The sequence below is a fragment of the Mycobacterium paraffinicum genome (assembly GCF_025822865.1).
Taxonomy (GTDB): Bacteria; Actinomycetota; Actinomycetes; order Mycobacteriales; family Mycobacteriaceae; genus Mycobacterium; species Mycobacterium paraffinicum.
Genome location: NZ_JACKUR010000027.1, coordinates 571,974 through 629,644 on the forward strand (window position 1 = coordinate 571,974; position 57,671 = coordinate 629,644).

Annotated in this window: 50 protein-coding genes and 1 pseudogene (2 of these 51 cut by a window edge); 25 read left to right on the top strand and 26 right to left on the bottom strand. The window is 67.7% G+C overall.

Annotation, left to right across the window (positions count from 1 at the left end; all coding sequences use genetic code 11):
- Both H7J89_RS20385 and mscL read left to right on the top strand, forming a co-directional pair.
- Nucleotides 1-333, top strand: the 3' end of a protein-coding gene (locus H7J89_RS20385; RefSeq protein WP_264045972.1) for an SAF domain-containing protein. It extends 345 nt beyond the left edge of the window; only the last 333 of its 678 coding nucleotides appear in the window; its start codon lies off the left edge, out of view; the stop codon is at nt 331-333.
- Nucleotides 334-399: 66 nt separating this feature from the next.
- Nucleotides 400-861 carry a large-conductance mechanosensitive channel protein MscL gene (mscL, locus tag H7J89_RS20390; protein ID WP_264045974.1) on the top strand — a complete coding sequence of 154 codons (462 nt, stop codon included), beginning with the start codon at nt 400-402 and terminating at the stop codon, nt 859-861.
- A gap of 4 nt (nt 862-865) precedes the next feature.
- Here the strand turns inward: mscL and H7J89_RS20395 are convergent, their stop codons facing one another.
- The 5 genes from H7J89_RS20395 to rpmF all read right to left on the bottom strand — a co-directional run bounded on the left by H7J89_RS20395 (nt 866) and on the right by rpmF (nt 5,464).
- On the bottom strand, nt 866-1,423 hold the full coding sequence (locus H7J89_RS20395; RefSeq protein ID WP_068041385.1) for a MogA/MoaB family molybdenum cofactor biosynthesis protein: 558 nt from the start codon (nt 1,421-1,423) through the stop codon (nt 866-868).
- Complete coding sequence (locus H7J89_RS20400) at nt 1,423-2,892, bottom strand: S1C family serine protease (RefSeq protein WP_264045979.1); 1,470 nt, start codon at nt 2,890-2,892, stop codon at nt 1,423-1,425. The genes H7J89_RS20395 and H7J89_RS20400 overlap by 1 nt, the downstream gene beginning before the upstream one ends.
- A 75-nt stretch (nt 2,893-2,967) precedes the next feature.
- The gene (locus H7J89_RS20405; RefSeq protein ID WP_264045982.1) at nt 2,968-4,518 is read right to left on the bottom strand and encodes a HAMP domain-containing sensor histidine kinase; all 1,551 of its coding nucleotides are present in this window, start codon (nt 4,516-4,518) and stop codon (nt 2,968-2,970) included.
- Nucleotides 4,519-4,534: 16 nt separating this feature from the next.
- Nucleotides 4,535-5,224, bottom strand: a complete 690-nt coding sequence (gene mprA / locus H7J89_RS20410; protein WP_067200233.1) for a two-component system response regulator MprA — start codon at nt 5,222-5,224, stop codon at nt 4,535-4,537.
- 66 nt (nt 5,225-5,290) lie between these two features.
- Nucleotides 5,291-5,464, bottom strand: coding sequence for a 50S ribosomal protein L32 (gene rpmF, locus H7J89_RS20415; RefSeq protein WP_007168835.1), 174 nt, complete (start codon nt 5,462-5,464; stop codon nt 5,291-5,293).
- Nucleotides 5,465-5,753: 289 nt separating this feature from the next.
- On the opposite strand from rpmF, the gene H7J89_RS20420 reads away from it, so the two are divergent.
- From H7J89_RS20420 to H7J89_RS20450, 7 genes are all read left to right on the top strand, one after another.
- Nucleotides 5,754-7,463: an acyclic terpene utilization AtuA family protein gene (locus H7J89_RS20420; protein WP_264045985.1), complete on the top strand. Its 1,710-nt coding sequence runs from the start codon at nt 5,754-5,756 to the stop codon at nt 7,461-7,463.
- Nucleotides 7,460-8,608 carry an acyl-CoA dehydrogenase family protein gene (locus H7J89_RS20425; protein WP_264045988.1) on the top strand — a complete coding sequence of 383 codons (1,149 nt, stop codon included), beginning with the start codon at nt 7,460-7,462 and terminating at the stop codon, nt 8,606-8,608. The genes H7J89_RS20420 and H7J89_RS20425 overlap by 4 nt, the downstream gene beginning before the upstream one ends.
- Entirely contained in the window at nt 8,605-10,200 is a 1,596-nt protein-coding gene (locus tag H7J89_RS20430; RefSeq protein ID WP_264045991.1) for an acyl-CoA carboxylase subunit beta, read from the top strand. Before H7J89_RS20425 ends, H7J89_RS20430 begins: the two co-directional genes overlap by 4 nt.
- A gap of 5 nt (nt 10,201-10,205) precedes the next feature.
- Nucleotides 10,206-12,182, top strand: a complete 1,977-nt coding sequence (locus H7J89_RS20435; protein ID WP_264045994.1) for an acetyl/propionyl/methylcrotonyl-CoA carboxylase subunit alpha — start codon at nt 10,206-10,208, stop codon at nt 12,180-12,182.
- Nucleotides 12,183-13,349: an acyl-CoA dehydrogenase family protein gene (locus H7J89_RS20440; protein WP_067735809.1), complete on the top strand. Its 1,167-nt coding sequence runs from the start codon at nt 12,183-12,185 to the stop codon at nt 13,347-13,349.
- Nucleotides 13,349-14,182: an enoyl-CoA hydratase family protein gene (locus tag H7J89_RS20445; protein ID WP_264045997.1), complete on the top strand. Its 834-nt coding sequence runs from the start codon at nt 13,349-13,351 to the stop codon at nt 14,180-14,182. Before H7J89_RS20440 ends, H7J89_RS20445 begins: the two co-directional genes overlap by 1 nt.
- A 106-nt stretch (nt 14,183-14,288) precedes the next feature.
- Nucleotides 14,289-14,891: a DUF1707 SHOCT-like domain-containing protein gene (locus tag H7J89_RS20450; RefSeq protein ID WP_264045999.1), complete on the top strand. Its 603-nt coding sequence runs from the start codon at nt 14,289-14,291 to the stop codon at nt 14,889-14,891.
- A 2-nt stretch (nt 14,892-14,893) separates the two neighbouring features.
- On the opposite strand, the gene H7J89_RS20455 is transcribed toward H7J89_RS20450, so the two are convergent.
- Genes H7J89_RS20455 through H7J89_RS20485 form a run of 7 tightly spaced genes read right to left on the bottom strand, consistent with a single transcriptional unit; the run spans nt 14,894 to nt 23,757 of the window.
- A complete protein-coding gene (locus tag H7J89_RS20455; protein WP_264046000.1) occupies nt 14,894-15,742 on the bottom strand; it encodes an aldo/keto reductase in 849 nt (282 codons plus the stop codon).
- 57 nt (nt 15,743-15,799) lie between these two features.
- Complete coding sequence (locus H7J89_RS20460) at nt 15,800-17,779, bottom strand: vWA domain-containing protein (protein WP_264046001.1); 1,980 nt, start codon at nt 17,777-17,779, stop codon at nt 15,800-15,802.
- Nucleotides 17,772-19,157 (bottom strand): sigma 54-interacting transcriptional regulator, encoded by a 1,386-nt coding sequence (locus tag H7J89_RS20465; protein WP_264046002.1) that lies wholly within the window; start codon nt 19,155-19,157, stop codon nt 17,772-17,774. The genes H7J89_RS20460 and H7J89_RS20465 overlap by 8 nt, the downstream gene beginning before the upstream one ends.
- Before the next feature lie 41 nt (nt 19,158-19,198).
- Nucleotides 19,199-20,794, bottom strand: a complete 1,596-nt coding sequence (purH, locus tag H7J89_RS20470; protein ID WP_264046003.1) for a bifunctional phosphoribosylaminoimidazolecarboxamide formyltransferase/IMP cyclohydrolase — start codon at nt 20,792-20,794, stop codon at nt 19,199-19,201.
- Nucleotides 20,791-21,438 (bottom strand): phosphoribosylglycinamide formyltransferase, encoded by a 648-nt coding sequence (purN, locus tag H7J89_RS20475; RefSeq protein WP_264046004.1) that lies wholly within the window; start codon nt 21,436-21,438, stop codon nt 20,791-20,793. The genes purH and purN overlap by 4 nt, the downstream gene beginning before the upstream one ends.
- Nucleotides 21,439-21,459: 21 nt before the next feature.
- Complete coding sequence (locus tag H7J89_RS20480) at nt 21,460-22,833, bottom strand: cell division protein PerM (protein WP_372513809.1); 1,374 nt, start codon at nt 22,831-22,833, stop codon at nt 21,460-21,462.
- 39 nt (nt 22,834-22,872) lie between these two features.
- On the bottom strand, nt 22,873-23,757 hold the full coding sequence (locus H7J89_RS20485) for a DUF5336 domain-containing protein (RefSeq protein WP_264046006.1): 885 nt from the start codon (nt 23,755-23,757) through the stop codon (nt 22,873-22,875).
- 245 nt (nt 23,758-24,002) lie between these two features.
- On the opposite strand from H7J89_RS20485, the gene H7J89_RS20490 reads away from it, so the two are divergent.
- Complete coding sequence (locus H7J89_RS20490) at nt 24,003-24,851, top strand: LLM class F420-dependent oxidoreductase (RefSeq protein ID WP_264046007.1); 849 nt, start codon at nt 24,003-24,005, stop codon at nt 24,849-24,851.
- 87 nt (nt 24,852-24,938) lie between these two features.
- On the opposite strand, the gene H7J89_RS20495 is transcribed toward H7J89_RS20490, so the two are convergent.
- The 3 genes from H7J89_RS20495 to sucC all read right to left on the bottom strand — a co-directional run bounded on the left by H7J89_RS20495 (nt 24,939) and on the right by sucC (nt 28,610).
- A complete protein-coding gene (locus tag H7J89_RS20495) occupies nt 24,939-26,465 on the bottom strand; it encodes an acetyl-CoA acetyltransferase (RefSeq protein WP_264046008.1) in 1,527 nt (508 codons plus the stop codon).
- A 61-nt stretch (nt 26,466-26,526) separates the two neighbouring features.
- Nucleotides 26,527-27,429, bottom strand: a complete 903-nt coding sequence (gene sucD, locus H7J89_RS20500) for a succinate--CoA ligase subunit alpha (RefSeq protein WP_264046009.1) — start codon at nt 27,427-27,429, stop codon at nt 26,527-26,529.
- 17 nt (nt 27,430-27,446) lie between these two features.
- Complete coding sequence (gene sucC / locus H7J89_RS20505) at nt 27,447-28,610, bottom strand: ADP-forming succinate--CoA ligase subunit beta (protein ID WP_264046010.1); 1,164 nt, start codon at nt 28,608-28,610, stop codon at nt 27,447-27,449.
- A 323-nt stretch (nt 28,611-28,933) separates the two neighbouring features.
- Between sucC and H7J89_RS20510 the strand changes: the two genes are divergently transcribed.
- Both H7J89_RS20510 and H7J89_RS20515 read left to right on the top strand, forming a co-directional pair.
- On the top strand, nt 28,934-29,980 hold the full coding sequence (locus H7J89_RS20510) for a M23 family metallopeptidase (protein WP_264046011.1): 1,047 nt from the start codon (nt 28,934-28,936) through the stop codon (nt 29,978-29,980).
- A gap of 1 nt (nt 29,981) precedes the next feature.
- Complete coding sequence (locus tag H7J89_RS20515; protein WP_264046012.1) at nt 29,982-30,548, top strand: hypothetical protein; 567 nt, start codon at nt 29,982-29,984, stop codon at nt 30,546-30,548.
- Nucleotides 30,549-30,654: 106 nt separating this feature from the next.
- Here the strand turns inward: H7J89_RS20515 and pcrA are convergent, their stop codons facing one another.
- The gene (gene pcrA, locus H7J89_RS20520; RefSeq protein WP_264046013.1) at nt 30,655-32,988 is read right to left on the bottom strand and encodes a DNA helicase PcrA; all 2,334 of its coding nucleotides are present in this window, start codon (nt 32,986-32,988) and stop codon (nt 30,655-30,657) included.
- 555 nt (nt 32,989-33,543) lie between these two features.
- On the opposite strand from pcrA, the gene H7J89_RS20525 reads away from it, so the two are divergent.
- A complete protein-coding gene (locus tag H7J89_RS20525; protein ID WP_264046014.1) occupies nt 33,544-33,876 on the top strand; it encodes a chorismate mutase in 333 nt (110 codons plus the stop codon).
- 156 nt (nt 33,877-34,032) lie between these two features.
- Nucleotides 34,033-35,697 (top strand): glucose-6-phosphate isomerase, encoded by a 1,665-nt coding sequence (gene pgi, locus H7J89_RS20530; protein ID WP_264046015.1) that lies wholly within the window; start codon nt 34,033-34,035, stop codon nt 35,695-35,697.
- Nucleotides 35,698-35,703: 6 nt separating this feature from the next.
- Here the strand turns inward: pgi and H7J89_RS20535 are convergent, their stop codons facing one another.
- Nucleotides 35,704-36,279 carry a TetR/AcrR family transcriptional regulator gene (locus tag H7J89_RS20535; RefSeq protein WP_264046141.1) on the bottom strand — a complete coding sequence of 192 codons (576 nt, stop codon included), beginning with the start codon at nt 36,277-36,279 and terminating at the stop codon, nt 35,704-35,706.
- 93 nt (nt 36,280-36,372) lie between these two features.
- On the opposite strand from H7J89_RS20535, the gene H7J89_RS20540 reads away from it, so the two are divergent.
- The gene (locus tag H7J89_RS20540; RefSeq protein ID WP_264046016.1) at nt 36,373-37,692 is read left to right on the top strand and encodes an oxygenase MpaB family protein; all 1,320 of its coding nucleotides are present in this window, start codon (nt 36,373-36,375) and stop codon (nt 37,690-37,692) included.
- 1 nt (nt 37,693) lies between these two features.
- Here H7J89_RS20540 and H7J89_RS20545 read toward each other — a convergent pair whose 3' ends face one another.
- The 4 genes and pseudogenes from H7J89_RS20545 to cobF all read right to left on the bottom strand — a co-directional run bounded on the left by H7J89_RS20545 (nt 37,694) and on the right by cobF (nt 40,106).
- A complete protein-coding gene (locus H7J89_RS20545; protein WP_264046017.1) occupies nt 37,694-38,443 on the bottom strand; it encodes an SDR family oxidoreductase in 750 nt (249 codons plus the stop codon).
- A gap of 41 nt (nt 38,444-38,484) precedes the next feature.
- On the bottom strand, nt 38,485-38,952 hold the full coding sequence (locus tag H7J89_RS20550) for a zinc finger domain-containing protein (protein ID WP_231986929.1): 468 nt from the start codon (nt 38,950-38,952) through the stop codon (nt 38,485-38,487).
- Between the two features lie 153 nt (nt 38,953-39,105).
- Nucleotides 39,106-39,348, bottom strand: a pseudogene (locus H7J89_RS20555) (DNA-formamidopyrimidine glycosylase family protein); the annotation flags it as partial.
- A 5-nt stretch (nt 39,349-39,353) separates the two neighbouring features.
- Nucleotides 39,354-40,106 (bottom strand): precorrin-6A synthase (deacetylating), encoded by a 753-nt coding sequence (gene cobF, locus H7J89_RS20560; RefSeq protein WP_264046018.1) that lies wholly within the window; start codon nt 40,104-40,106, stop codon nt 39,354-39,356.
- A gap of 121 nt (nt 40,107-40,227) precedes the next feature.
- Between cobF and H7J89_RS20565 the strand changes: the two genes are divergently transcribed.
- From H7J89_RS20565 to H7J89_RS20580, 4 genes are all read left to right on the top strand, one after another.
- On the top strand, nt 40,228-41,133 hold the full coding sequence (locus H7J89_RS20565) for an AurF N-oxygenase family protein (RefSeq protein WP_264046020.1): 906 nt from the start codon (nt 40,228-40,230) through the stop codon (nt 41,131-41,133).
- Between the two features lie 251 nt (nt 41,134-41,384).
- On the top strand, nt 41,385-42,362 hold the full coding sequence (locus H7J89_RS20570; protein ID WP_264046144.1) for a DUF4873 domain-containing protein: 978 nt from the start codon (nt 41,385-41,387) through the stop codon (nt 42,360-42,362).
- Nucleotides 42,363-42,808: 446 nt separating this feature from the next.
- Entirely contained in the window at nt 42,809-43,573 is a 765-nt protein-coding gene (locus H7J89_RS20575; protein WP_264046022.1) for an STAS domain-containing protein, read from the top strand.
- Between the two features lie 89 nt (nt 43,574-43,662).
- A complete protein-coding gene (locus tag H7J89_RS20580) occupies nt 43,663-44,529 on the top strand; it encodes an LLM class flavin-dependent oxidoreductase (RefSeq protein ID WP_264046024.1) in 867 nt (288 codons plus the stop codon).
- A gap of 209 nt (nt 44,530-44,738) precedes the next feature.
- Here the strand turns inward: H7J89_RS20580 and H7J89_RS20585 are convergent, their stop codons facing one another.
- Nucleotides 44,739-45,536 carry an enoyl-CoA hydratase/isomerase family protein gene (locus H7J89_RS20585; protein ID WP_264046146.1) on the bottom strand — a complete coding sequence of 266 codons (798 nt, stop codon included), beginning with the start codon at nt 45,534-45,536 and terminating at the stop codon, nt 44,739-44,741.
- An 84-nt stretch (nt 45,537-45,620) separates the two neighbouring features.
- Here H7J89_RS20585 and H7J89_RS20590 point away from each other — a divergent pair, with 84 nt between their 5' ends.
- Nucleotides 45,621-46,538, top strand: coding sequence for an SAM-dependent methyltransferase (locus H7J89_RS20590; protein ID WP_264046026.1), 918 nt, complete (start codon nt 45,621-45,623; stop codon nt 46,536-46,538).
- Here the strand turns inward: H7J89_RS20590 and H7J89_RS20595 are convergent.
- Together H7J89_RS20595 and H7J89_RS20600 are read right to left on the bottom strand one after the other, a co-directional pair.
- Nucleotides 46,535-48,472, bottom strand: coding sequence for a fumarylacetoacetate hydrolase family protein (locus H7J89_RS20595; RefSeq protein WP_264046028.1), 1,938 nt, complete (start codon nt 48,470-48,472; stop codon nt 46,535-46,537). The genes H7J89_RS20590 and H7J89_RS20595 overlap by 4 nt on opposite strands.
- The gene (locus tag H7J89_RS20600; RefSeq protein ID WP_264046030.1) at nt 48,469-50,727 is read right to left on the bottom strand and encodes an ATP-dependent DNA ligase; all 2,259 of its coding nucleotides are present in this window, start codon (nt 50,725-50,727) and stop codon (nt 48,469-48,471) included. The genes H7J89_RS20595 and H7J89_RS20600 overlap by 4 nt, the downstream gene beginning before the upstream one ends.
- 126 nt (nt 50,728-50,853) lie before the next feature.
- Between H7J89_RS20600 and H7J89_RS20605 the strand changes: the two genes are divergently transcribed.
- The 5 genes from H7J89_RS20605 to ku all read left to right on the top strand — a co-directional run bounded on the left by H7J89_RS20605 (nt 50,854) and on the right by ku (nt 56,627).
- Entirely contained in the window at nt 50,854-52,371 is a 1,518-nt protein-coding gene (locus H7J89_RS20605) for a mannitol dehydrogenase family protein (protein WP_264046032.1), read from the top strand.
- Nucleotides 52,368-53,225 carry an HAD family hydrolase gene (locus H7J89_RS20610; protein WP_264046036.1) on the top strand — a complete coding sequence of 286 codons (858 nt, stop codon included), beginning with the start codon at nt 52,368-52,370 and terminating at the stop codon, nt 53,223-53,225. Before H7J89_RS20605 ends, H7J89_RS20610 begins: the two co-directional genes overlap by 4 nt.
- A 97-nt stretch (nt 53,226-53,322) precedes the next feature.
- Nucleotides 53,323-54,735, top strand: a complete 1,413-nt coding sequence (locus tag H7J89_RS20615) for a mannitol dehydrogenase family protein (RefSeq protein ID WP_264046038.1) — start codon at nt 53,323-53,325, stop codon at nt 54,733-54,735.
- Nucleotides 54,732-55,643, top strand: a complete 912-nt coding sequence (locus H7J89_RS20620) for a carbohydrate kinase family protein (protein WP_264046040.1) — start codon at nt 54,732-54,734, stop codon at nt 55,641-55,643. Before H7J89_RS20615 ends, H7J89_RS20620 begins: the two co-directional genes overlap by 4 nt.
- Nucleotides 55,644-55,733: 90 nt before the next feature.
- The gene (gene ku / locus H7J89_RS20625; protein WP_264046042.1) at nt 55,734-56,627 is read left to right on the top strand and encodes a non-homologous end joining protein Ku; all 894 of its coding nucleotides are present in this window, start codon (nt 55,734-55,736) and stop codon (nt 56,625-56,627) included.
- Between the two features lie 18 nt (nt 56,628-56,645).
- On the opposite strand, the gene pstA is transcribed toward ku, so the two are convergent.
- Entirely contained in the window at nt 56,646-57,548 is a 903-nt protein-coding gene (gene pstA / locus H7J89_RS20630; protein WP_264046044.1) for a phosphate ABC transporter permease PstA, read from the bottom strand.
- Nucleotides 57,545-57,671: the final stretch of a phosphate ABC transporter permease subunit PstC gene (gene pstC / locus H7J89_RS20635; protein WP_372513810.1), read on the bottom strand. 872 nt of this gene lie beyond the right edge of the window; the window shows 127 of its 999 coding nt (coding positions 873-999); the start codon falls outside the window, past its right edge; its stop codon occupies nt 57,545-57,547. The genes pstA and pstC overlap by 4 nt, the downstream gene beginning before the upstream one ends.

Genomic DNA, 57,671 nt, shown 5'->3' on the forward strand with positions numbered 1-57,671 from the left:
GGCAGCCGGCTGGCCGAGGCCGCGATCGCGTCGAAGGCGGGACCCGGCGCCCGGATCGTGCCGCTGCGGCTGGCGGACGGCGCCCTGATCGACCTTGTCCGCGCCGGCGACGTCGTCGACGTGCTGGCGGCACCGACAACCGGCTCACCGAAGACTCCCCAGGCCGCTCCCAAGGTGGTGGCCACCGACGCCGTCGTGGTGCTCGTGTCGGCCAAGCCAAAGGTCCAGGGCGCGGACGGTGACCGCGTAGTGTTAGTTGCGCTGCCGGCCCGCGTGGCGAACACGGTGGCGGGCTCGGCGCTGGGTCAGGCGGTGACCCTCACCCTGCACTGAGTGCCTCGCCGCCGCCGGCCACGCACCCGACAGCAAACTCTGTCCAATCCCAGGAAGGACATCTCAGTGTTCAAAGGGTTCAAGGAGTTTCTCTCGCGCGGCAACATCGTCGACCTGGCCGTCGCGGTGGTCATCGGTACTGCCTTCACCGCACTGGTCACGAAGTTCACCGACAGCATCATCACGCCCCTGATCAACCGGATCGGCGTCAAACAGCAATCCAACGTCGGCGCCTTGAAGATCAGCATCGGCGGCGGCCAGACCATCGACCTGAACATCCTGCTGTCGGCCGCGATCAACTTCGTGCTCATCGCCGCGGTCGTCTACTTCTTCGTCGTCCTGCCGTACAACACGCTGCGTAAGCGCGGCGAGGTCGAGCAGGCGGACGACGCCCAGGTCGTTCTGCTCACCGAAATCCGTGACCTGCTCGCCCAGACCAACGGAGATTCGTCGGGCAAGCACGGCGGCACGACCACGGCGCCCCCACCCGAGCACGGACCGCGAGCCGACGCCGAGTCACAGACCTAAGCGGTCAGATCTCCAGGCTCGACAGCTGCCCGATAATTTGAGCGGCCAGCGGGTTCAGCGTCGCCATTCCGTCGCGCACCGCGTACCGGGAACCGGCCAGGTTCACCACCAGCGTGCTTCCGGACACCCCGGCCAGGCCGCGTGACAGCCCGGCGTCGATGATCCCCGCGGACAGCCCCGATCCCCGAATGGCTTCGGCAATGCCGAGGATTTCCCGGTCCAGGATTTCGCGGGTGGCCTCCGGGGTGACGTCGCGCGGCGTGACACCCGTCCCGCCGACGGAGACCACCAGGTCCACCCCGCCGATCACCGCGGTGTTGAGCGCGTTGCGGATCTCGACCTCATCCGCCGCGACCGCAACCACACCGTCGACGACGAATCCGGCCTCGGTCAGCAGTTCGGTTACCAGCGGCCCGCTGTGGTCCTCGTCCCCGTGGGCGGTGCGATCGTCGACCACCACGACCAGGGCCCGGCCGACTACCAACTCCGCGCCCGTTTCCATGGGTGCCACGGTATAACCGAGCTCCGACAATCCCGCCGCCGAGGGTTCTTCGACTCGCATTACTGATCCGCCTTCCCCAGGGTCACCGGCACGGTACGGCTGCCACCAGCGGGATCCTGGAAGGTCAGCGAGATCTTGTCGCCGGGCGCCTTGGACCGCACGGCCGCGACCAGGGCGTCAGCGCTGCTGATCGGACGATCGTCGACCTTGGTGACGATCACATTCTTGGGCACGCCGGCGCTCGAGGCCGCACCACCCGGCACGACGTCGACGACCTTGGCCCCCGGGGAGCCCTTGTCGTTCGTCACCTGCACGCCGAGCGAGGCGTGGGACGCCTTGCCGCTGCTGATCAGCTCGTCGGCGATGCGCTTGGCCTGATCGACCGGGATCGCGAACCCCAGCCCGATCGAACCGCTCTGGGCATCCGGCGAGTCGGCCCCCAGGGTGGCGATGGCCGAGTTCACTCCCACCAGCTGGCCGTTCATGTTGACCAGCGCGCCGCCGGAGTTACCCGGGTTGATGGCGGCGTCGGTCTGGATCGCGTCCAGCACGGTGTTCTGGTTGCCCGACTCACCCGTGGTGGACACCGGTCGATTCAGCGCACTGACGATCCCGGTGGTGACCGTGCCCGACAGACCCAGCGGCGAGCCGATGGCCACCACCGGTTGGCCGACGCGAAGGTCCGATGAGGAGCCCAGGGAGATCGGGGTGAGGCCGGAGACACCCTGCACGCGGATCACGGCGATGTCGCTGGTGGGGTCGGCGCCCAGGACCGTGAAGGGTGCGGTGCGGCCGTCGGCGAAGGTCACCGTGGTCTTGGGGGCCGGACCACCGGGTCCGCCACCGGGGCCTGCGGGCGGCCCACCGGGGGGAGCCGCGGGGCCCTTCGGCGGGCCCGCGGCCGCCGCGACCACGTGGTTGTTGGTCAGGATCAGCCCGTCGGCGGAAAGGATGATGCCGGAGCCCTCTTCGGACTGGCGGCCCAGATCCGTCTCCAGCATGACGACGCTGGGCACCACCTTGGACGCGACCTGCTCGACGCTGCCCGGCGGCATGTTCGCCGCCGGGACGGTGGGCGCGCCGATGACGCTGCGCCCATTGCCGCTGGTGGTGTGTGTGCCCAGCTCGACAGCCGTCGCCGCGGCCCCGCCGATGCCCGCCGACACCACCGCGATGGCCAATGCGCCTACGGTCAACAGCCCTGCGCGGGAACGCTTTTGGGGGCCGGGCGGCAGCATCGGCGGCAGCATCCCGGGAATCGGTCCGGTCCCGGTGGCCCCGGGCAGGGGGCCTGCCCCGGTTCCCCCCGGCGTCCGGCCCGGACCGGTGCCGTTGTACGGGTCGTAGGGCTGCCGGAATTGGGAGGTCTGCGATTGATGCCGCCAGTCGAATGGCTGGCTATACGGCTGCTGATGCCCCTGGCCGTAAGCAGAGGTCCCCGGGTGGGTCGGGGTGGGCGCAGGCTGATTCGGCGCGGGACGATATCCCGGCTGCTGCGGCGGTGGCGAATACCTCGGGTCATTCGTCATGTCGCTGGGTCGCACTTCCTCTATCTCAGTATCGGCTCGTCGGCTCGACTGGGTTCTTCAACAGTAGCTGCAGACCTACCTTGCCCGCGCGGACTGAGAGTCCACTGAGATAACGTTCGCGGGTTCCCGAGAGTTCGACTGATCGCCCGCCATGGGGACCGTGGCATCGGTGCCGGGCTCTCCCTCGGAATTACCCGCGTCGGGTGTCGGATACGGCGACGGGGGCATCCGCCGACCGGGCAGCAGCACATAAAACGAGGTTCCCGGCGGCTGTCCGCCGGGCACGGTGTCCTCGACACGAAGCAATCCACCGTGATTCAGCACGACCTTTTTGACGATCGCCAGCCCAAGCCCCGAGCCGGGCATCGCGCGTGCGGTCGTCGAACGGTAGAACCGCTCGAACACCAGTCGGCGTTCGTGCGGCGGAATGCCGGGCCCGTGGTCGGACACCACCAACTCTGCATGCGACGGGTCGAGTTGTCGCATGGTGATGCCGACACGGCCGCCCGGTGGGCTCCACTTGGCCGCGTTGTCCAAGAGGTTGAGCACCGCGCGGGACAGCCCCGCGGCGTCGCCGTACATCTGCCAGGGCGTGATGTCGACGTCGAAGTGAATGTCGTTGCGGCGCCGTCTGACTCGCTCCAGGCTGCGATCCACCACCTCGGACATGTCGACCGGTTCGTGCACCACCTGGCCGGCGTCGTCCCGAGTGAGGTCCACCAGATCGCCCACCAGCGTGGACAATTCCTCGATCTGCGCCAGCACGTCGGCGCGGAGCTCGACCATCTCCTGATCGGGCAGCCGCGGCGCCCCGGGTTCCATCGATGCCATCAGCAGCTCGACGTTGGTGCGCAGCGACGTCAGCGGGGTGCGCAATTCGTGTCCGGCGTCGGTGACCAGCCGCGCCTGCCGCTCGCGGGACTCTGCCAGTGCCCGCAGCATCAAGTTGAATGCCTCTGTGAGCCTGGCCAATTCGTCGCTACCGAATACCGGAATGGGCCGCAGGTCGTCGGTGCGCGCCACCCGTTCGGCCGCTTCGGTGAGGCGGGCCACCGGACGTAGCCCCGCCCTGGTGACCATGCCGCCCGCCACCGCGGCCACCGCGACGCCGACGCCGCCGACGATCAGCAGCACCCAGCGCAGCTTGGTCATCACCGCCTCGGTGGGCTTGAGGCTCTTGGAGATCAACAGCGAACAACCGTTGGGCAGGTGGATGGCAAGGACGCGCTGATCGGAGGCCGTGCGGCGGGACATGAACAGATCACCCCGTATCACCGCCTTTTCCGGCGCGCCGACCGGCAGCGTCTGGCCAGGCTGCTGCGCCGTGTAGATCGAGTGACCCGGGTTCACCAGCATCGCGTTGACGTCCGAATAGGCGGTGCCTTCGATGGCCTTTCCGGGGTCGGCGGCCAGTGAACCGCTGGCGATCAACAGCTGCGCACGGCTCTGCAGCTGGTTGTCGATATCGCTATACAGCGCAGCCGAAATCACCGCATACACGGCGAATGCCATCAGCACCACGACCATCGCCACCATCGACATCGCCAGCAGCATGACGCGCCACCGCAGCGACAACGAGCTGGTGGCACGCAGCGGTACGCGTGGGGGTCGTTGGTACCGGATCATCGTTGCAGGTGACTCGTCACGGCGGCGTCTCCCGAAGGACGTAGCCCACGCCGCGCACCGTGTGGATCAGTCGTGGCTCGCCGTCGGCCTCGGTCTTGCGGCGGAGATAGCCGACGTAGACCTCCAGCGCGTTGCCGGAGGTGGGGAAGTCGAATCCCCACACCTCCTCGAGGATCCGGCTGCGGGTGAGCACGCGGCGCGGATTGGCGATCAGCATTTCGAGCAAGGCGAATTCGGTACGCGTCAGGCTGATTTGGCGCTGCCCGCGAGTCACTTCCCGGGTCACCGGGTCCAGCGTCAGGTCGGAGAACTGCATGGCCACCGATTCGGCGTCATCGTCGTCGGGCTTGGTGCGGCGCAGCAGCGCCCGCATCCGGGCCAACAGCTCCTCCAGGGCGAACGGCTTCGGCAGGTAATCATCCGCGCCCGCGTCCAACCCGGCGACCCGCTCGGAGACCGAATCGCGGGCGGTGAGCACCAGGATCGGCAGGTCGTCGCCGGTGCTGCGGAGCTGACGGCAGACCTCGAGGCCGTCCAGCCGCGGCATCATCACATCGAGCACGAGCGCGTCGGGCCGGTCACTGGCGATCATGTCGAGCGCCTCCAGCCCGTCATGGGCCAACTCGACCGAGTAGCCATTGAAGGAAAGCGACCGACGCAGCGACTCACGCACTGCGCGATCGTCGTCGACGACCAGTATCCGCACGGGCCTAGTGTCGTCCCGACGCCTGAGAGCGGGCTGAGAGGCGCGCCGGGTGTTTGCCGAGATTAACTAACGCCGGTCCAGGTCGATCAGACCGAGACGGGCGGCCTTGAGCAGGCGGCGGGGCACCTTGTGCTTCTGGCCTGCGACCGTCACACCGACGAGCTCCGTCTTGGTGGCCTTCCACTGCGCGCGACGGCTTCGGGTGTTCGCGCGCGACATCCTGCGCTTGGGTACGGCCATGGTCGGGCCTAACTCCTCGTGTCGGGGGCTTGTCGCGCGGCGTGGCCCATGGGGGCGAACGTGCGACGATTGCTATCAGGATAGTCGGTGGCCTGCTGCTCACCAAAACGACGCCCACCGGCGGCGAGATTGCCGTGACGGCCGTGATCCCGGCGTGTCGACGACCGTGGCGGCAATCTCGCCGCGACGGCCGGGCGGGCGTCCTTGACGTGACACCGGCGCGACCCGCTAACCTACCGGTTGGTTGGTTGGTTTGCGCTCACCGGTGAAACGCAGATGGGAGGACTGCATGGCCTCTGTTACTGGCCGCGACGCCGTCCGGATCGCGAACTGCTCCGGGTTCTACGGCGACCGGCTGTCGGCGATGCGCGAGATGCTCACCGGCGGTGACGTGGACTATCTCACCGGCGACTACCTGGCCGAACTGACGATGCTGATCCTGGGCCGCGACCGCATGAAACACCCCGAGCGCGGCTACGCCAAGACGTTCCTGGCCCAACTCGAGGACTGCCTGGGCGAGGCCCGTGACAAAGGCGTCCGCATCGTCGCCAACGCCGGCGGCCTCAACCCGGCCGGGCTGGCGGACGCGATACGCGCCCTGGCCGAGCGCCTCGGTATCCCGGCCAGGGTCGCCCACGTCGAAGGCGACGACCTGCTGGCGCGCGCGGCGGACCTTGGGCTGGGCTCGCCCCTGACCGCGAACGCCTACCTGGGCGCCTGGGGCATCGTCGACTGCCTGGGTGACGGCGCTGACGTGGTCGTCACCGGGCGGGTGACCGACGCCTCGGTGATCGTCGGGGCCGCCGCCGCGCACTTCGGCTGGGGCCGCACCGACTACGACCGGCTCGCCGGCGCCGTGGTCGCCGGCCACGTCATCGAGTGCGGCGTGCAGGCCACCGGCGGCAACTACTCCTTCTTTACCGAGGTGCCCGACCTGACCCACGCCGGCTTCCCGCTGGCCGAGGTCCACGCCGACGGCTCGTCGGTGATCACCAAGCACCCCGGCACCGGCGGGCTGGTCAGCGTCGACACCGTCACCGCGCAGCTGCTCTACGAGATCACCGGCGCTCGCTACGCCAACCCCGACGTCACCGCCCGGATGGACACCGTCGAGCTGTCCGCCGAAGGCCCCGACCGGGTGCGCATCAGCGGCGTGCTCGGCGAACCGCCGCCGCCCACCTACAAGGTGTCGCTGAACAGCATCGGCGGATTCCGCAACTCCATGACCTTCGTGCTGACCGGTCTGGACATCGAGGCCAAGGCCGACCTGGTGCGCCGGCAGCTCGAGGCCGCGCTGACCGTCAAGCCCGCGGAGCTGCAGTGGTCGCTCGCGCGCACCGACCACACCGACGCCGACACCGAGGAGGCCGCCAGCGCGCTCCTGCACTGCGTGGTCCGCGACCCCGATCCCGCGAACGTCGGGCGCCAGTTCTCCTCGGCCGCCGTCGAATTGGCGCTCGCCAGCTATCCCGGTTTTCACGTGACCGCCCCGCCCGGCGACGGCCAGGTCTACGGTGTGTTCACCGCCGGCTACGTCGACGCCAACGCGGTGCCACACGTCGCGGTGCACGCAGACGGGACCCGCACCGACGTCTCCTGCGCCACCGACACTTTGGAACTGGCACCCGCCGATCCCCCGGCGTTGCCCGAGCCGCTTGCCGCCGGGCCGGTACGCAGGGTGCCGCTGGGCCGCATCGCCGGGGCCCGCAGCGGCGACAAGGGCGGCTCGGCCAACGTCGGGGTCTGGGTCCGCACCGACGAACAGTGGCGCTGGCTGGCCAACACCCTGACCGTCGGGCTGCTCAAGGGGCTGCTGCCCGAAGCGGCGGAGTTCGAGGTCACCCGGCACGTGCTGCCGAACCTGCGCGCGGTCAACTTCGTCATCGACGGCATCCTGGGCCAGGGCGTTGCGTATCAGGCCCGTTTCGATCCGCAGGCCAAGGGGCTTGGTGAATGGCTGCGCGGCCGGCATGTCGACATTCCCGAAAGGCTGCTATGAATCTGTGGACGACGCCGGAGCGCGAACAGTTGCGAAAGACGGTGCGCTCCTTCACCGAACGCGAGATATTGCCGCACGCCGACGAGTGGGAGCGCATCGGCGAGTTGCCGCGCGACCTGCACCGGCGCGCCGGGGCGGCCGGCCTGCTGGGCGCGGGCTTCCCCGAGGCGGTGGGCGGTGGCGGTGGTGACGGCGCGGACGCGGTGATCATCTGCGAAGAGGTCCATCAGGCCGGCGCTCCGGGCGGGGTCTTCGCCTCGCTGTTCACTTGCGGCATCGCGGTGCCGCACATAATCGCCTCCGGTGATCAGCGGCTGATCGAGGAGTTCGTGCGGCCGACCTTGACGGGCGACAAGATCGGCGCGCTCGCGATTACCGAGCCCGGCGGCGGCTCGGACGTCGGGCACCTACGAACCTCGGCGGTGCGCGACGGCGACCATTACGTGGTCAACGGTGCCAAGACCTACATCACCTCGGGTGTGCGCGCCGACTACGTCGTCACCGCGGTGCGCACCGGCGGCGCCGGCGCGGCCGGTGTTTCGTTGCTCGTTATCGAGAAGGGCACACCGGGTTTCGAGGTGAGCCGCAAGCTGGCCAAGATGGGGTGGCGGTCCTCGGACACCGCCGAGCTGTCCTTCGTCGACGCGCGGGTGCCGGCGGCCAACCTGGTCGGCGCCGAGAACAGCGGATTTTTGCAAATCGCGCAGGCGTTCGTCGCCGAGCGCATTGGCCTTGCGGCACAGGCCTATTCGAGCGCACAGCGGTGCCTGGACCTGACGCTGCAATGGTGCCGCGACCGGGAGACCTTCGGCCGCCCGCTGATCTCGCGGCAATCGGTGCAGAACACGCTGGCCGAGATGGCCCGGCGCATCGACGTCGCCCGGGTCTACTCTCACCACGTGGTCGAGCGTCAACTGGCCGGCGAGACCAACCTGATCGCCGAGGTGTGTTTCGCCAAGAACACCGCCGTCGAGGCCGGCGAATGGGTGGCCAACCAGGCCGTCCAGCTGTTCGGCGGCATGGGCTACATGGCCGAATCCGAGGTCGAACGCCAGTACCGGGACATGCGGATCCTGGGCATCGGCGGCGGGACGACCGAAATACTGACCGCACTTGCAGCCAAGACCCTGGGATTTCAGTCATGACGACACTGCAGTCCACCCTCGATCCCAAGTCCCCCGCCTACGCCGACGCGGCGTCGACGGCAACCTCCAGGCTCGAGGAGATCGACGCCGAACTCGCCAAAGCGCTTGCGGGCGGCGGCCCCAAGTACGTCGAGCGCCACCACGCCCGCGGCAAGCTGACCGCGCGGGAACGCATCGAGCTGCTCGTCGACCCCGACTCCCCGTTCCTGGAGCTCAGCCCGCTGGCCGCGTGGGGCAGCGCGTTCACGGTAGGCGCCAGCACGGTCACCGGAATAGGCGTGGTGTCGGGCGTGGAATGCCTGATCGTCGCCAACGACCCGACGGTCAAGGGCGGCACCAGCAACCCGTGGACCCTGAAAAAGATACTGCGGGCCAACCAGGTCGCATTCGAGAACCGGCTGCCCGTCATTTCGCTGGTGGAGTCCGGCGGGGCGGACCTGCCCACCCAGAAAGAAATCTTCATTCCCGGCGGGCAGATGTTCCGGGACCTGACCCGTCTGTCTGCGGCCGGGATCCCCACCATCGCCCTGGTTTTCGGCAACTCCACCGCCGGCGGCGCCTACATTCCGGGCATGTCCGACCACGTCGTGATGATCAAGGAACGTTCGAAGGTGTTCCTCGCCGGTCCCCCGCTGGTGAAGATGGCCACCGGTGAAGAATCCGACGACGAGTCGCTGGGCGGTGCCGAAATGCACGCCCGCATCTCGGGTTTGGCCGACTACTTCGCCGCCGACGAGCTCGACGCGATCCGCATCGGCCGCCGCATCGTGGCCCGGCTGAACTGGGTCAAGCAGGGTCCGGCCCCGGGCCCCGTGACCGAGCCGCTGTTCGGTGCCGAGGAGCTCATCGGCATCGTGCCGGCGGACCTGCGCGTCCCGTTTGACCCGCGCGAGGTGATCGCCCGCATCGTGGACGGCTCGGAATTCGACGAATTCAAGGCGATGTACGGCTCGTCACTGGTGACGGGATGGGCGCGGCTGCACGGCTACCCGTTGGGCATCCTGGCCAACGCGCGCGGGGTACTGTTCAGCGAGGAGTCGCAAAAGGCCACCCAGTTCATTCAGCTGGCCAACCGCTCGAACACGCCACTGTTGTTCCTGCACAACACCACCGGCTACATGGTGGGCAAGGACTACGAAGAGGGCGGGATGATCAAGCACGGATCGATGATGATCAATGCAGTCTCCAACTCGACCGTCCCGCACATCTCCCTGTTGATCGGCGCCTCCTATGGCGCCGGCCATTACGGCATGTGCGGCCGGGCTTATGACCCGCGGTTCCTGTTCGCGTGGCCCAGCGCCAAATCCGCGGTGATGGGTGGCGCGCAGCTTGCGGGCGTCTTGTCCATCGTGGCCCGCGCCGCCGCGGAGGCCCGCGGTCAGCAGGTCGACGAGGAAGCCGACGCCGCGATGCGCGCCGCGGTCGAAGGTCAGATCGAGGCCGAGTCATTGCCGCTGGTGTTGTCCGGAATGCTTTACGACGACGGGGTGATCGACCCGCGCGACACCCGCACGGTGCTGGGAATGTGTTTGTCCGCCATTGCCAATGGCCCGATCGAGGGGACGTCAAACTTCGGCGTCTTCCGGATGTGAGTCCCATGGTCACTCGAGTGCTGGTCGCCAACCGAGGCGAGATCGCCCGGCGGGTGTTCGCCACCTGCCGCCGACTGGGCCTGGGCACCGTCGCCGTCTACACCGACCCCGACGCCGCCGCGCCGCACGTGGCCGAAGCCGACGCGCGGGTGCGGCTGCCCAAGACCAACGACTATCTGAACGCCGAGGCGATCATCGCCGCGGCCCGCGCGGCGGGTGCCGACGCGGTCCACCCGGGCTACGGGTTCCTCTCCGAGAACGCCGATTTCGCAGCCGCCGTGCGGGGCGCCGGCCTGACGTGGGTCGGGCCGCCGGTGGACGCGGTACGGGCGATGGGTTCCAAGATCGAGGCCAAGAAACTGATGGCCGCCGCCGGGGTTCCGGTGCTCGACGAACTCGACCCCGACGCGGTCACCGAGGCGCAGCTGCCCGTCCTGGTCAAGGCCTCCGCGGGCGGCGGTGGCCGCGGGATGCGGGTGGTCCGCGAATTGTCCTCTCTCGCTGGCGAAGTCGAGGCGGCCCGGCGCGAGGCGCAGTGGGCGTTCGGCGACCCGACCGTCTTCTGCGAGCGCTACCTGCCCACCGGGCATCACATCGAGGTTCAGGTCATGGCCGACACCCACGGCACCGTCTGGGCCGTCGGGGAGCGGGAATGCTCGATTCAGCGCCGGCATCAGAAGGTCATCGAGGAGGCTCCCTCGCCGCTGGTGGAGCGCACCCCGGGCATGCGGGCCAAGCTGTTCGAAGCGGCGCGGCTGGCGGCGGCCGCGATCGGTTACACCGGCGCCGGGACGGTGGAGTTCCTCGCCGACGACGACGGAGAGTTCTACTTCCTGGAGATGAACACCCGGCTGCAGGTCGAGCATCCGGTGACCGAGGAGACCACCGGGCTCGACCTCGTCGAACTGCAGCTCATGGTCGCCGAGGGCCGGCGGCTCGATGCCGAACCCCCAGCCGCCCAGGGGCATTCGATCGAGGCCCGGCTCTATGCCGAGGACCCGGCACGCGGCTGGCAACCCCAGGCCGGCGTGATGCACAGGATCGACGTACCGGCGGTTCGGACCGAGTTCGCCTCACTCGGCCACCGGACCGGAATCCGCCTCGATTCGGGCATCCTCGACGGTTTCACGGTATCGATCCACTACGACCCGATGCTGGCCAAGATCATCTCCTACGCCCCGACCCGCCGGCAGGCGGCGCTGGTGCTCGCCGACGCGCTGGCCCGCGCGGGCCTGCATGGCGTGCGCACCAACCGTGAGCTGCTGGTCAACGTGCTGCGGCACCCCGCATTCCTCGAGGGTGCCACCGACACAGCGTTTTTCGACACGCACGGCCTGGACAAGTTGTCGGCGCCGCTGGCCGACGCCGCGGTCGTCCGGCTGTCCGCGATCGCCGCCGCGCTGGCCGAGGCGGCCCATAATCGCGCGGCGGCGCCCGTCCTCGGAGCCGTCCCCAGCGGCTGGCGAAACCTGGCGTCCGGCTATCAGGTCAAGACCTATCGCGACGACAGTGACGCCGAGCAAAACGTCGAATACCGGTTCACCAGAACCGGATTGACACTGCCCAACGACGCGGCGGTGCAGCTGGTTTCCGCCACGGCGGATCGGGTCACCCTCGCGGACGACGGGGTGGCGCACACCTTCGCGGTCGCGCGATACGGTGACGACGTTTATGTCGACTCGGCGCGCGGACCCGTTCACCTGGTCGCGCTGCCGCGGTTCCCGGAGCCGGGTTCGACCGTCGAAAAGGGTTCCCTGGTAGCGCCCATGCCCGGCAACGTCATCCGCCTCGCCGCAGCGGTCGGCGACACCGTCACCGCCGGGCAGCCACTGATCTGGCTGGAGGCGATGAAGATGGAACACACCATCACCGCACCCTCCGACGGAGTGCTCGCCGAGCTCAACGTCGATACCGGTCAGCAAGTCGAGGTGGGCGCCGTCCTGGCAAGGGTGGAAGCGCCCCAAGCAGAAGGAGATTCGTAAATGACCGACACCAGCTTCATCGAGAGCGAGGAGCGGCAGGCCCTGCGTAAATCGGTCGCCGCATGGGCCGCCAACTACGGCAGCGAGTACTACCTCAAGAAGGCGCGCGCGCACGAGCACACCGACGAATTGTGGTCGGAGGCGGGCAAGCTCGGCTTCCTCGGGGTGAACCTGCCCGAGGAATACGGCGGTGGCGGCGCCGGCATGTACGAGCTGTCACTGGTGATGGAGGAAATGGCGGCGGCGGGCAGCGCGTTGCTGCTGATGGTCGTGTCGCCGGCGATCAACGGCACCATCATCAGCAAGTTCGGCACCGAAGAGCAGAAGAAGCGCTGGATTCCCGGCATCGCCGACGGAACCCTGACCATGGCCTTCGCCATCACCGAGCCGGATGCCGGCTCCAATTCGCACAAGATCACCACGACCGCCCGCCGCGACGGCGGCGACTGGATCCTCAAGGGCCAGAAGGTCTACATCTCCGGTATCGACCAGGCGCAGGCCGTCCTGGTGGTCGGCCGCACCGAGGAGGCCAAGACCGGCAAGCTGCGGCCGGCATTGTTTGTGGTGCCCACCGATGCCCCCGGATTCTCGTATACGCCAATCGAAATGGAGCTGATCAGCCCCGAGCGGCAGTTCCAGGTCTTCCTCGACGACGTCCGGCTGCCGGCCGACGCGCTGGTCGGTTCCGAGGACGCGGCGATCGCGCAGCTCTTCGCGGGCCTGAACCCCGAGCGAATCATGGGCGCCGCCAGCTCGGTCGGGATGGGACGGTTCGCCCTCGACAGGGCCGCCGACTACGTCAAGACCCGTCAGGTGTGGGGCACGCCGATCGGTGCGCACCAAGGGCTCTCGCACCCGTTGGCGCAGTGCCACATCGAGGTGCAACTGGCCAAGCTGATGATGCAGAAGGCCGCCGCCCTCTACGACAGCGGCGATGACGCGGGCGCGGCCGAGGCCGCCAACATGGCCAAATACGCTGCGGCCGAGGCGGCTACCCGCTCGGTCGACCAGGCGGTGCAGTCGATGGGCGGCAACGGGTTGACCAAGGAGTACGGCGTCGCCGCCATGCTCGCCTCGGCCAGGCTCGGGCGGATCGCCCCGGTGAGCCGGGAAATGGTGCTCAACTTCGTGGCGCAGACGTCGCTGGGCCTGCCCCGAAGCTACTGATGGAAACGCTGGTCGAATACGCAGGGCCCGCCGATACCGGCGGCCCGTTCGCGCGGCTGACGCTGAACTCGCCCCACAACCGCAACGCGCTCTCGACCGCGCTGGTCACCCAACTGCACCAGGGCCTGCGCGAGGCGCAGGCGGATCCGGCGGTGCGAGCGGTGGTGCTCGGTCACACCGGCGGCACGTTCTGCGCCGGCGCGGATCTCGGTGAGGCCAGCGGCGGCGACCCCAGTGGCGATCGCGAGCGCGGCGCAGCCGGGCGAAGCGGGTCCCCACCATCGGCATACGACTTGGCAGTGGCGCGCGCCCGGGAGATGACCACGCTGCTGCGGGCCATCGTCTCCTCGCCGCTGCCGGTGATCGCCGCGATCGACGGACACGTCCGCGCGGGCGGGTTCGGCTTGGTCGGTGCCTGCGACATCGCCGTCGCGGGCCCCTGCAGCACCTTCGCCCTGACCGAGGCCCGGATCGGCGTCGCACCGGCGATCATCTCGCTGACGCTGCTGCCGAAACTGTCGCCGCGGGCCGCGGCGCGCTACTACCTGACCGGCGAGACATTCGACGCCGGGATAGCGGCGGACATCGGTCTGATCACGTTGGCGGCCGAGGACGTCGACGCCGCGGTGGCAAAGCTGCTCGCCGATGTGGGCCGCGGTTCGCCCCAGGGGCTGGCGGCGTCCAAGGCGCTGACCACGGCGGCGGTGCTGGAAGGGTTTGACCGCGACGCCGAGCGGCTCGCCGAGGAATCGGCCCGGCTTTTCGTCTCCGACGAAGCCCGCGAGGGCATGATGGCGTTTCTGCAAAAGCGTGCCCCGAGCTGGACGAGTTAGCCAGGTGTCAAACAGACGCCGCCGGCCGAACCGGCCGGCGCGGGGCAAGGTTGCAGTTTGACCAATCCTCTTGCGGCAATAGCCGGACGTCGTAGGCTCGTGGGTGATGAGCAACTCTGCGCAGCGCGATGCGAAGGACACGCGCGACGAATCGTCGCGCGCTGCCGACACTGATCGCATCCAGCTCGCGCAGTTGCTGGCGTACGCGGCCGAGCAGGGCCGGCTGCAGATGAAGGACTACGAAGACCGGTTGACCAGGGCCTATGCGGCGACCACGTACGAGGAGCTGGACCAGCTGCGGGCCGATCTGCCGGGTTCGCCGATCAACCCGCGGCGGGGCGGCAAGCCCAACCCGGCGCCGTCCACTCTGTTGCTTGCCCTGTTGAGCGGCTTCGAGCGGCGGGGCCGGTGGAACGTGCCCAAGAAGCTGACCACCTTCACCTTGTGGGGCAACGGCGTGGTGGATCTGCGCTACGCCGACTTCACCTCGACCGAGGTCGACATCCATGCGATGTCGATCATGGGGGCGACAAAGATTTTGCTGCCGCCCGAAGTCAACGTCGAGATTCACGGCCGCGGCGTCATGGGCAACTTCGACCGCAGCGTCCTCGGCCAGGGCACCCCCGGCGCACCGAAGGTGAACATCCGCGGCTTCTCCCTGTGGGGTGCCGTCGGCATCATTCGCAAGGCCCGCAGGCCTCGCGGCTAGCGTCAGCCGGGCACGTAGTCGAACTTGTCGGGGTTGGGCCCGTTCCTACCCGCTTCACCCTTGTCCAGCGCTGAGATCGCGTCCATGTCGGAATCATCCAACTCGAAGTCGAAGAGCTGGAAGTTCTCTTTGACCCGTTCCGGGGTCACCGACTTGGGGAAGACGACGTCGCCGCGCTGAATGTGCCAGCGCAGCACCACCTGCGCCGCCGATTTGCCCCGCGCCTCGGCGATGCGGTTGATCACCGGATCGTCGAGCACCTTGCCCTGCGCGATCGGTGCCCACGCCTCGGTGGCGATGCCATGCTCGCGCCCATACGCGCGGACCTCTTTGTTCCCGAAGTACGGGTGCAGCTCGATCTGGTTGACCGACGGCACGGTGTCGGTTTCGGTGGCGAGCCGATCCAGGTGTGCGACTTGGAAATTCGAGACGCCGATGCTGCGAGCGCGCCCGTCGCGGGCGAACTCTTCGAACACTTTCCAGGTCGAGACGAAGTCACCGTCGTAGAGGGTGGGCAGCGGCCAGTGAATGAGGAACAGGTCGACGTAATCGGAGTCCAGCGCCTTCAGCGTTCGGTCGAAGGCGCGGCGCGCGTCGTCGGGTTTGTGAAAGCCGTTGTTGAGCTTGCTGGTGACGAACACGTCGCCACGGTCGAGACCGGCGTCGCGGATGCCCTGCCCGACTTCCTTTTCGTTGCCGTACATCTCGGCGGTGTCGATATGCCGGTAGCCGATCTCGAGCGCCGTCTTGACCGCCGCAGCGGTCTCGTCGGGCTTGATCTGAAACACGCCGAAGCCCAGCTGCGGAATGCGGACACCATCATTGAGTTCGATCGTTGGAACCTTGCTCATGCATCTCCTCCTTCTCGCTCCGAGTACCCGGTCGAGTGAGCACCTATCCGTCGGGGGCTAGCGGCGGCGGTACCGGAGGTAGTCGCCCACCACGGCCGCGCCCAGGCCGTCGAGATCGGGCACCACGACACGCCCCTCGACGCGCCGGGCGACCTGGTCGATGAACCGGGCCAGCCCGGGGTCGCTGCCCAGCCGGAAGATGGTGATCTGCGCGCCGAGGCGGGCCATTTCGTCGAACCCGCGCACGGTGTGGGCAATGGTCCGCGGGTGCGGGGGGTAGTCGAAGAAAACGGTCGAGCCGTCGCCGTCGAAGTCCTCCAGGTGTGCGGTGGGCTCACCATCGGTCACCACCAGCACGACGGGCTGCGCGTTGGGATGCCGCCGTAGGTGACGGCCGGCCAGCGCCAGGGCGTGATGCAGGTTGGTGCCCTGCTCGTAGACGCCCTCGAGACCGGTGAGCTCGGCCGCGGTCACCGTCCGGGCGTAGCGGCCAAAGGCGATGATTTGCAAGGCATCCGAACGAAACCGGGTGCACACGAGATGGTTGAGGGCCAGCGCCGTCTGCTTCATCGGCAGCCAACGGTTCTCCATCACCATGGAGAACGAGGTGTCGACCAGCAGCGCCACCGCCGCCTGCGTGCGCGTCTCGGTCTCGGAGACCTCGACGTCGTCGACGGTGATCTTCAGCTGCCCCACGGCGCCGTCCGGCGTGGCCGTTCCCGCCTGCCGCAGTACGGCATTGGTCAGCGTGCGGGAGATGTGCCACGGCTCGGTGTCGCCGAACTGCCAGGGCCGGGTGGCACCGGTGAGTTCGCCGGCCGCTCCCGCGCGCCGATGGTCGCGCTCCCCGCGCCTCCCCGAAAGCTGTTGCGCCACATCGCGTAGCGCCGTCTCACCGAGCCTGCGCATCGCCTTGGGCGAGAGGCGCCACTGTCCGTCGGAACCGCGGTCCAGGAATCCCTGGTTGACCAGTGCGCGCTCCAATTCGGCGAGCGTGCGGGCGTCGACGGCGGCCTGGTCGCCGAGTTGGCGTGCCAGCGCGTCGAGATCGACGTCGTCCATGGTGGCGCCCGGATAGCTCTGCGAGAGCTGCTCGGCCAGCTGCTCGAGCTCGGCGATGTCGGCCAGTGCCTGGGTGCCCTCGCCCATCCCGAAGGGGTTGTCTCCGGAGAACTGTTCGGACCCGGTCCAGTCCTCCCCCGGCCGGGCGGCCTGCAGATGCGCGTCCAGCCGGTTCAGCGCCTGCATCAGCGAAGGTGACCCGAATGCCTGCTGCGCCAAGGCATCCAACTCAGCACGCTGATCGGGGCTGAGGCTGTTGCGGAAGCGTTGCGCGGCGGCGGCGCGCTTGGCCAGGGAGTCCAACAGCTCGTCGACATTGCGCGGGTTCTCCGGGAAGAACTCGCCGTGCTTGTCCATGAATTCTTGAAAGTCCTGCTGGCTGTCCTCACCGCGGGCATGCTTGTCCAGCAGCTCGTTGAGGTCGTTGAGCATTTCGTTGACGCGCTGGCGGTCCTCGTCGGTGGCGCCCTGGAGCGCCTGCTTCATGCCGGCGAACCGCTGATCCAGCATCTCGCGGCCGAGGAGATCCTTGATCTGGTCGTACTTTTCGCGGGCTTCGTCGCTGCGCCAGTTGTAGTCGGAGAGCTCCTGAACGGCCTTGGCCGGCGACGCCGGCAGGGCGTCGAGCTGCAGTTCGCCGAATCGGGCGTCGTCGTCGAGTGCGCGGGCCAGTTCTTTGCGTTCGGCGAGCACCGCCTCGTCGAGCAGCTTCTTGATCTCCTGGAGAGTGCCGTCTAAATTGTTGCGGCGCAACAGTTCCCGTCGGCGCCGGTTCGCCTCGGCCGCCAACCGGTCGGCGCCGGGCATGTTCTTGGTGCCGCGGCGCAGCAATTCGGACAGGGCGCGGCGCGGCGACGTGCCGGCCATGACGTCCTGCCCGATCTGCTCGAGGGCCTCGCGCAGATCCACCGGCGGGGCCAGCGGGTCCGGCCCGCCGGTGTACGCCGAGTATCGCGACGAATGGCCTTTAGCCATAGACGGTTTGGCCCTCCCCGGATACCTTGTCGATCCGCTTGGCCAGGTAAAGGGCCTCCAGCGCGAGTTCGAGCGCCGCAGCGCGCTCGCCCTCCGACTGGGCGTTGACCTTGGCGGCGATCTTCTCCACCACCGGCAGGGCCGGAACCGCGGCCAGCACGTCCTTGGCCGACACCCGCTCACCCGTCGTGACCGCCGAGCCGCCCTCAACCGCCGACACCAACGACCCGACGTCGATGCCACCGAGTACCCGCGAGGCGGTGTCGGCCGTCGCGCGGCGCAGCAGGTGTTCGAGCACGGCCTGCTCGCGGCCTTCCTCGCCGGACTCGAATTCCAGCTTGCCGCGCAGGACGTCGATCACCGTGCCCAGGTCGACCACGCGGGCCACCGGATCGGTCTCCCCCAGCACCGCGCCGCGGTGCCGGGCGGCGGCCGCGACGGTTTCGGCCGCGGCGATCGCGAACCGCGCCGACACCCCGGAGCATTGGTCGACGGAGTTGGACTCGCGCAGGTACCGGGCGAACCGGGCGATCACCTGCATCAGGTAGTCGGGCACCTGCGCGGACAGGTGCGCCTCCTGCACGATCACGCCCACCTCCGCCTCGAGCTCCAGCGGGTAGTGGGTGCGGATCTCCGCACCGAACCGGTCTTTGAGCGGGGTGATGATGCGGCCGCGGTTGGTGTAGTCCTCCGGGTTGGCGCTGGCGACCACCAACACGTCGAGCGGCAGGCGCAGCGTGTAGCCACGGACCTGAATGTCGCGCTCCTCCATCACGTTGAGCATCGACACCTGGATGCGCTCGGCGAGGTCGGGAAGCTCGTTGACCGCGACGATGCCGCGGTGTGCGCGGGGGATCAGGCCGTAGGCGATGGTTTCCGGGTCCCCGAGGCTGCGTCCCTCAGCAACCTTGATCGGGTCGATGTCACCGACGAGGTCCGCGACGCTGGTGTCGGGGGTTGCCAGCTTCTCGGTGTAGCGCTCGCTGCGGTGCTTCCACTCGATCGGCAGGTCGTCGCCCAGGGTGGCGGCCTTGCGGATCGACTCCGGCGTGATCGGCGAATAGGGATGCTCGCCCAGCTCCGCCCCGGCGATCACCGGCGTCCACTCGTCAAGCAGCCCGGTCAGCGCGCGCAGGAGCCGGGTCTTGCCCTGGCCACGTTCGCCGAGCAGGACGAAGTCGTGCCCGGCGATGAGCGCCCGTTCCAGTTGGGGCAGGACGGTCTCCTCAAAACCCAGGATTCCCGGCCAAACCTCGTCGCCCTCCGCCAACGCGGTCAGCAGGTTTTCCCGGATTTCCTGTTTGACTCCCCGTTCACGATGGCCGGCGGCACGCAGTTCGCCGACGGTGCGGGGCAGATTGCTGGGTGATGGCACCACTCCACGCTACGCGGTGGGGAATGGCCCCACGCGCTGAGCGTTCAGTGAGCGAAGTGGCGGGCCCCGGTGAGGTACAACGTGACGCCGGCGCTGGCCGCCGCCGCGGTCACCTCGTCGTCACGCACCGACCCACCGGGGTGCACGATCGCTTTCACCCCGGCGGCTGTCAGCGTCTCGAGTCCGTCGGGGAACGGGAAGAACGCGTCCGATGCGGCCACGGCGCCGCCGACTCGATCGCCGCCGCGCGCATTCCCTCTTTCAACGGCCAGCCGGGCGGCGTCCACTCGGTTCACCTGTCCCATGCCGACGCCGATGGTCGCGCCCCCGCCGGCGATCACGATGGCGTTCGACTTGACCGCCCGGCACGCCCGCCACGCGAAGACCAGGTCGGTCAGCGTGGCCGGATCGGCGGGTGATCCCGTCGCCAGCGTCCAATTCACCGGGTTGTCACCGTGCGCGTCGAGCTCGTCACGTTGCTGCACCAGCAGCCCACCGCTGATCGGCCGCAGCTCGGTGCCGCCGGTCAGCGGCTCGGAGGCCACCAGCACCCGGATGTTCTTCTTGCGCGTCAAGGCCGCCAAAGCCTCCGGCGCGTACGCGGGCGCGATGATGACCTCGGTGAAAATGGTGCTCACATACTCGGCCATCTCGAGGCTGACTTCGGTGTTGGCCGCGATGACGCCGCCGAAGGCGCTCAGCGGATCGCATTCGTGGGCCTTGCGGTGCGCGTCGGCCACCGATTCCGACGAGATGGCGATCCCACATGGGTTGGCGTGCTTGATGATTGCGACGCAGGTCTGTTCGTGGTCGAAGGCGGCCCGCCAGGCCGCATCCGCGTCGGTGAAGTTGTTGTACGACATCTCTTTTCCGTGCAGCTGCTCGGCTTGCGCCAGTCCCGGCCAGGCGGCGGGGTCGCTGTAGAGCGCCGCCTGCTGGTGCGGGTTCTCGCCGTAGCGCAGCATCGTCGAGCGGCTCCAGCTGCGCCCCAGCCACTTGGGAAACGCCGTCGGCGGGTGCTCGGGCGCCAGCGTCGACTCCATCCAGCCCGCCACGGCGATGTCGTATTCGGCCGTGTGCTGAAACGCCAGCGCCGCCAGCTTTTTGCGCTCGGCGAGGGAAAAGCCGCCGTGCCGCACGGCGGCGAGCACGCCGTCATAGCCGCGCGGGTCGGTGATCACCGCCACGCTGGGATGGTTTTTCGCGGCCGCGCGGACCATCGACGGCCCACCGATGTCGATCTGTTCGACACATTCGTCGATGCTGGCGCCGGAGTCCACGGTCTCGCTGAACGGGTACAGGTTGACCACGACGAGTTCGAACGCCGCCACACCGAGTTCCTCGAGCGCCGCGGCGTGCTCGGGCTTGCGGAGGTCGGCCAGCAGGCCGGCATGCACCCGCGGGTGCAGTGTCTTGACCCGCCCGTCGAGCACCTCGGGAAAGCCGGTCAGCTCCTCGACCCGCGTGACCGGAATCCCTTTTTCGGCAATGGTCTTCGCCGTCGACCCGGTCGAGACGATCTCGACGCCCGCGTCCGCCAGCCCCCGGGCGAGTTCGACGAGCCCGGTCTTGTCGTAGACGCTGATCAACGCGCGCCGGATCGGCCTTTTCGCCGTCTCCGGCCATTCGTCGGTGCTCATCGCTTGGTCGCCTTTCGTCCGATCGTCGCTGTTCTCCCGACCAGGGTCAGGCCTCCGGTCGCGATCTCGGCCACCACGTCCACCAGGAGCTTCCGTTCGGTGACCTTGATGCGTTCATGCAGGCTCTCTTCGGTGTCGCCGTCGAGCACCGGCACGGATTGTTGCGCCAGGATCGGCCCGGTGTCCGTGCCGGCGTCCACCAGGTGCACCGTACAACCTGTGACCTTGACGCCGTAGGCCAACGCATCGGCCACGCCGTGCGCGCCCGGGAACGCCGGCAACAAAGCCGGATGGGTATTGATGATCCGGCCGTAGAAACGCGAGAGGAACTGGGGCCCAAGTATTTTCATGAAGCCCGCCGACACCACCAGATCGGGCGAGTGCGCGGCGGTGGCTTCGGTGACGGCCGCATCCCAAGCGGCGCGGTCGGGGTGATCGCCGAGGCGGGCGGTGAATGTCGGCAGCGATGCCCCCGCGGCGATCTCGGTGGCCAGGCATTCGCGATCGGCACCGACCGCGACCACGCGGGCGGGATAGTCGCCGACGGCGGCGGCGAGCAGGGAGCCCAGCAGCGATCCGGTGCCCGATGCCAGTACCACCACCCGCGCCGGCGCACTCGGGGGCACATGGAGCGGTTCGGCCACAAGCAGAGAGCCTAGTGGGAGCTACTCGCCGGGCTCGCGGTCGGTCGCGCCCGGCTGCGCTTCGTCGGGGGGCGGCGCGCTGTCGTCGCCCACCGCCTCGTCGTCGTCGCTGACCAGTGCGTCGGGCGCGGCGAACTCGTCGGGATCGGCGAGATCCGGCGGCGGTTCGTCGTCCGCCTCGTCGAAGGCTCCGGCAAAGTCCGCCGGTTCTTCGGCCGCGGCGGGCGCGGGCTTGGGTCGCCGGGGCCGGGCCCGGACGCCGCCGCTCATCACCAGGGTGATCCCGCCGACGACCGAGAACCAGAAGAACACCCCGATGAGCAAGGCGCCCTGGTCGACGCCGACATCACCGAAGTTTCCCAGCCGCCCGCTGCCGCCGTATGCGAGCAGGGACATCGCCAACGCGCCCGCGACGGAGGCGACGAGAAGCTTGGCCGTCGCCGGAATCAGCGGGAGCGCCCGCCGGGCGCACTGCTGGCCGACCGCCACGCCGGCCGACGCGCCGATGATGAGCAGGGCGACCCACACCGGCCCGAGCGGCGGGTGGGGGGCCGCGGCCAGGATCGGCAGCGCCGGAATGTCGCCGCCGAAGACGGTGAACGAACTGAACGTCGCGAAGCCGAGGTGGGCGCTGGATCCGACCGCCATCGCGGAGGTGCCGACGATGACGTTGGGCGCGTACAACATCGACAGCACCGTGAGGCTGAACTGCCCGAATATCGAATCGGTGATCCCGTAGAGGTCTTGCATCGTCGCCCAATGCACCACCAGCGACGCCGCCGTGACCAAGCCGGAAAGCCCAAGCAACGCCAGCACTCCGGCCGACGCGGCGCGCAAGGCATCGCCGAGCCAAAACGGCAGGGACGACGCGGCCAACGCCCTGCTCCCCACCCGGGACCACACACCGATCGCGGCGCCGAGGGCGTGCACGACGAGCACGCTGGTGAACGCGCGCAGGGCGCTGGGCGTCTGCAGCTCGGTGATCACCGACGACGCATCGTGGATGACGGCCAGGGCGATCGCCGCGATCAGCAAGGGACCGCCCAGCGCCGACGCGACCACCCAGCGGACGACCAACCACGAGGAATACGGAGAGATGGCCCGCGCCGTGCTCCGCGCGGTCGCCCAGATCATCAGCAGCACCGGAAGCAGCGGCATCACGCCCAGTTCGCGGCCGCCGATCGAGATCGGCACCTGGTGCACGCCCAGCCACATGCTGGCGATCGCGCCCAGCGCGCCGGTCATGTCGCTGTTGGCGATCAACAACTGCAGCAGCGTGACCGCGGCGATGATGACCAGGGCCACCACTGCCGGGCCGAACGCGACCCGGACGAGGTCCCGCGCCTGGCGAGCGCCCGCTGGCCGGTTGTCCGCGCCTTCCGACACCCTTTTCACTCTTCGGCGTACGTCCCAACTAGGCGCGAGGGCGCACGGTTAAGAGGGCGCTGGACCAGACGGCGACGAGGGCGGCTGCTGCTCCTGCCCGTACGGCTGCTGGCCCCCGCCCTGGTTGGAGTAGTTGGGCGCCGAACCCTCGGAGCCCGAGCCGGCCGCGGGCGGCGGGCTGAAGCTGGGGAAGCCGGTGGGCGGCGTGGACGGTCCTTGTTGCGCGGTCGCTTGGGGCCCGGACTGCGGCTGGGCACCGAAACCGCCGGTCGGAACCGCGCTTTGGGTCGGGGCCTGGCTGGCCGGATAACCGCCGTACTGCGACCCGTATCCGGGGTGCTGCGGCTGCTGCTGGCCAGGCTGACCGTAGTAGGGCTGCTGGCCGTACTGCCCGTACTGGCCGTACTGGCCGTACTGGGCGTAAGGGTCGTACTTGGGCCGCGGCGCCGGCGCCGTGATGACGCCCGCCTCCAGCAGGACGACCACGACAGCGGCGATCGCCTGGAGCACGCTGCACGCCACCAGGGGCCACATCGCCCAGCCGATCGCGACGCCGGCCGGCAGGTTGATCGTCTCGGTGATGGCCAGCAGCGCACCGAGCACTGCGATGACCGCGACGACTCCGGTGTAGCTCTTGGCCTTGGGCAGCAGGCTCAGCCCCGCGAGCAGCGCGGCCAGCACCGCGACGATGACCGCTGTACCCGCGTCGCCGGCGCGTCCGCCGACGCCCGGGCCGAGCTCGGAGCCGATGGTGAACGTCGGCCCGAAGTTCAGCAGATACACCGCCAGGCCGAGCACGAGCACCGCGATGTTCAGGTAGAGCGGGAGCTTCGTCGTGCCGTCGTCGTCCTTGGTGAACGACGGCGTGGCGCCTGAGTAGGAGCCCCCGGGTGATGCGGGCTGATATCCGGGGCTACCGGGCGAGTAGGTCATGGCTCCTCCTGTTGCTTCCAGTGCCTTGAAGTGCCTTTGCGGGCGCCGCAGTTGCGTCGCGACGCGGTGCTTGCGGGCGCGCCGTTCCATAAACGCCGTGCCCGGCGGTTGCGTTGCGACGCGATCGATCAACCACGCTAGCGCACTTCGGAACGCGGGTGCCGTGGCCACCGGCTTGGGCGCCGATCCGTGCCGCCACCACGGCGGCTTGCTCAGCGCAGGTAGAACACGTTCTAATTCTCTCCATGGATTACGGGCTTGTGCTTTTTACCAGCGACCGTGGCATCTCTCCGGCGTCGGCCGCGAAGCTTGCCGACGAACACGGCTTCACGACCTTTTACGTGCCGGAACACACCCACATCCCGATCAAGCGGGAGGCGGCGCACCCGACGACGGGCGACGCGTCGCTGCCCGACGACCGCTACATGCGGACGCTAGACCCATGGGTAAGCCTGGGCGCGGCGTGCGCCGTCACGTCGCGGGTGCGGCTGTCCACCGCGGTGGCGCTGCCCGTCGAACACGACCCGATCACGCTGGCGAAAAGCATTGCCACCCTCGACCATTTGTCCGGCGGACGCGTCAGCCTCGGCGTCGGGTTCGGGTGGAACACCGACGAGCTCGCCGATCACGGCGTGCCGCCCGCGCGGCGCCGCACCATGCTGCGCGAATACATCGAAGCCATGCGGGAGCTGTGGACCAAGGAGGAAGCGGCCTACGACGGCGAGTTCGTCAAGTTCGGGCCGAGCTGGGCGTGGCCCAAGCCCGTGCAGCCGCACATTCCCGTGTTGGTCGGGGCTGCCGGTAACCAGAAGAACTTCAAGTGGATCGCCCGCAGCGCCGACGGCTGGATCACCACTCCGCGCGACTTCGACATTGACGAGCCGGTGAAGTTGCTGCAGGACACCTGGGCGGCCGCCGGCCGCGACGGCGCCCCGCAGATCGTCGCGCTCGACTTCAAGCCGATCCCCGAGAAGCTCGCCAAATGGGCCGAGCTCGGGGTGACCGAGGTGCTGTTCGGCCTCCCCGACCGCCCCGAGGACGAGATCGCCGCCTATGTCGAGCGGCTGGCGGGCAAGCTGGCCGCCCTCGTCTGAGAACGCCTCGTACCGCGAGACATAAACCACGGCGACCGTACGCGGCGTGTCGTGTGCGTGGTTTATGTGTCGTGAAAGGGCCACACGTCAGGCCAGCGCGGCCCGGTTGTCCTTCTCCGTCGGCCGCACCACGATCGAAGCCCCGAGCGGCTCGCCATTGCTGAGCAGCCCGACCAGATCGGGGTCCTCGCTCAGGGCCAGGAAGCGGCTGCCGTCGCCGTCGAGACGGCCGACGATGAGGCAGGTGTGTACCGGCCAGTCGTAGCGGACGGTGTAGGTCTCGATGGTCGCCGGACCCTCGGCCTTGACGGTCACCGGCATCTTGGGACGGGCGGCGACCTCGGCACGCAGCGCGGCGCTGTTGTCGGGCTTCCAGTTCACCGGGGTGGTCGAGTACACCCCCACGGAGTATTTGCTCATGATCCCGCCGTTGGCGGCGACTAGGCCGAATTGCCCTGGCCGCTCGCGCATTTCGCTGACGGTTTCGGCGATGCCGTGCAGTGAGTAGTTGTTGCCCGGCCCGCCGAAGTACGGCAGGCCGCCGGTGAGCGTCAGGCCGCGGGGGTCGTCGGTGGCCAGAGAAGTCCCGTCGCAGAAGTTGAACACCGGCACCGGGAAGCAGCTGTAGAGGTCGAAGGTCGAGATGTCGTCGATGCCGACGCCGGCGCCCGCAAGCGCTTCCCGGACCGCCAGCACCGAAGCCGAGTTGTGCGTCAGGTCGAGGCGGTCGAGCATCGGTTGGTCCACCATGTCGGCGTGGCCGTGCAAGAACACCCAGCGCTCCTCGGGCACGCCGAGTCTGCGGGCCGCGGCCACCGACATCAGCAGCGCGGCCGCACCTTGATTGACCTGGTCACGTGCCACCAGCAGCCTCGGGTACGGATCACAGATCATCCGGTTGGACGGCGTGACGGTGATGAGCTCGTCGACGGTGCGCTCCACCGGGGAAGACGCGAACGGGTTCTTCGCCGCCACCTTGGTGAACGGAGCGAACAACTCGCCCATCTCGCGCCGGTAGTCGGAGACGCTCAAGCCGAGTCGGGAACGGCGCGCGTTCTCCAGCAGCCCGTACTGGGCCGGCGCACCGACCAAGCCATGCGCGACGGTGTAGTCGTCGAAGAGACCCTCGTAGCCGAAGCCCCGGTCCTCGAGGGAGCCCTCGACCGTGTCGGAATGGTCCGGCTTCTCCCGGTCGGCGAAATACCGGATGCTGGAAGTGTTCTCAGACCCGAAGATCATCACGACCTCGGCCGCACCCGAGGCGATGACGCCGGCGAACTCAGTGACCAGATGCTGTGGGCCTTGGCCGCCGATGGGTTCGAGAATCGCGCGGGCTGGTGCAGCACCGATGCGCTGGGCCACCGAACGCGGGTAGTTGTTCGACTTGCCCATCGGCGCGGGTGTGCGCCCGGAGAGTTCGAACTGCCGGATCGCGGCGACGGTGTCGATGAACGCGGCGATGGTGGTGGCGTCGGCCCCACAGTCATGCAGTGCGGCCTGCGCCGCCGCGGTGGCCAGTTCCACCGAGGACATCCCGCGGTAGCCGGAGTCCTCGATGCGCTCGGTGAACTGCCCCACACCGACGATGACCGGCGTGTTCGGGTCGAGATTCATAGACCCACTATCTACCTGGGGTAGGGCCCAGGCCAAATCCGGGGCCCTCGCGGCGTGGGCCCTACAGGCTCTGCAGGATCTCCCTGGCCAGCGCCGCGGTCTCCGACGGCGTCTTGCCCACCTTGACGCCGGCCGCCTCCAAGGCCTCCTTCTTCGCGGCCGCGGTGCCCGACGAGCCGGACACGATCGCGCCCGCGTGGCCCATCGTCTTGCCTTCAGGCGCAGTGAATCCCGCGACGTAGCCGACAACCGGCTTGGAGACGTTGGCCTTGATGTAGTCGGCCGCACGCTCCTCGGCGTCGCCACCGATCTCGCCGATCATCACGATGACCTTGGTGTCGGGGTCCTTCTCGAAGGCCTCGATGGCGTCGATGTGGGTGGTGCCGATGACTGGGTCCCCGCCGATGCCGATCGAGGTGGAGAAGCCGAAATCGCGCAACTCGTACATCATTTGGTAGGTCAGCGTGCCAGACTTGGAGACCAGCCCGACGGGCCCGGGCCCGCTGATGTTGGCGGGGGTGATGCCGGCCAGTGCCTCGCCCGGGGTGATGATGCCCGGGCAGTTCGGCCCGATGATGCGCGTCTTGTGACCCTTGTCCAGGTTGTAGGCCCACGCATATGCGGTGTCCTGCACCGGAATTCCCTCGGTGATGACCACCAGCAGCGGGATCTCGGCGTCGATGGCCTCGATGATCGCGTCCTTGGCGAATTTCGGCGGCACGAAGACGACGGACACGTTGGCACCGGTCTCCTTGATCGCTTCCGCGACCGTGCCGAACACCGGGAGTTCGACGTCCTTGCCGACGGGGTCGACGTGCGAGACGGTGGTGCCCGCCTTGCGGGCGTTCACCCCGCCCACCACCTGAGTGCCGGCTTTGAGCATGAGTGCGGTGTGCTTGGTGCCTTCGCCGCCGGTGATGCCCTGGACGATGACCTTGGAGTCCGCGTTAAGGAAAATAGACATGAGCCATTGATCCTCTTCTACTTGTTCGCCAGCTCGGCGGCTTTGTCGGCGCCGGCGTCCATGGTCTCGGCCTGGATCACCAGCGGGTGGTTGGCTTGGGCGAGGATGCGGCGGCCCTCGTCGACGTTGTTGCCGTCGAGGCGGACGACGAGCGGCTTGTTCGCCTCGTCACCGAGCATGTTCAGCGCCGTCACGATTCCGTTGGCGACGGCGTCGCACGAGGTGATGCCCCCGAACACGTTCACAAAGACGCTCTTGACTTGCTCGTCGGTCAGGATGACGTCCAGCCCCGCGGCCATGACTTCGGCCGATGCGCCACCGCCGATGTCCAGGAAGTTGGCCGGCTTGACGCCGTTGTGCTTCTCGCCCGCGTACGCGACGACGTCGAGCGTGGACATCACCAGGCCCGCGCCGTTACCGATGATGCCGACCTGGCCGTCCAGCTTCACGTAGTTGAGGTCGTGCTCTTTGGCCTTGAGCTCCAGCGGGTCGGTGGAGGCACGGTCTTCGAATTCCGCGTGCTCGGGGTGGCGGAAGTCGGCATTCGCATCGAGCGTGATTTTGCCGTCCAGCGCCAGGATTTGGTCTTTCGGGTCGCGCACCAGCGGGTTGACCTCGACCAGCGTGGCGTCCTCGGCGACGAAGAGCTCCCACAGCTTGTTAATGGTCACCGCGGCCGCGTCGAGCACCTCGGCCGGCAAGTGGCCCTGCTCGGCGATGGAACGCGCGGTCTCCAGGTCGACCCCGTCGACGGCGTCCACCGGAACCTTGGCCAGCCGCTCGGGCTTGGTGGCGGCGACCTCCTCGATTTCCATGCCGCCCTCGACCGAGCACATGGCCAGGTAGGTCCGGTTGGCGCGATCCAGCAAGAAGGAGATGTAGTACTCCTCGGCGATGTCGCTGGCCTCGGCGACCAGCAGCTTCTTGACGACGTGACCCTTGATGTCGAGGCCGAGGATGTTCTTGGCGTGTTCGTAAGCGTCCTCGGGGGTCGCCGCGTACTTGACGCCACCGGCCTTGCCGCGCCCGCCGACCTTCACCTGCGCCTTGACCATCACCGGACGGCCGATTTCGGTGGCGATCTCCCGAGCGCCATCGGCGGTGTCGGTCACGCGCCCCGGCGTAGTCGGTACGTTGTGCTTGGCGAACAATTCTTTTGCTTGATACTCGAAAAGGTCCATGGACTCTCTGTCTTCGCTCGACTCAACTACTAGGCCTCTTGATGGGCGGTGCCGCGTTCGGCAACTCGCACGGACGAACTGTATCGACCCTCCTACCGGCCTTTACCGGCGCGTCCGGCGATGTGGCACAGCTCACGACATCGCGGCGTACCCCGTTCGTGACCCAAATCACAATTTCAATCGGATTGCGCGACGAGGTTGCCAGTTCCGCACGTCAGCGGATACCGTCCTAGGGTCCAGATAACGGTATGGTCACGATACGAGGACATTTCAGCTTGCCCCAGCATCGTTTGGCTCCTTCTACTGCTGAAACAGCAGGTGTGGTGCGGGTTGGTCGCGCGGCCGGCGGCCGAGGGATTGAGCCCCATCGCAACGAAGTCACCGAGATCCTCCCGCTCGACGGCTTCGACTTCGATGATCTGGATTGGCGCGAAGAGGTAACCGATCTCGGCGACCTCGACTACAGCAACGACTCGACCTTCGACAACGAAGCGCAGGTCTTGCTGGCCCCCGAACTCGACGACCTGAACGAGGCAGACGACCCGGCCCCGCTATGGCTGGCCGCCCCGGTCACCGAGGTGCTGCCGCGGGTGATCGTCAGGTCCGCCGCCGAGCCCCGCATCGGTCGCGCGCACGACGTCGTCGGTGTGGCACGACGCGGCGGGCAGCATCGCAAGGAACCGACCAGCGCGGCCCGGGGCCGCCTGCTGATCTCGGCGATGGCGGCCGGCGCGGCCGCCGCGGCGGCCCACACCGCCACGAGCCATGCCGACACCCCCAAGACCGAGGCCGTGCTGACCGCGAACGCGTCGGCGCTCACCGGCGGATCGGGCAACAGCAACACCATCCGCGGCCCCCAGGTGGTCGCGCTCGAGCCGGCGGCGACCGCCGCCCTGCACAACCAGGAGCTCGCCAAAGGCGTCGCCTACGCCAACGATCGCGCTCAGCGTGAGGCGCGATTGCAGCAGCCGCTCTATGTGATGCCGACAAAGGGCATCTTCACCTCGAATTTCGGTTACCGCTGGGGCGTGCTGCATGCCGGCATCGACCTGGCCAATTCGATCGGCACACCGATCTACGCGGTGTCCGACGGCATCGTCATCGACTCCGGGCCGGCCGCCGGCTACGGGGCGTTGGTCAAGCTCCGCCACGCCGACGGCACGGTCACGCTCTACGGCCACGTCAACACGACGCTGGTCAGCGTCGGCCAGCGCGTGATGGCCGGGGACCAGATCGCCACCATGGGCAACCGCGGCAATTCCACCGGCCCGCACCTGCATTTCGAGGTGCTCCAGGGCGGCACCGAACGGATCGACCCCATCCCGTGGCTTGCTAAGCGGGGTCTTATGGTCGGTAATTACGCTGGTTGAGGTGACCGCGCCGAATCAACCATCTCCCGGTCCGCAGCCGCCCGAGTCCACGTCGCCGTCCGACTCCAAGACGCGGATCATCCGCCGCGCCCCGACCGGGCCGATCCCGATAACACCGGAATCCCCGACCGGCCTCATCCCCCCGCAGCCACCGCCGTACCAGGGCGCCGCTCGCGCGGGACGCCAAGCCACTTCGGGCGAGCCGAGTGGCCGGACGGCCGTCGCCGCCTGCGCCGTCAGCATCATCAGCGGGTGGGCAACCTCGGTGGTGGCGACCGATCTGATCACCGGCTGGTGGCGAACCGATCGTCTGTTTTGCATCGCCGTCGCGTTTCTGGCCCTGGTGTTCGCCACGACCACCGTTTCCGGCGTGATCATGCTGCTGCAGCACCGGCCTTTCGGGCGTTACCTCATCGCGGCCGGTGCCGTGGTCGCTGTGCTGACCTACCTGGGGGTGTTCATCGCCGGTGCCCGCGTCGCGTGGATAGTGCACCTGCTGCCGCTGCTCCCGATCGCCAGCGTGGTGCTGGCGATGCACCCGCGAACCAGACGCTGGCTGGAAGCCTGACCCGCGCCGAAGCGGGCGCCGGCCCGGCGCCCGCCCACTAGGCGACTTTCCAATCCGAAATCGCCCGCAATATCAAAATCCCGAGTCGCCTAATGGTCAGCAGACGTCAGAGCTTGCTGATCGGGGCGTGGTTGTGCATCAGCTTCACCCGCCCGGCGCTGCCGAAGTCGATGAGAGACATGGCCGATTCGCCGACGCCGGACACCTCTTCGACGCGGCCAAGCCCGTATTTGTCGTGAGTCACCCGGTCGCCGGGCTCGAGCACCAGCAACGGGCGCTTGCCGGCACCCGAGCGGGTCGGGGCCGCGCGCGGCGCACCGAACCGGCCGGCGCCGCTCACCGGCGCGCTGAACGACGGGGCCGGCGCGGTGCGTCGCCACTCGATGAGTTCCTGCGGAACCTCCCGCAGGAAGCGCGATTCCGGGTTGAGCATCGGCTGACCCCAGGAGGACCGGACGATGGCCCTGCTCAGATACAGCCGCTGACGGGCGCGGGTGATGCCGACGTAGGCCAGCCGCCGCTCCTCGGATAGTTCGGCCGGGTCGTCCAGCGCCCGCATGTGCGGGAACATGCCGTCCTCCCAGCCGGTGACGAACACCACCGGAAATTCCAGTCCTTTCGCGGTGTGCAGCGTCATCAAAGTGACCATGCCGGCGTCGTTCTCGGGAATCTCGTCGCTGTCGGAAACCAGCGAGACGCGCTCCAGGAATTCCGCGAGCACGCCGGTGTCCGGCACGTCTTCGTCGTCCGGCGTCTGCAACGACTCGCCCAGCGCGGCGGCGTTGGCCCGGTCAGTGCTGAATTCGTGTGCCACACTGACGAGTTCGTTGAGGTTGTCCAAGCGGGCCAGATCTTGCGGATCGGTGGAGGATTCCAGCTCGCGGCGGTATCCGGTACGTTCGAGCACCGACTCGACCAGGTCGCCGAGATCCTCGTCGAGGCGGCCCCTGAGCTCGTCGAGCAGCTCGACGAATCCGGTGATCGCCTTCTCCGCGCGCGAGTTGAGCATCGGCACTTTGCCTTCGGACGCGGCCACCAGCGCGTCGGCGAAACTCGCGCCGGTGTTCTCCGCGTACACCGCCACGCACGCCTCGGCCCGATCCCCGATGCCCCGGCGCGGGGTGTTGAGGATGCGCCGCATGCTGACCGCGTCCCCGGGGTTGTCCAGCACCCGCAGATAGGCGACGATGTCGCGAATCTCTTTGCGCTCGTAGAACCGCACTCCCCCAACAACTTTGTAAGGAATGCCGGCGCGGATGAACACCTCTTCGAACGACCGCGACGAGTTGTTGGTGCGATAGAACACGGCCACGTCGTTGTAGGTGATCTCGCCCCGGTCGGCGAGGGCGTCGATCTCCTCGGCGACGAACCTGGCCTCGTCATGCTCGTTGTCCGCGACGTAGCCGACGATCAATTCGCCGGCGCCGGCGTCGGTCCACAGCCGTTTGTCCCGCCGCCCGGAGTTGCGCGCGATCACCGAATTGGCCGCCGACAAGATGTTCTGCGTGGAGCGGTAATTCTGTTCCAGCAGAATGGTTATCGCGTCCGGATAGTCGCGCTCGAAGTCCTCGATGTTGCGGATGGTGGCGCCGCGGAACGCATAGATCGACTGATCGGCATCACCCACCACGCACAATTCCGCCGGCGGCACATCGTCGGGCGATCCCGTAGCGTCATGACCGACCAATTCCCGCACCAGCACGTACTGCGCATGGTTGGTGTCCTGATACTCGTCGACCAGGACATGGCGGAACCGCCGCCGGTAGTGCTGGGCGATCTGCGGAAAGGCCCGCAGCACCGCGACGGTCTCGCCGATCAGGTCGTCGAAGTCCAGCGCGTTGGCCGCGCGCAGCCGCCGCTGGTATTCGCCGTACACGGACGCCACGGTGCGCGTCAGGTCGTCGGAGTCGTCCGTCAGTTTGGCCACCGCCTCAGCGGGGTCGATCAGCTCGTTCTTCAGGTTGGAGATGGCGTTGGCCAGCAGCCGCGGCGAATAGCGCTTGATGTCGAGCCCCATGTCGCGCCCGATCATCTGCAGCAGGCGGCGGGAATCGTCGGCGTCGTAGATCGAGAAGTTGGAATTGAGGCCTTCGATCAACGACGCCTGGTTGCGCAGGATCCGGACACACGTCGAGTGAAAGGTGGACACCCACATGGCGCGGGCCCGGTTGCCGACCAGCCGCACCACCCGTTCGCGCATCTCGGCCGCGGCCTTGTTGGTGAAGGTGATGGCCAGGATCTGGCCGACCCCCACGCCGCGCGCCGCGATCAGATAGGCGATGCGGCGCGTCAACACGGCGGTCTTGCCGGAGCCGGCCCCTGCCACGATCAGCAGCGGCGAGCCCTCGTGCACCACCGCCTGGCGCTGCTGCGGGTTGAGGCCTTCGAGCAACTGATCTGCTTCGGAGGCCAGGTTGGCATCGGTTGCGTACACACTCATGTTGGTCCAAACTTACCGCCGCCCACCGACGCAACGCGCCCAGGCGCGACATCAGGCCAGTGCCCCGACCGCCCTCCGCCGGGCAAAACGGGGCGGCGAAAAGCGAGTTTCGCGGACAAATGCGGCCCGATTTCAAATGGCAACTAATTAGACTCGAGTAAAAAAGCGGCGCATAATCGCGGCCCGAGTTTGCGTCGCCGTCAATCTCGCACAATCTCCTATAACACCGAATTTCGCACCGTGTTAATGGATTCCGTACCCGGCAAGCAAACCCGGGGTGGGCGGTCACCGCAACCGAACACCGGGAAGTCGTACGCGGACGTCGACCGGGTAATGGCCAGCTCACAAACGCCTTTTTGCGCAAGAGCCGAATTTAGTGGCACACTCGTTTGGTGCTCAACACGCAGCGCCGTCGGCGGCCTGGCACCCCGAACTGCCGCCGATTTTTCTACGGGTACCGGTGAGCGGTCCCCGTGGTCTAGCTGCTTTCGTCAGAGCCCCGTGGTCCGCTTCCTCAAGACCGGGGCTCGTCTCTTTTGTGAGGCCCGAAACCGGATGAGACCACAACCCCCACATCCCGAGAATGCGGAGTCAGCAGAGATGAAGGTTGAGACGGTGGAAACCCCACAGACGGCCGAGGCCGAGGAGTTGAACATCGACGATTTGCGCCACGAGATCGACCGGTTGGACGCCGAGATCCTGGCCGCGGTGAAGCGCCGCACCGAGGTCTCTCAGGCGATCGGTAAGGTCCGGATGGCATCCGGCGGCACGCGGCTCGTGCACAGCCGCGAGATGAAGGTGATCGAGCGCTACAGCGAGCTTGGTCCCGACGGCAAGGACCTGGCCATCCTGCTGCTGAGGTTGGGCAGGGGCCGGCTCGGTCACTGACCGTCGCACCCTGGTTGGGCCGCGGCGCATCCGCTGGCTCGATGGTGACGGCCCGCTTCGCCCGGCTACGCCGCGCTTGCGACCGTCACTAGCCCCACGGTGACGGCCCGCTTCGCCCGGCTACGCCGCGCTTGCGACCGTCACTAGGGTCGAACTATGACCCCCGTGCAAAGCCTCCCCGACATCATCGCCACCCCAGCGTGGGACGCCCTGCGCAGGCATCACGAACAAATCGGCGCAACCCATTTGCGCCAGTTCTTCGACGAGGATCCCGACCGCGGCCGCGAACTCACCGTCTCGGTCGGCGACCTCTACATCGACTACAGCAAACACCGCATCACGCGAGAGACGCTGCGGCTGCTGGTCGATCTGGCACGTACGGCTAACCTCGAAGAGCGCCGCGACCAGATGTTCGCCGGTGCGCACATCAACGTCTCCGAGGACCGGGCGGTATTGCACACCGCGCTGCGACTGCCCCGGGATGCCGAACTGATCGTCGACGGCCATAACGTCGTCGAGGACGTGCACGCCGTGCTCGACCGGATGGGCGACTTCACCGACCGGTTACGCAGTGGTGAATGGACCGGGGCCACCGGGAAAAGGATCAGCACGGTGGTCAACATCGGCATCGGCGGATCGGATCTGGGGCCGGTGATGGTCTACCAGGCGCTGCGCCACTACGCCGACGCGGGGATTTCCGCCCGCTTCGTCTCCAACGTCGACCCGGCCGACCTCATCGCCACGCTGGCCGACTTGGACCCCGCCACAACGCTTTTCATCGTCGCCTCCAAGACGTTCTCCACGCTGGAAACCCTGACCAACGCGACCGCCGCGCGCCGCTGGCTGACCGACACGCTCGGCGACGCCGCGGTCTCCAAGCATTTCGTGGCGGTCTCCACCAACAAGCGCCTGGTCGACGACTTCGGCATCAACACCGACAACATGTTCGGCTTCTGGGACTGGGTCGGGGGACGGTACTCCGTCGATTCGGCGATCGGCCTCTCGGTGATGGCCGCGATCGGCAAGGAGGCCTTCGCCGATTTTCTGTCCGGATTCCACATCGTGGACCGGCATTTCAAGACCGCCCCGCTGGAGTCCAACGCGCCGGCGCTGCTCGGGCTGATCGGGCTGTGGTACTCCAACTTCATGGGCGCCCAGTCGCGCGCGGTGCTGCCCTACGCCAACGACTTGGCGCGGTTCGCGGCCTATCTACAACAGCTGACGATGGAATCGAATGGCAAGTCGACGCGCGCCGACGGTACGCCGGTCACCACCGACACCGGCGAAATCTTTTGGGGCGAGCCGGGAACCAACGGCCAGCATGCCTTCTACCAATTGCTGCATCAGGGCACCCGGCTGGTGCCGGCCGACTTCATCGGCTTCAGCCAGCCTCTGGACGACCTGCCCACCGTCGAGGGCACCGGCAGTATGCACGACTTGCTGATGAGCAACTTCTTCGCCCAGACCCAGGTGCTGGCGTTCGGTAAGACGGCCGAGGAGATCGCCGCCGAAGGCACGCCGGCCGACATCGTGCCGCACAAGGTGATGCCCGGCAACCGGCCGTCGACCTCGATCCTGGCCGACCGACTCACGCCGTCAGTGCTGGGCCAGTTGATCGCGCTCTACGAGCATCAGGTCTTCACCGAGGGCGCCATCTGGGGCGTCGACTCGTTCGACCAGTGGGGCGTGGAGCTGGGCAAGACGCAGGCGAAAGCGCTGCTCCCGGTGATCACGTCCGACGGCTCGCCGGCACCGCAGTCGGACAGCTCGACCGACGCACTGGTGCGCCGCTACCGGACCGAACGCGGGCGCACCAGCTAGCAGCCCTCAGCCGGGCCGGGCCATGACGTCCGACCCGAGTCGGCGCACGAAGGTGCGCAAGCGTTCCACGGTCGCGGTCTGCGGCTCACTGAGGTGCAGCTGCAGCAGTTCGCGTCCGGCGGCGTGCAGGATCCGCGCGGTGTATTCGGGGTCGTGCACTCCGGGATTGGTGCGCAGCAGTTCGGTGACGAAGAACTCCAACACGACGGCCTGCGATTGAGCCAGCCGCGCATACAACTCCGGGGGAGCGCCCTGCGGCGGGAACAGGAACAGCCGCCACGTTGCCGGGTGGGCGTCGACCGCGGCCAGCACGCCGTCGAAGGCAACCACCAGCGACTGGTCCTCGGAGACGGCGTCCAACCCGGAGACCGCCTCGGCGAACTGGGCGCCGGCCCGCGCCGCCTCACGGTCGATCAGCGCGACGAAGAGTCCCGCCGGGTCGCCGAACAGCTGATAGATCAACGACCGATTGATGCCGGCCGCCTCGGCGATGCGATTGGGTGTGGCCGCGGGGAATCCCTCGGCGTCGACGATCGCGTGCGTGACGTCGAGGATCTGCTCGCGCCGACCTTCGGCGGTCATGCGCCGCTTCGGGTTGCCCGCACTCATGCTTGACAGCATAACTAACAACTTGTGAGTATCTACTCACGAACTGTTAGTTAATGGGAGGCAGCGATGGTCACGTATTACCCCGAACTCGCCGAGCGAGTCCGCAGCCAGCGCGAATTGCAGCCCGACCTGTATGGGGAGTTCGACTTCGACCGGCAGCCGGATCGTCTGGCCACGGAGCCCGGCGTCGACTCGGCCCTGCCCGCCTGGATCGCCGACCGCGCACCGATCCTGGAAGACGACCGCGTGGTCGAGTTGATGAGCACGGCCACCCTGCTCGGCGACGTCGTCGCCGATCCCTATGCGGCACTGATGGCTTCGCGCAGCGTCGTCCAGCTGATCGACATGCTCAAGACGGCCTGTCGAGAGGGCATCGAGGCGGTGCCGGACGCGCCCGCGGAGCTGATTTCGTTCATCGCCGCCATGGAGGCCACCCCGGAGTGGATCGACTTCGACCTGGTCCGTGAGGGCGCCCGCCAAGAGCGGATCCCCGCAGCGCTGCTGGCCCCCTTCATCACGCGAGGGGCCTTCATCGCGACCTTCACCAACACCTACGCCGCACTGCCGATGGCGCTCACCGGCGCACTCTCGGGCAAGCGGGCCGCCCGGCGGGTAAACGAGACCGCCAGTTTCTTCGCCGTCACCACCCTGCCCGGGGCGCTGGACCGTTTCGGTCCCGGTTTCGAGGCGGCCGCCATGGTCCGGCTGATGCACTCGATGGTCCGCTACAACGCCCTCAAGAAATCCGACAAGTGGGATGCCGCCGTGTACGGCATGCCCGTGCCGCAGGTCGACCAGATGCCGGCCGGAATGATCGGCCAGTACCTGCTGGCTCGAAAGGCGCGCCAACAGGGCCGGACCGAGTTCACCGCCGAAGAGCGCGCCGTGGTCGAATTCGCCAGGTACCGCTGCTTTTTGCTCGGCCTGCCGGAAGAATTGTTGCCTGCCGAACCGGCCGACATCATCCACGTCATGCACGCACGCTCGGCACTGCTGCGCGACGGATTCGACAGCATCTGCCAAGAACTCGTCCGCGGCACGATGGCGGCCTATTTGCGCCCCGACACGACGCTGTTCGACCGTTGCGCCGAGGCGGTCGAAAAGAGTTTCAGCAAGCTCACTTTCGTTCGCACCTTCTGCAATGGGAATCGTGAGATCGCCGAGGCCATGGGTGTCTCAATGGGGCCGACGGACCTCATCCGGGTCGCCCTCACCGCGCCCTTCATCATCGGGCGTTTCACCGCCGTGAGCCACGCCAGCCGCATCCCCGTGCTTCGGGACATCACCGACGCCTATGTCATCGGGCTCCTCAAGCTACGGCTGGCGACCTACGGCAAGCCCGAATTCACCAGCGACGCAGCACATTACACGCCGGTGCCGCACTGACTTAGGCGAACCACTTGGTGAGCGGGGGCGGCAGCACCCGCATCACCTGCACCAGCGGCGCCCACGGCCACCACGGCACCGCCGCCCGGCCGGGCTCGCGCTCCATGGCGGCGACGAGCGCGTTGACGCCGGTCTGGTTGTCCACCATCAACATTGTGCTGTTCGACTTGGCCGTCATCTCCGACTCGATGTAGCCGGGCTCGATGACCGAAACCTTGATGGGGCCCTTGGCGTATTCGGCGCGCAGCGATTCACCCAGCGAGCTCAACCCGGCCTTGCTTGCGGCGTACGCGGCCTTGACGCCCGGCACTCCCTTGTTGCCGAGCACCGACGAGATGAGCACGAGGTGGCCCGAACCGGTGTTGTTGAACATCTCCAGCGCGGTCTCGATCTGCACCAGCGCCGCCACCAGATTGGTCTCGAGGGTCGCCTTGTTGGCCCACAACTTGCCCGAGCCGAGCTTCGCACCCTTGCCGATGCCGGCGTTGACGATGACGCGGTCGATGCCGCCGAGCTCGTCGCTGAGTTCGCCGAAGACCTTCGGCACCTGCTCGTGGTCGTTGACGTCCAGCGCCGCCACAGCGATCTTGATGCACGGGTACTGTTGCGACAGTTCGGCTTTCAGCTCGTCCAGCCGGTCGGTGCGCCGCGCGCACAATGCCAGGTCGCGGCCCTTGGCGGCGAACGCTCGCGCCATGCCGGCGCCCAGCCCGGAACTGGCACCCGTGATGAGGATCTTCTGACGAGTCATCCGGGCAGCATATCGACAGGTGTCAAGTCGCGGGCCGCCGCCTACTTGAGCAGCCGCGACATCCGCCGGTCGGCCAGCACCTTGCCGCCGGTCTGGCACGTCGGACAGTATTGAAAAGACTTATCCGCGAAGGAAACTTCACGCACGGTGTCCCCGCACACCGGGCAGGGCAGGCCGGTGCGGGCATGCACCCGTAGGCCGGAGCGCTTCTCGCCCTTGAGCGTGGCCGCCCCCTGGCCCACGGACCGGCTCACCGCGTCGCGCAGGACGGACACCATCGCGTCGTGCAGCGTGGCGAGCTGCTCATCGGTCAGCTTGCCCGCGGTGGCGAACGGCGAGATCTTCGCGACGTGCAGGATTTCGTCGCTGTACGCGTTGCCGATGCCGGCGATCACCTTCTGATCGGTGATGACCGTTTTGATCCGCCCGGTGTTGCCGGCCAGGAGCCCGGCAAGATCGTCGACGCTGAGCTCCAGCGCGTCGGGACCGAGGGCGGCGATGCCGGGCACCGACTGCGGATCGTCGACGAGCCACACCGCCAGCCGCTTCTGGGTGCCGGCCTCGGTCAGGTCGAAGCCGGGCGCGTCGCCGGGCATGCCCAGGTGCACGCGCAGCGCGATGGGGCCCTTGCCGGGCCGGAGCGGCGCCGCGGCCAGTTTGTCGGACCACCGCAGCCACCCCGCCCGGGACAGGTGAGTGATCAAGTTCAGCTCTCCCGCCTGCAACCCGAGGTACTTGCCCCATCGGTGGGCCCCCGTCACGGGTTGGCCGTGCAGCACGCTGAGCGGCGGGTCGAAGGTTTTCAGCACGGAGAGCGCGCCGACGTCCACGCGGCCGATCGTCAGGCCGACGGCGTGGCGGCGCAGATGGTCGGCCAGGGCTTCGACCTCGGGCAGTTCGGGCACGCCCTTCAGTCTGCCGGTCTGAGCAAATAGGTGTCCATGATCCAGCCGTGCCGCGCACGCGCCTCGGCCCGCAGCGCCCCGATGCGGGTGGCGACCTCTCCGACGGTGCCCGCCACCAGCAGCTCGTCGTCGGTGCCCAGGTACGCGCCCCACCAGATGCGGGTGTCGGGCGGGCACACCTGGAAGGAGCACTCGGCGTCGAGCATCACGACCGCCGATCCGTCCAGGCCGTGCGCGCGCAACTTCCTGCCGGTGGTGATCAGGACCGGTTCCCCGACGTCGTTGAGCGGGATGCGGTGTCGAGCCGTCAGCGCCTGGACCGCGGTGATGCCGGGGATGACGTCGAAGGTGAACTCGAGCCCGCCCGCATCGGTCTTGATGGCCTCCAGGATGCGCAGCGTGCTGTCGTACAGCGACGGGTCGCCCCAGGCCAGGAAGGCGCCGACGCCGTCGCGGCCCAACTCGGCGGCGATCGCGGCCGCCCAGACCCGCGCCCGTGCCGCATGCCAGTCCGCAACGGCACCGCGGTAGTCGGAGCCGGCCGACCGTTTGGGGTCGGGCAGTTCGACGAAGCGGTAGCCCGGCTCGCGGATGAACCGGGCGCAGATCTCGCGCCGCAGCGCCACCAGGTCGCTTTTCGCCTCGCCTTTGTCCATCGCGAAGAACACCTGCGTGTCGTTGAGCGCCTCGATCGCCTGAACCGTCACGTAGTCAGGGTCGCCGGCGCCGATGCCGATGACGTGGATATGCCGGCCCAAAAAACCCTCCTCGTTGCTTGCATCAGATTGCCGAATTGAAACCGCAAGGGCCTAGTCGGGACCAAAAGTACCCAGTACCATTGGTACCGTCTGAAGCACCCAATGAAGGGACGCCAGCACCATGACTTCCGCGGTGAAACCAGGTGGGCCGAGTCGTGAAGAGTTCTCAGAGCGGCTGCTCCGGGGCTCGGTGAAAAAGTCCTACGAACCGATCGTCGACATCGACTGGGACGCCCCACTGGATCCGGACAAGTTCTACCTGCCGCCGCGGCTGGTGTCGCTGTACGGCACCGCGATGTGGGACGAGATGACCCGCGAGCAGCAGATCGAGCTGTCCCGCCAGGAGCTGGTCAACACGCTCTCGGCGGGCATCTGGTTCGAGAACATGCTCAATCAATCGTTGCTGCGGACGATCCTGCATGAGGACCCCACGAGCCGGTCGACCCATTACAAGCTGACCGAGCTGGGCGACGAGACCCGCCACATGGTCATGTTCGGCAAGGCCATCGAGCGCATCGGCGCAAAGCCGGTGCGGCCCAGGCTGTTTCACCGGATGATCATCAACGCGCTTCCGCTGGCGTTTCAGCGCGGCTCGATGCTGTGGGTGGCCGCGCTGATCGGCGAGGAAATCTTCGACTCATTGCAGCGGCAGATGATGGACGACCCGGAATTGCAGCCGATCATCCAGCGGCTCATGCGCATTCACGTCACCGAGGAAGCGCGCCACATCCAGTTCGCCCGCGACGGTGCCCGCAAACGCGTGGCCGAAATGCCCCGGATGAACCGCTGGTTCATGGCCAACATCAACGGGCTGGGCGGATATTTCTTCAACTACTTGTTCAGCAACCCGATCCCGTATGCGCGCACGGGCCTGGACCCGAAGCGGGCGCGACGAACCGCGCGGACCAGCCCGCATCGCCGTGAGATGCAGGTCGCCGGTTTCGCCCCGCTGGCGGCGTTCCTGTCCGAGGTGGGTCTGCTGGGTCCCATCGCCCGCCGCGGCTGGAAGCGCAGCAGGTTTCTGTGACGCGGTCGCGCGGCCCCGGTGAGTCCCGCCATCCCGTAGCCATCTTGGGTGCACACGCCGGCGCAAGCGCGGCATTGTCGGCGGCCGGCGTCACCGACTATGTGGTCCTGGACGGGCCGGCGTCGGCGGTCCAGGCAAGGTTCGACGACGTCACGGATAGCTGGCTGCTGACGACGGCCGCGGGCGGGGATGTGCGGGCGCGTGCCGTCATCGCCGCCGATGGGGCGCCCTGCGCCCCCTGGCTCCCGGACATCGCGGGCCGCGACAACTTCGTGGGCGCGTCGTTTCACGCGGCCGCCTGGGACCCCGAGTTCGATCCGTCCGGTAAGCGCATCGCGGTGGTCGGCACCGACACCGCCGCCGGTCACCACCTCCGCCGGCTGGTCGAGGGGGCGGCGTCCGTCACCGTCTTCGCCCACTCACCCCGCCGGATGGTCACCGAACTCCCACTGTGGCCGACCCAGGCCACGCGCTGGCTGCGTCACCGCATCCGGCCAACCGCTGCGCGCCCTCGCGTCAAGCTGGCCGCGTCGGCGATCGAGGCGGTGACCGCATCGGGCATCCGCACCAGCGATGGCGCCGAGCACCGAGTCGACGCCATCGTCTACGGCACCGGCTTCTCGATCCCCGAACAACCGTCCGATCGCACGCTGATCGGTGCCGGCGGCATGACCATCCGGCAGGCCTGGCACGACGGCATGGAGCCCTTCTACGGCGTGGCGGTTCGCGGCTTCCCCAACTACTTCTTCATCACCGGGCCCGACGCCGACGCGCAGGAACGCTACATCGCCGAATGCCTGCGGCTGATGGAGCGCACGGGCAGCACCCGCATCGAGGTGCGCGCCAGCAGCCTGGGGGTGTTCAACGAGCGGGCCCAGCTCACAGCCGACCAGGCCCCTCCGGTGGATTCCGCGTTCGACCTGTCGGCCGCCGCGCCCGAGCGTGGCGACACCTATGACGGCGCGGCGACGCTGGAAATCGGCGGCGCCAGCCATCCGGTGCGGGTCCGGCTCACCGGCCACCTCGACCCGATCGACGGCCGTTACCACTGGCAGGGAACGGTATTCGGTTCGCCGTCGCGGCCGCTGCCGGACGAAGCGCTCAGGCAAGCGCGGACCGCGACGTTGACGGTGGGCCGGCGCAGCGCCGCCGCACGCATCGTCGAACAGACGCCGTGGGGGACGCACTCGGTCGCCGGAGTGGGCGCCCCGCCCTACGCCCCCAACTGATCGTCGGCTTTCTGCTGCTCGTCGCGCTATTTTTCGAACACGATGCCGCGTTTGGGGGTCCCGGGTAGGTGGTAAACCCGGGGGTGCGCGTGCAGCGCAGCGAAGTCGAACAATATGTTCGGCGCGGTAGAGGCGGGGGCCTCGAACGGGTGGGGACGAGCACGCGCCTCACTCATGCCGGGCCGCCCATGGCCTGTGCCCCGGCCGCGGCCCCGGTCGGCTGCGATTTCTGGCGGCGTCCAAACCCGGTCGACCGGAATTAGACTTTTGCCGCCGAGGGCGGATACTCAAGCAGTTGGCCCGGCAGAAATTCGAGGAGCAGCGATGAAACCGGACGACAAGACTCAGCTGAAAAGCCGGATTGCGACGTCGCCTCCGTTTCGGACACCGCCGGGAACCCGTGCGGCTCGCCCTCTCGGGCCCGCGAAGGCGAAGGGGTTGCGGTGGTGAGCTCGGTAGCCGAATCACCCAGCTCGCTTGCCGTCGCGACACGGACGGATCAATCGGTGGCAATTTTGACCGTCGACGGCGTGCTCGACACCACCAACTCCTCGGCGCTCCGCGACCACATCCTGCAGGCCACGCTGGGCGAGCCCGCGGCCGTCATCGTCAACATCTCCGCGCTCAAGGTGCTCGCCGAATTGGCGTGGTCGACCTTCATCGGCGCGCACTGGCAGGTCCGCGGCAACCCCAACGTTCCGATCGTGCTGGTATGTGCGCACCGCGGGACACGCGAGGCGATCACCCGCAGCGGCGTCGGCTACTTCATGCCGGTCTACTCGACCGAGAAGGCGGCGATGAAGGCGCTCGGTGAGCAGAGCCGGCGCGCCGTGCGCCGCGCCGATGCCCAGCTGCCCGGCGACCTGACCAGCCTGCGCGAATCGCGTCGCCTGGTCCGCGAATGGCTCACCGCCTGGTCGCAATCAACACTCATCCCGGTCGCGTTGGTGGTCGTCAACGTGTTCGTCGAGAACGTGCTGGAACACACCGCGAGCTTCCCCGCGATGCGGATCGAGAGCCATGGCGCGACGGCGACGATCGCGGTGTCCGACAGCAGCCACGCCGCGGCCGTGCGGCTGCCCTCGCCGGCGAACGGCATCGACGTGTCCGGCCTGGCGATCGTCGACGCGCTGTCACGCGCGTGGGGCAGCACGCCCACCGCGGCCGGCAAGACGGTGTGGGCGGTCATCGGGCCCGAAAACCAGCTCTGACGCCTTATTGTGCTGGGAACCCGGGCACGGGTAGAACTAGAACACGTTCTAATCTCGTGTGACGACCCGTTTCCAGGAAGGCAGATGACGTGCGGTTCACCTACGCGGAGGCGATGACCGACCACAGGTATTACATCCCGCTGGCCCAGGCGGCCGAGGCGGCCGGGTATCACGCCATGACGATCGCCGACAGCATCGCCTACCCCTTCGAATCCGACTCGAAGTACCCGTACACCCCCGACGGGGATCGCGAGTTCCTGGACGGCAAGGAGTTCATCGAAACCTTCGTGCTGACAGCGGCATTGGGGGCGGTGACGACGACGCTGCACTTCAACTTCTTCGTCCTCAAGCTGCCCATCCGGCCGCCGGCGCTGGTGGCCAAGCAGATCGGATCGCTGGCCGCGCTGACCAACAACCGGGTGGGCTTCGGTGTCGGCACCAGCCCATGGCCGGAGGACTACGAACTGCTGGGCGTCCCGTTCGCCAAGCGCGGCAAGCGCATGGACGAATGCATCGAAATCATCCAGGGGCTTACCAGCGGCGACTACTTCGAGTTCCACGGCGAGTTCTACGACATCCCGAAGACCAAGATGACGCCGGCTCCCACCGAGCCGATCCCGGTCCTGATCGGCGGGCACGCCGACGCCGCGCTGCGCCGCGCGGCCCGGCTGGACGGCTGGATGCACGGCGGCGGTGACCCGGAAGAACTCGACGGGCTCATCGCCAAGCTCAAGCGATACCGCGAAGAAGCCGGCAAGACCGGGCCGTTCCAGATCCACGTCATCTCGGCCGACGCGTACACCGTGGACGGCATCAAACGGCTCGAAGACAAGGGCGTCACCGACGCCATCGTCGGGTTCCGCATTCCCTACATCAAGGGCAAGGACACCGAGCCGCTGGAGAACAAGATCCGCAACCTCGAGATGTTCGCCGAGAACGTCATCGCGAAGGTCTAAGCGGCGGTCGCAAGCGCGGCGGCAGCCGGGCGAAGCGGGCCGCCGCCATCAGGCGCGGCGGTCGCAAGCGCGGCGGCAGCCGGGCGAAGCGGGCCGCCGCCATCAGGCGCGGCGGTCGCAAGNGCGAAGCGGGCCGCCGCCATCAGGCGCGGCGGTCGCAAGCGCGGCGGCAGCCGGGCGAAGCGGGCCGCCGCCATCAGGCGCGGCGGTCACAGCGGATCCCACTTCGGAGCCCGCTTCTCCCGGTGCGCCTTGGCCGCCTCGGCCGGGTTGTTGGTGAAACCGGTGAGGATCTGGGTGCGGTTCTCGATCTCGATGGCATGCCGCAAGCTGGGCGCGTCCAGTGCCGCGTTGAGCCCGATCTTGGTCTGCCAGACGCCGTAGGCGTTGTTCTCGGCGATCGACCGGGCGACCTTCAGCGCGGCCGTCATCAGCTCGTCGGGGGCCACCACCTCGTGCACCAGCTTGATGCGGTAGGCCTCCTCCGCGTCGATGATGCGGCCGGTCAGCATGAGTTCGCGCGCCACTCCCGCGCCGACGATCTTCGGCAGCAGATAGCTGGTGCCCATGTCCATCGACGAGAAGCCAGCCTTGATGAACGCCGAGGAGAACCGGGCCGCCTCGGAGGCGACACGGATGTCGGAGACCAGTGCGAACGCCAGCCCTCCCCCGACGGCCACGCCGTTGACGGCGGCGATCACCGGGATGGGCAGCTCGTAGATCCGGGTGAACAGCTCGGCCAGGCGGACCTGGGAGTCGTAGTTGACCTTGAACGGCGGGGTCGACGGCCTGGGTTTGGTCCACGGCTCGCCGGTACCGCTCAAGTCGGCCCCGGCGCAGAATCCGCGTCCGGCGCCGGTCAGGATCGCGGCCCTGAACTCGCCGCTGACGAGGACGTCCAAGGCACGCTCCACGCCGTCGATCAGCGATCCGTCGATGGCGTTCAGGCGCTCCGGGCGATTCAAGGTGATGCGGGCGATGTCGCCTTCGAGGGTTTCCAATTCCACTGCGGGCATACGAGAAACCGTAAGCGACGCGATATTCACCGGCGGGGCATACCGTGGTTTGGCCGCCACATCGAAGGAGAAACCATGGCACGAACCGAAGGTGACAGCTGGGACCTGGCCAACAGCGTGGGAGCGACGGCCACCATGGTCGCCGCCTCCAGGGCCGCCGCGAGCAAGCGTCCGCAGCCGGTCGTCACCGACGACTTCGCCGAGCCGCTGGTGCGTGCCGTGGGATTGGACGTGTTCACCAGGCTCGCCAGCGGCGAACTGGATTCCGACGAGCTCGAGCAGAGCGTCGGATTTCATCGGATGGTCGACACGTTCGCCGCCCGCGCCCGGTACTTCGATGACTATTTCGCAGCGGCCGGCCAAGCGGGGCTGCTGCAGGTGGTGATCGTGGCCTCGGGACTGGATTCCCGCGCCTACCGGCTGCGCTGGCCGATCGGCACGACGGTGTACGAGATCGATCAGCCCGAGGTGATCGCGTTCAAGGCGGCGACGATGTCGGGGATCGGGGCGGCCCCCACCGCCAAGCTTCGCGAGGTGGGGATCGATCTGCGCGAGGACTGGCCGGCCGCGCTGCAGGAGCAGGGCTTCGATCCGGCCCATCCCACGGCCTGGCTCGCCGAGGGGGTGCTCATCGGATGGCTCCCTCCCGAGGCCGAGGTTCGGCTGCTGGACTCCATCATCCCGCTGTCCGCCGAGGGCAGCCGGTTCGCCGCGGACTACGGCACCGTGACCGGCACCTCGCCGACGGCGCAGGAACAGGCCCGGGTCATGAACGAGGGCTGGCGACGGCAGGGACTCGAGATGGACCTGACCAGCTTGACGTATCCGGGCGAGCACACCGACGTCGCGGCGCATCTGCACGAGAACGGTTGGGAAACAACCGAATCCCGGCTCACCGATCTGTTCACCGCCGCCGGGTTGCCGGAGTTGGGGCCGGCGGCCGAGCAGGTCCCGGCGACCACGATCGAATTCGTGCGGGCCGTGCGGCTCTAGCCCCGCTTGGCCAGCCACTCGGCCTGCATCACCAGCAGGGCCATGACCTCCAGCTGCGGGGTATCGGGCTCTAGTTCGCGGTAGCGCTGGTAAACGTTGACGACCACGCGCTCCGCGTCCAGCCAGGTCGCGTACTCACCGAGGTCGATGGTGTCGGCCGCTTCGGACCACAACAGCCCCCGGCGGTGGGCGGCCTCAGCTTGTTCGGAGACGTGCGCGAGATATCCACGGACCGCACGGATTCCGTCCGGGTCGCTGACGGGGCCATGGCCGGGCACCACTGTCGGCGCGTCGAGCGCCATCATCGCGTCGCACGCGGCGATCCAGTTGGCGATCGGGCCGGCCCACACAATCGGGGTGCAGCCGATGAACAGCAGGTCGCCCCCGAATAGGACCCCCGCGTCGGGTACGTGGACCACCGAATCCGCTGCGGTATGCGCGGGCCCCAGGTTCAGCAGGTCGATACGCCGCCCACCCACCTCGATGGTCAGCTCACGGTCGAACGTCTGATCCGCGTTGCGCACCGTGATGCCGCTGAAGTCGAAGTGCCCGAAGCGGTCTCGCGTGTAAGGGGTGGCAACCGGCCCGAGGTTCGCGGTCTGCGCCATCGCCAGCATCTCGGGCGCCATCCCGTGCGCGATCTCGTCGGCGGTACCCTGTGCGGCGATGATCCGCACCGAGGCGTCGAGCAGTTGGTTGCCGTGGGTGTGGTCCCCGTTCGAGTGGGTGATCAGCGCGTCGGTGATGGGTGCCGACGAGGTGATATCCCGCATCGCGGTGAGCATTTCGCGCGTCAGCGCCAGGTCGAACAGGGTGTCGACGAGCAGGGATGCCCCCTCGCCGGCGACCAGCCCGGCGTTGCTCCACCCGTAGCCGCCGTCCGGCAGCGTCCACGCCCACACCCGGTCGGCGACCTCGTGCAGGTCGCGGGTGTAGGGCACCTTCGCGGGTGCCCGGTTCACCCGACGCGGGGCGGGCGCCGCGTCCGGATTGGGCCGGGCCGCCAGGGGATGCGGTGCGCCGCCGGCCCGCACGGTTTGCCGGGTCTCGCCGAGCCCCTGGACCTGAAGCGTGACGACGTCGCCGTCGTGCAGCCAGCCGGGGAACGAGTCCAGCGCCGTCGGGTTCAGGTGCTCGACCAGCGTGCAGGTCGGCACGGTGCCGGAGCCGATGACGTCGCCGGGGACGAGCGTCACACCGCGCGACGCGTAGGAGATGACTTCCCCGAAGGTCCAATCCATTTGAGCGGTCGATCCCGACCCGATCACGGCGTCGTTGACCAGGGCGGTCACCCGCAGGTCGAGCCTGCCGTCCCGCCGGTAGGGCTCGAGCTCGTCGGGCGTCACCAAGTACGGGCCCAGCGTGACGCCGCTGTCTTTGCCCTTGCCCTGCCCAATCCCGAGTTGGCTTTCCATTTGCTGCAGGTCACGCGCGGACCAGTCGTTGAAGATGGTGTAGCCGATGATGGCGCGTTCGGCTTCCTCGACCGAGAGGTCCCGCCCACCCGTACCGATGACCGCGGCGATCTCCAATTCGAAGTCCTGCCAAGCACTCCCGGGCGCGGTGGGGGCGTCCTCGTAGGGTCCCAGAACCGTTGCCGGACAGGCGAAGTAGAACGCCGGTATCCGGTACCAGGTGTCGGCGAGCGTTCGCCCGGCGCCGAGCGCGGCCTGGCAGTTGCGCATGTGGTCCAGAAAACACAACGAGTCGCGGATGGACGGCGGCCGCGGGATCGGGGCCAAGAGCCGCACCGTCCCCACTGGCACGGTCGCCGCCGGTGCGCGCAGCACCTCCTCCCCGGCCGCACGCAACCCGTCGGCGCCGCGGCCGATCAGCCCGAGCAGCGTCACGCCAGCGGGCATCGCGTGGATGGCGTCACCGGAGAGCACCCCGGTGCGTTCACCGCTGGCGTCCAGGTAGGTCACCCATTTCATTCGCGCACCACCTCACTCGGTTCCTTGTCCGGCCGCAGTCCGCGCCAGCTCGATTGGCGTAACCGGTCATCGGGGGTCCACTCGCTGTAGCGCACCTCCCCCACCAGCACCGGCTCGACGTAGGTCACGCCCCTGGCCTCGTTGCGGGGAAGCGGTGGGGTGAAGGGGGATTGGTCGGTGTGCAGCGGCGCCAGGGTCTTCTTCAGGTTCGCCAGGTCACGCTCGGTGAACCCGGTGCCGACCCGCCCGGCGAAGTGCAGGCCGTTGCCGGTGGGAATGCCCATGAGCAGCGAGCCGATGCCGCTGCTGCGGCCGCCCTCGCCCGCCTTCCAGCCGCCGATGACGACTTCCTGGGTGTTCCAATGCTTGTCCTTGATCCACGACGCCGAGCGTCGCCCCGGCTGATAGGTGGAGTCGCGCCTCTTGGCGACCACGCCCTCCCAGCCGTGCTTGCCCGAGTGCTCCAGCGCCTGATTCCCATCGCCCGGCAACAACTCGGGGACGATGAGGTCACTGCCGCTTGCGAGCGTTTCCAACAACTTTCGGCGGTCCTGGTAGCGTGCCCTCAACAGCGATCGACCGTCGAGATACAGCAAATCGAACGCCCAGTACTCCACTCGGCTGCCGCGGCCGCGGTTCTGCATCGCGTGAAAGCTCGGCACCCCGGCGGCGTCCAAGACGACGGCCTCCCCGTCGAGCACCACGTGGTGATCGGCGAGATCTGCTGCGAGCGAACGTAATTGGTGATATTCGTTGGTGACCTCGCGACCGCGCCGCGACCTTACCCGCAGGGCGCCGTGGTCGATTTCGACCAGCAGCCGGTAGCCGTCCCATTTGCCTTCGAAGGCCCACTGGCTCGCCTTGCACGCCGACACCGAGCCGTGGGTGGCGAGCATGGGCGCTATCCCGTCGAAGTCGAAGACCTTCTGGTCTTTCATCCGGTGCGCCAGCCACTGGTCACCGTTGGTCTGGATCAGCGCATAGCGGCCGGAGATCTTTCTGCCGTGCAGATTGACGATGACCTCGTCCTCGAGAAACTTCTCCGCCTCATAAGTCCCGGAATCCCAGATGATCACCTTGCCGGCCCCGTACTCCCCCTTGGGGATGCTGCCCTCGAAGCTGCCGTACTCGAGCGGATGATCCTCGGTGTGCACCGCCAGGTGGTTCACCGAAGTGGTTTCGGGCAGGTTCTTCGGCACCGCCCACGACACCAGCACGCCGTCTTTCTCCAGCCGGAAGTCGTAGTGCAGCCGGCGGGCATGGTGCTCCTGAATGACGAAGGAATTGCCTTGGCCCGTGGTCGGTTTCGTCCGGGGAACGGGCTCCGGAGTTTTCGACGCGTCCCGCATGCTGCGGTACTTGGTCAATCGGTCCGGGACGGCGACCTCGTTGTCCAGCGCCGCCAGCAGGTCGCCGTCACGCGCCACCCGGTCCAGGACCTCGTCGTAGCGCAATTGACGCAGCGATGCCGGGGCGGCGAGTTCCTCCCAGGTGCGCGGCGCCGCGACCGTGGGATGTTCGCGCCCGCGCAACGAATACGGCGCGATGGTCGTCTTCGCCCCGTTGTTCTGGCTCCAGTCCAGGAACACCTTTCCCGCGCGCAGGCTCCGGGTCATGGTCGACGTGACCAGCTTGGGCATCGACTTTTCCAGTTGCTGGGCAACCCGTTTCGCCAACACCGTCGCCCCCTTGCTGCTCACCGGCTCCGCCAGCGGTGCGTAGAGGTGCAGGCCTTTGCTACCGCTGGTGAGCGGAAACAGGGTCAGACCGATTCCGCCAATGAGATCGCGCACGGCATGGGCCACCTCGGCGAGCTGGGCCATGGTGACGCCTTCACCGGGGTCGAGGTCGAACACCAATCGGGTGGCCGGACCGGGCTTGAGCTCTTCCGCTTTGCTTCGGGTCCACTCGGCGACGAACCGCCATTGCGGCACGTGCACTTCCAGCGCTGCTTGTTGCGCGATCCAGGCCAGCCCTTCGGGGCTGTCGATGATCGGATACGTCGTGGTTCCGGACCGGTGTGTGACGCTCGCGCGCGGCAGCCAGTCCGGCGCCGACGAAGCCAGTTGCTTCTCGAAGAACGAATCCTGTTCGACGCCATTGGGCCAGCGTTTGCGGGTGGCCGGGCGCCCCGCGATGTGCGGGATCATCACCTCGGCGATGCGGGTGTAGTAGTCGAAGACGTCCCGCTTTGTGGTGCCGGTGGCGGGGTAGAGCACCTTGTCGGCGTTGGTGAGCTTCACCCGCGGTGCCATGGTGTCAACTTACGCGTTTGAGCAGCGATCATGGCTTCCCACCACGGATTATGTCTCAAACGTAAATTTATGTGACATCGATTACGAAGGCGTTAGACGCGCGGGCACCCCGGGCACGGAGTACCGATGCGCATATTGTCCCGGCGTCCAGAAGGCGGCGTCCCCCTCAGCAATGCCACCCTGCAACTGCACTCCCAGCGAATCGCAATACCCACTTACGAGAGATCGGCCCTGCAACGCGGTGTCGTGCACATCGGCGCGGGTAACTTCCACCGTGCACATCAGGCCGTTTACTTCGACGACCTTGCCCGCTCAGGCATTTCGCATCGTTGGGGTGTTACCGGCGTGAGCCTGCACTCCCCCGGCGCCAAAGACTTGCTATCGGCACAGGACGGGCTTTACACCGTCGTGCAGCGCGGCCATGACGGCCAGACCGCCCGCGTGGTCGGATCGATCGGCTCCGTCCATTACGCGCCGAATGACGGCGCCGCGGTCCGTGCCGCCCTGGCCGATCCCCAAACCCGAATCGTCAGCCTGACCATCACCGACAACGGATACTTCCTGGATCCGGTCACCGACGAGTTCGACGTCAACCACCCCGACGTTCGCGCCGACCTGGTCGCGTCCGATGGCTACGCCACCGCGTGGGGATATCTGGCCGAAGCTCTCGATCGGCGCCGCCGCGCGGGCTTCGCGCCGTTCACCGTGCTCTGCTGCGACAACATTCCCGGCGACACCCGGCCGGCGAGAACCGCGCTGGTGTCGTTCGCCGCGTGCAAGGATCCGGGGCTTGGCCGCTGGATCGATAAGCATGTCGCGTTCCCGTCGACCATGGTCGATCGCATCACCCCGCAAACCTCGAACTCGGAGCGCGAATTCGTCGAGCAGACGTTCGGCGTGGCCGACCGGTGTCCGGTCGTGACCGAGCCGTATCGCCAATGGGTGATCGAGGATTCGTTCAGCAACGGGCGGCCGCCGCTCGAGGAGGTCGGTGCCGAGTTCGTTGCCGATGTCAGCGGTCACAAGCTGATCAAGACCCGGCTTCTCAACGGAACCCACATCGCGCTCGCGTGCCTGGCCACGCTGGCCGGTTACCAGCGCACCGACGAAGCGATGCGCGACCGCGTCATCTTCGATTACGTCGAGAGGCTGCTGCGCGACGAAATTCAACCGCTGCTGCCCGCCATCCCCGGGATGAACACCCCCGAATACCGGGCCACCTTGCTCGATCGGCTCGGCAATCCCCGTATGAGCGATCAATTGTCGCGGCTGGCCCGGCGGGGAACGAGCAAAATCACCTCGTTTGTGCTGCCCTCCCTGCAGGAGGCGATCGCGCAGGGTAGACCGCACACGCTGCTGATGCTGGCCGTTGCCGGATGGGCCAGGTACATGCGCGGCCACGACCTCCAGGGCCGCAAGCTTCGCCTCGACGACTCGCAGGCGATACCGGTGGCTAAGTTGGCCAACATGGCGGGCAACAACCCCGATCCGCTGCTGCGGCATGCGATGTTCGCCGAGCTGCGCGCGGTTCCCGGCTTTGCGGAGCGCCTCGGCGAGATGATTGCGCAGATCGACACGCGCGGCGTGATGCCCACGCTGCGTGCGGCGATGCGCAACGACGAGCGAGAGTTGGTGGCACGATGACCGATGAGCTGACCTTTGTGCGCACGTTCGACCCGGCGCCGATCACGACTTTGCTGTGTGACGCCGATGACAACCTGTTCGCTTCGGAGAGGCCGGCGTTCGAGGCGTCGACCGAGGTGATGAATCGCTTCCTGGCCAGGTTCGGGGTGACCGCTCCGCTCGACTCGGAGGAGTTGCGTAAGCGGGCCGTCGGTAAGAACTTCCGCGCCATGGCTCTGGGCCTGGCGGTCCAGTGCCGGTTGCCGCTCGACCCAGCGCTGGCAGACGGCCTTCCCGCGGCGGTGGTCGCCTCAGCCGGTGACCTGGCGAAGGGCAACGCGTTGTCCGCCGACGAACTCGAGCATTGGGTGCTCGAAGAGCGCGAACGGGTCACCGCTCATCTCGCCGTCACCCTGACCCCCGACCCGCACGTGCTGGAACCGCTGCGAGACCTCGCACCGCACTACGCGCTGGCGGCCGTGAGCTCCAGCGCCACCAAGCGTCTGCGTGCCTGCTTCACCGCCACCGGCATCGACTCGCTGATACCGGAGGCCGTGACTTTCAGTGCGGAGGACTCACTTCCGGTGCCGACAAGCAAACCGGACCCGGCGGTGTACCTGCATTCCGGCGAGGTCATGGGCGTCGCAGCCGAACAAGGGCTGGCAATCGAAGACTCCGTGGCCGGCGTGAGTTCCGCGGTCGCGGCCGGCTTCGCCACCGTGGGCAACCTGATGTTCGTGTTACCCGACGAACGGGATTGCCGCCGAGCGGAATTGATCGATGCCGGCGCAGTCGCAATAACCGATTCGTGGCGTGCGCTTGCCGATGTCCTGCTGTTGTCGGCTGTGCCGACCGGAGGTTCCCCCCTCGCGTAGGGCATCGAGTGGGCTTCGGCCCGCGGCCGTCATACCCGTCGAGAGGTGTTGCGAGCCCGGTAACGATCCGGGCCGTGGCCCGGTGAGGAGTTGGCCAGTGGTGGCTAGCGCGATCAACCTGAACAATGCGTCGCTTTCCGAACTGCCGATCGAGGCACCGAACTATGACCGCGGCAAGGTGACCGTCGGCATCGCGCATATCGGCGCCGGTCATTTCCACCGCGCGCATCAGGCTGCGTACCTCAACCTGCTGATGCAGCAGGGCCTGGCACACGACTGGGGCATCTGCGGCGTCGGGGTGATGCCCGCCGACTGGACCATGCGCGACGTCCTCAACGGCCAGGACGGGCTGTACACGTTGATCTTGGAGAATCCCAACGGCAGCCGGGATGCCCAAGTCATCGGGTCGATCGTTGACTACCGCTACGCCCCGGACGATCCGGAATCAGCGTTAGAGGTGCTCGCGGCGGCATCGACCCGGATCATCTCGCTGACCATCACCGAAGGCGGGTACCGCGATCCCGATGGGCCGGCGTTCGCGTTGATCACCGAGGCGCTCGCCAGGCGGCGCGATCGAGACGTCCCCGCGCCGACCGTGGTCTCCTGCGACAACATCGAGAACAACGGTGAAGTCGCCAGGCGTACCGTGCTCGCCAGCGCCGAACGCAGAGACCCCGCGTTGGCCGAGTGGGTGGCGGAGCACGCCCGATTCCCGAGTTCGATGGTTGACCGCATCACTCCAGCAACGACTTTGGAGATGGCCGCGGAGGTACGGCGCGACTTCGGCGTCGACGACCGGTGGCCGGTGGTTGCCGAACCCTTCACCGCCTGGGTGATCGAAGACGACTTCGCCGACGGTCGGCCGCCGCTGGAACAAGCGGGGGTGCTGATGGTCGACGACGTGCGCCACTACGAGCTGATGAAGCTGCGGCTGCTCAACGCGGGGCATCAGTGCCTGGCCTACTTCGCGCATCTGTGCGGCTTCCAGTTCGTCCACGAGGCGGCCCGCGATCCCCTATTCGCCGAATTCTTGCTCTCTTACTTCGACACCGAGGCCATCCCCACCCTGCCGCCGGTGCCGGGAATCGACCTGCACGAATACGGCCGCACGCTGGTCGAGCGGTTCGCCAACCCGGCCGTGCGCGACACCGTCGCGCGCCTGTGCGCCTACTCGTCGGACCGCATCCCGAAATGGCTGTTTCCCGTCATCTGCGACAACCTGGCCACCGACGGGCCGGTTCAATTGGCGGCCGCGGCGGCGGCCAGCTGGGCGCGCTACGCCGAGGGCACCGACGAATGGGGTAAGCCGTACGAGGTGGTGGATCAGCTCGCGGATTCGCTCATCCCGATCGCCCGGTCGCAACACCAGAATCCGACCGCGTTCATTGAGGTGACCGCCGTGTTCTGCGATCTGGCCCACCAGCCGCGGTTTGTCGAGGCGTATTGCTGGGCGCTGGATTCGTTGCACAGCAAGGGGGCTCGGGCGACGCTGGAGGCTTTGGTGCGATGACCCGCGGGCTGGTGATCGGCGAGTCACTGATCGACATTGTCGACGGCGACGAGCATGTCGGTGGCAGTCCGCTCAACGTCGCCGTCGGACTCGCCCGGCTGGGCCGCGACGTCGACTTCCTGACCCACATCGCCGACGACCCCTATGGCCGGCGCATCGCCGACTACGTGAAAACCGCTGGCGCACAGCTCGTCCCGGGCAGCGTTGCGGCTATCCGGACACCGACCGCGGTAGCGACCCTCGCCGGGGACGGGTCGGCGGCCTACGTGTTCGATCTGGACTGGCGGCTCTCCGGCACCCCGGAAGTTCCGCCACCGCTGTTCGTCCACACCGGATCCATCGCCGCCGTGCGGGAGCCGGGCTGCCTGGCGGTCGCGGCGCTGATCGAGACCTACCGCGTCTCGGCTACGGTCACCTTCGACCCGAACGTGCGGCCGTCGCTGATCGACGACCCGGCCGTGGCGCGCGCCCGCATCGCGCGCCTGGTGGAGCTCAGCGACGTCGTCAAGGTCAGCGACGAGGACCTGCGCTGGATCGACCCCGATCACGAACCGGAGCAGACCGCTCGAAGCTGGCTGGCGTCGGGACCGGCGATCGTGGCGGTGACGATGGGCGCCCGCGGCTCGCTCGCCGTGTGCTCGGCCGGCGAGGCACGCGCGGCCGCCAGGCCAGTCCGGGTGGTGGACACTGTCGGCGCCGGTGACGCCTTCGCGGTCGGCCTGCTCGATGCGCTCTGGGGAATGAACTTATTGGGCGCCGACCGCCGGGCCGCCCTGCGCAACATCCCGATCAATGTCCTCGCGGAAGCGCTCGAGGCGGCCAGCCTTTCGTCGTCCGTGACCGTGGGCCGCCCCGGGGCAGACCTTCCCTCTCGCGCCGACCTGCGGGCCCGGGCAAACCGGCCGTAGCTTCTCGGCAGGCCTCGATGCGGTCACGAGCTGCGGCGCAACGGCCCCGCGTCCTGTTAGCCGGCGAACAGTATGGGCATACTGACTTACATGCGCTCCATCTGGAAGGGCTCGATCGCGTTCGGGCTGGTCAACGTCCCGGTCAAGGTGTACAGCGCCACCCAGGACCACGACATCAAGTTCCATCAGGTGCACGCCAAGGACAACGGCCGCATCCGATACCAACGGGTCTGCGAGGTGGACGGCGAGGTCGTCGAATACCGCGACATCGCCCGGGCGTTCGAATCCGACGACGGGCAGATGGTCATCATCACCGACGACGACATCTCCACCCTGCCCGAAGAACGCAGCCGCGAGATCGAGGTACTCGAGTTCGTTCCCGCCGAAGAGGTCGACCCCATGCTGTTCGACCGTAGCTACTTCCTGGAGCCGGATTCCAAGTCGTCGAAATCCTATGTGCTGCTGGCAAAGACGCTCGCCGAGACCGATCGGATGGCGATCGTGCACTTTACGCTGCGCAACAAGACGCGGCTGGCAGCGTTGCGGGTCAAGGACTTCGGCAAGCGGGACGTGATGATGGTGCACACCCTGCTCTGGCCCGACGAAATCCGCGACCCCGACTTTCCGGTGCTGGACAAGGAAGTCGAGATCAAGCCGGCGGAGCTCAAGATGGCCGGTCAGGTGGTGGAGTCGATGGCCGAAGACTTCAATCCGGACCGCTATCACGACACCTACCAGGAGCAGCTGCAGGAGCTTATCGACGCGAAACTCGAAGGCGGCGAAGCCTTTACCACCGAGGAGCAACCGAAGGAACTCGACGAGACCGAGGACGTCTCCGACCTGCTGGCCAAGCTGGAAGCCAGCGTGAAGGCGCGCTCCGGTAACGGGAAGGCTCCCGCGAAGAAGGCCCCGGCCAAGAAAACGGCCGCCAAGAAGACCACCGCGAAGAAGACACCGGCCAAGAAGGCCGCATCGAAATCCTGACGCGGAACCGCCGCGTGGTCAGCGCCGGCGGGTCGCCAGGAACCGGGTCGCCGCCGCGATCAGGTTGATCACGGCGACGATGATGATCAGGCTCAGCGCCGCACCCCAGATGCGCAGGAAACCGGCGTGCTCGGGATTGGTGAGTTCGGTGTAGATCAGCAGCGGGAGCGAGGCCATGTTGCCGTGGAAGACGTCGACGTTGATCGACCGGCTGTAGCCGACCAGCACCAGCACCGGGGCGGTTTCGCCGATCACCCGCGCGACGGACAGCAACACGCCGGAGACGATGCCGGGCATCGCGATCGGGAACACTATCCGCATGATGGTCTTCCACTTTGGAACCCCGAGCGCGTAGCTGGCTTCGCGCAGATCGTCGGGCACCAGCCTGAGCATCTCCTCGGCGGACCGCACCACCACCGGCAGCATCAACAAGACCAGCGCCAGCGACACGGCGAACGAGCTCTGCTGGAATCCCAGGGTGGCGATCCAGAGGCTGAAGATGAACAGCGCCGCCACGATGGAGGGCACCCCGGCGAGCACGTCGACCATGAACGTCGTCAGTCGCACCAGCCGGCCGGAGCCGTATTCCACCAGGAAGACGGCGGTCATCAGGCCCAGCGGTACGGACAACAGGGCGGCGACGCCGGCCTGCACGACGGTTCCGTACAGCGCGTGATAGATGCCGCCGGCAAACTGCTCCGGCAAAATCCCGTGCAGCGAGTGGGTCCACCAACCCGTTCGGGTGACCGCGTACCAACCCCGGGCCACCACGACCGACAGCACCCAGACCAGCGGCACCAGCGCGATGAGGAACGAGGCGACGAAGAATACGGTCGCGGCGCTGTTCGTGAGCCGGCGCCGGATGCTGACGGGCCGGAACGCCTGGGTTTTGACCGGCCGGTCGAACGCGCTGGCCGTCATCCGTTGACCTTCCCGCCGGCGATGGCACGCGCGAGCGCGTTGACGACGAACGTCAAGACGAACAACGCGAATCCCGCGGCGATGTAGGCACCGGTGGGCAACGGTTCACTGAATTCTGCTGCC

Bases quoted from the DNA above. Each gene is read 5' to 3' on its own strand.
- H7J89_RS20435 (WP_264045994.1), top strand. From the start codon at position 10,206: ATGGTCACTCGAGTGCTGGTCGCCAACCGAGGCGAGATCGCCCGGCGG.
- H7J89_RS20565 (WP_264046020.1), top strand. From the start codon at position 40,228: ATGACTTCCGCGGTGAAACCAGGTGGGCCGAGTCGTGAAGAGTTCTCA.
- H7J89_RS20545 (WP_264046017.1), bottom strand. From the start codon at position 38,443: ATGACTCGTCAGAAGATCCTCATCACGGGTGCCAGTTCCGGGCTGGGC.
- H7J89_RS20395 (WP_068041385.1), bottom strand. From the start codon at position 1,423: ATGCGAGTCGAAGAACCCTCGGCGGCGGGATTGTCGGAGCTCGGTTAT.
- ku (WP_264046042.1), top strand. From the start codon at position 55,734: ATGCGCTCCATCTGGAAGGGCTCGATCGCGTTCGGGCTGGTCAACGTC.
- sucC (WP_264046010.1), bottom strand. From the start codon at position 28,610: ATGGACCTTTTCGAGTATCAAGCAAAAGAATTGTTCGCCAAGCACAAC.
- H7J89_RS20455 (WP_264046000.1), bottom strand. From the start codon at position 15,742: ATGAGCAAGGTTCCAACGATCGAACTCAATGATGGTGTCCGCATTCCG.
- pcrA (WP_264046013.1), bottom strand. From the start codon at position 32,988: ATGAGTGTGTACGCAACCGATGCCAACCTGGCCTCCGAAGCAGATCAG.
- H7J89_RS20400 (WP_264045979.1), bottom strand. From the start codon at position 2,892: ATGACGAATGACCCGAGGTATTCGCCACCGCCGCAGCAGCCGGGATAT.
- H7J89_RS20600 (WP_264046030.1), bottom strand. From the start codon at position 50,727: ATGGCACCGCGGGTGAAGCTCACCAACGCCGACAAGGTGCTCTACCCC.
- H7J89_RS20430 (WP_264045991.1), top strand. From the start codon at position 8,605: ATGACGACACTGCAGTCCACCCTCGATCCCAAGTCCCCCGCCTACGCC.
- H7J89_RS20420 (WP_264045985.1), top strand. From the start codon at position 5,754: ATGGCCTCTGTTACTGGCCGCGACGCCGTCCGGATCGCGAACTGCTCC.
- H7J89_RS20440 (WP_067735809.1), top strand. From the start codon at position 12,183: ATGACCGACACCAGCTTCATCGAGAGCGAGGAGCGGCAGGCCCTGCGT.
- H7J89_RS20460 (WP_264046001.1), bottom strand. From the start codon at position 17,779: ATGGCTAAAGGCCATTCGTCGCGATACTCGGCGTACACCGGCGGGCCG.
- H7J89_RS20445 (WP_264045997.1), top strand. From the start codon at position 13,349: ATGGAAACGCTGGTCGAATACGCAGGGCCCGCCGATACCGGCGGCCCG.
- H7J89_RS20590 (WP_264046026.1), top strand. From the start codon at position 45,621: ATGGCACGAACCGAAGGTGACAGCTGGGACCTGGCCAACAGCGTGGGA.
- sucD (WP_264046009.1), bottom strand. From the start codon at position 27,429: ATGTCTATTTTCCTTAACGCGGACTCCAAGGTCATCGTCCAGGGCATC.
- H7J89_RS20610 (WP_264046036.1), top strand. From the start codon at position 52,368: ATGACCGATGAGCTGACCTTTGTGCGCACGTTCGACCCGGCGCCGATC.
- rpmF (WP_007168835.1), bottom strand. From the start codon at position 5,464: ATGGCCGTACCCAAGCGCAGGATGTCGCGCGCGAACACCCGAAGCCGT.
- H7J89_RS20540 (WP_264046016.1), top strand. From the start codon at position 36,373: ATGGTCACGTATTACCCCGAACTCGCCGAGCGAGTCCGCAGCCAGCGC.
- H7J89_RS20495 (WP_264046008.1), bottom strand. From the start codon at position 26,465: ATGAATCTCGACCCGAACACGCCGGTCATCGTCGGTGTGGGGCAGTTC.
- H7J89_RS20620 (WP_264046040.1), top strand. From the start codon at position 54,732: ATGACCCGCGGGCTGGTGATCGGCGAGTCACTGATCGACATTGTCGAC.
- H7J89_RS20425 (WP_264045988.1), top strand. From the start codon at position 7,460: ATGAATCTGTGGACGACGCCGGAGCGCGAACAGTTGCGAAAGACGGTG.
- pgi (WP_264046015.1), top strand. From the start codon at position 34,033: ATGACCCCCGTGCAAAGCCTCCCCGACATCATCGCCACCCCAGCGTGG.
- H7J89_RS20595 (WP_264046028.1), bottom strand. From the start codon at position 48,472: ATGAAATGGGTGACCTACCTGGACGCCAGCGGTGAACGCACCGGGGTG.
- purH (WP_264046003.1), bottom strand. From the start codon at position 20,794: ATGAGCACCGACGAATGGCCGGAGACGGCGAAAAGGCCGATCCGGCGC.
- H7J89_RS20405 (WP_264045982.1), bottom strand. From the start codon at position 4,518: ATGATCCGGTACCAACGACCCCCACGCGTACCGCTGCGTGCCACCAGC.
- H7J89_RS20485 (WP_264046006.1), bottom strand. From the start codon at position 23,757: ATGACCTACTCGCCCGGTAGCCCCGGATATCAGCCCGCATCACCCGGG.
- H7J89_RS20605 (WP_264046032.1), top strand. From the start codon at position 50,854: ATGCGCATATTGTCCCGGCGTCCAGAAGGCGGCGTCCCCCTCAGCAAT.
- H7J89_RS20450 (WP_264045999.1), top strand. From the start codon at position 14,289: ATGAGCAACTCTGCGCAGCGCGATGCGAAGGACACGCGCGACGAATCG.
- H7J89_RS20525 (WP_264046014.1), top strand. From the start codon at position 33,544: ATGAGACCACAACCCCCACATCCCGAGAATGCGGAGTCAGCAGAGATG.
- H7J89_RS20490 (WP_264046007.1), top strand. From the start codon at position 24,003: ATGGATTACGGGCTTGTGCTTTTTACCAGCGACCGTGGCATCTCTCCG.
- H7J89_RS20535 (WP_264046141.1), bottom strand. From the start codon at position 36,279: ATGACCGCCGAAGGTCGGCGCGAGCAGATCCTCGACGTCACGCACGCG.
- pstA (WP_264046044.1), bottom strand. From the start codon at position 57,548: ATGACGGCCAGCGCGTTCGACCGGCCGGTCAAAACCCAGGCGTTCCGG.